The sequence below is a fragment of the Pontibacter sp. LHS1 genome (assembly GCF_058932855.1).
On sequence record NZ_JBZYWF010000005.1, the window covers coordinates 285,776 to 335,662 of the forward strand.

39 protein-coding genes (1 of these 39 running past the window's edge) are annotated in these 49,887 nt (G+C 50.8%); 14 read left to right on the plus strand and 25 right to left on the minus strand.

Annotated elements, in window-relative coordinates; all coding sequences use genetic code 11:
* From AC5FXQ_RS12415 to AC5FXQ_RS12425, 3 genes are all read right to left on the minus strand, one after another.
* Positions 1–88 carry the beginning of a M48 family metalloprotease gene (locus AC5FXQ_RS12415; RefSeq protein ID WP_493602745.1) on the minus strand. 1,358 nt of this gene lie to the left of the window's left edge, so 88 of the gene's 1,446 nt are visible here — the first part of the coding sequence; its start codon is at positions 86–88; its stop codon lies beyond the left edge, outside the window.
* A gap of 136 nt (positions 89–224) precedes the next feature.
* Positions 225–866, minus strand: a complete 642-nt coding sequence (locus tag AC5FXQ_RS12420) for a dioxygenase family protein (RefSeq protein ID WP_493602746.1) — start codon at positions 864–866, stop codon at positions 225–227.
* A 5-nt stretch (positions 867–871) separates the two neighbouring features.
* On the minus strand, positions 872–1,168 hold the full coding sequence (locus AC5FXQ_RS12425; RefSeq protein ID WP_493602783.1) for a GNAT family N-acetyltransferase: 297 nt from the start codon (positions 1,166–1,168) through the stop codon (positions 872–874).
* A 148-nt stretch (positions 1,169–1,316) separates the two neighbouring features.
* On the opposite strand from AC5FXQ_RS12425, the gene AC5FXQ_RS12430 reads away from it, so the two are divergent.
* Together AC5FXQ_RS12430 and AC5FXQ_RS12435 are read left to right on the plus strand one after the other, a co-directional pair.
* Complete coding sequence (locus tag AC5FXQ_RS12430) at positions 1,317–2,204, plus strand: hypothetical protein (RefSeq protein WP_493602747.1); 888 nt, start codon at positions 1,317–1,319, stop codon at positions 2,202–2,204.
* 172 nt (positions 2,205–2,376) lie between these two features.
* The gene (locus AC5FXQ_RS12435) at positions 2,377–2,838 is read left to right on the plus strand and encodes a DUF4268 domain-containing protein (protein WP_493602748.1); all 462 of its coding nucleotides are present in this window, start codon (positions 2,377–2,379) and stop codon (positions 2,836–2,838) included.
* 7 nt (positions 2,839–2,845) lie between these two features.
* Here the strand turns inward: AC5FXQ_RS12435 and AC5FXQ_RS12440 are convergent, their stop codons facing one another.
* Positions 2,846–3,082 (minus strand): DUF3820 family protein, encoded by a 237-nt coding sequence (locus AC5FXQ_RS12440; protein WP_493602749.1) that lies wholly within the window; start codon positions 3,080–3,082, stop codon positions 2,846–2,848.
* 377 nt (positions 3,083–3,459) lie between these two features.
* A complete protein-coding gene (locus AC5FXQ_RS12445; RefSeq protein ID WP_493602750.1) occupies positions 3,460–4,320 on the minus strand; it encodes a bestrophin family protein in 861 nt (286 codons plus the stop codon).
* A 253-nt stretch (positions 4,321–4,573) separates the two neighbouring features.
* On the opposite strand from AC5FXQ_RS12445, the gene AC5FXQ_RS12450 reads away from it, so the two are divergent.
* Positions 4,574–5,338 carry an oxygenase MpaB family protein gene (locus AC5FXQ_RS12450; RefSeq protein WP_493602751.1) on the plus strand — a complete coding sequence of 255 codons (765 nt, stop codon included), beginning with the start codon at positions 4,574–4,576 and terminating at the stop codon, positions 5,336–5,338.
* Between the two features lie 76 nt (positions 5,339–5,414).
* On the opposite strand, the gene AC5FXQ_RS12455 is transcribed toward AC5FXQ_RS12450, so the two are convergent.
* From AC5FXQ_RS12455 to AC5FXQ_RS12465, 3 genes are all read right to left on the minus strand, one after another.
* Positions 5,415–6,476 (minus strand): ArsO family NAD(P)H-dependent flavin-containing monooxygenase, encoded by a 1,062-nt coding sequence (locus AC5FXQ_RS12455; protein ID WP_493602752.1) that lies wholly within the window; start codon positions 6,474–6,476, stop codon positions 5,415–5,417.
* Positions 6,477–6,802: 326 nt separating this feature from the next.
* The gene (locus AC5FXQ_RS12460; protein ID WP_493602753.1) at positions 6,803–10,075 is read right to left on the minus strand and encodes a S41 family peptidase; all 3,273 of its coding nucleotides are present in this window, start codon (positions 10,073–10,075) and stop codon (positions 6,803–6,805) included.
* Between the two features lie 60 nt (positions 10,076–10,135).
* Positions 10,136–11,446 carry an NCS2 family permease gene (locus AC5FXQ_RS12465; RefSeq protein ID WP_493602754.1) on the minus strand — a complete coding sequence of 437 codons (1,311 nt, stop codon included), beginning with the start codon at positions 11,444–11,446 and terminating at the stop codon, positions 10,136–10,138.
* A 322-nt stretch (positions 11,447–11,768) separates the two neighbouring features.
* Between AC5FXQ_RS12465 and AC5FXQ_RS12470 the strand changes: the two genes are divergently transcribed.
* A complete protein-coding gene (locus tag AC5FXQ_RS12470) occupies positions 11,769–14,237 on the plus strand; it encodes a TonB-dependent receptor (RefSeq protein ID WP_493602755.1) in 2,469 nt (822 codons plus the stop codon).
* Between the two features lie 109 nt (positions 14,238–14,346).
* Positions 14,347–15,081 (plus strand): Mut7-C RNAse domain-containing protein, encoded by a 735-nt coding sequence (locus AC5FXQ_RS12475; RefSeq protein ID WP_493602756.1) that lies wholly within the window; start codon positions 14,347–14,349, stop codon positions 15,079–15,081.
* 78 nt (positions 15,082–15,159) lie between these two features.
* Here the strand turns inward: AC5FXQ_RS12475 and AC5FXQ_RS12480 are convergent, their stop codons facing one another.
* The 4 genes from AC5FXQ_RS12480 to AC5FXQ_RS12495 all read right to left on the minus strand — a co-directional run bounded on the left by AC5FXQ_RS12480 (position 15,160) and on the right by AC5FXQ_RS12495 (position 18,002).
* Entirely contained in the window at positions 15,160–15,411 is a 252-nt protein-coding gene (locus tag AC5FXQ_RS12480; RefSeq protein WP_493602757.1) for a hypothetical protein, read from the minus strand.
* A 219-nt stretch (positions 15,412–15,630) separates the two neighbouring features.
* A complete protein-coding gene (locus tag AC5FXQ_RS12485) occupies positions 15,631–16,704 on the minus strand; it encodes a 3-oxoacyl-ACP synthase III family protein (protein WP_493602758.1) in 1,074 nt (357 codons plus the stop codon).
* Positions 16,705–16,868: 164 nt separating this feature from the next.
* Positions 16,869–17,519, minus strand: coding sequence for a CatA-like O-acetyltransferase (locus AC5FXQ_RS12490; protein WP_493602759.1), 651 nt, complete (start codon positions 17,517–17,519; stop codon positions 16,869–16,871).
* Between the two features lie 69 nt (positions 17,520–17,588).
* The gene (locus AC5FXQ_RS12495; protein ID WP_493602760.1) at positions 17,589–18,002 is read right to left on the minus strand and encodes a hypothetical protein; all 414 of its coding nucleotides are present in this window, start codon (positions 18,000–18,002) and stop codon (positions 17,589–17,591) included.
* A gap of 586 nt (positions 18,003–18,588) precedes the next feature.
* Here AC5FXQ_RS12495 and AC5FXQ_RS12500 point away from each other — a divergent pair.
* From AC5FXQ_RS12500 to AC5FXQ_RS12515, 4 genes are all read left to right on the plus strand, one after another.
* Positions 18,589–19,215 (plus strand): hypothetical protein, encoded by a 627-nt coding sequence (locus AC5FXQ_RS12500; protein ID WP_493602761.1) that lies wholly within the window; start codon positions 18,589–18,591, stop codon positions 19,213–19,215.
* Positions 19,216–19,220: 5 nt separating this feature from the next.
* Positions 19,221–21,356, plus strand: a complete 2,136-nt coding sequence (locus AC5FXQ_RS12505; protein WP_493602762.1) for a flotillin family protein — start codon at positions 19,221–19,223, stop codon at positions 21,354–21,356.
* 72 nt (positions 21,357–21,428) lie between these two features.
* Positions 21,429–22,115, plus strand: coding sequence for a hypothetical protein (locus tag AC5FXQ_RS12510; protein ID WP_493602763.1), 687 nt, complete (start codon positions 21,429–21,431; stop codon positions 22,113–22,115).
* A 214-nt stretch (positions 22,116–22,329) separates the two neighbouring features.
* The gene (locus AC5FXQ_RS12515; protein ID WP_493602764.1) at positions 22,330–27,297 is read left to right on the plus strand and encodes a DNA repair ATPase; all 4,968 of its coding nucleotides are present in this window, start codon (positions 22,330–22,332) and stop codon (positions 27,295–27,297) included.
* Between the two features lie 56 nt (positions 27,298–27,353).
* On the opposite strand, the gene AC5FXQ_RS12520 is transcribed toward AC5FXQ_RS12515, so the two are convergent.
* The 7 genes from AC5FXQ_RS12520 to AC5FXQ_RS12550 form a co-directional block, all read right to left on the minus strand.
* A complete protein-coding gene (locus AC5FXQ_RS12520; protein ID WP_493602765.1) occupies positions 27,354–28,853 on the minus strand; it encodes a B12-binding domain-containing radical SAM protein in 1,500 nt (499 codons plus the stop codon).
* A 49-nt stretch (positions 28,854–28,902) separates the two neighbouring features.
* The gene (locus AC5FXQ_RS12525; RefSeq protein WP_493602766.1) at positions 28,903–31,056 is read right to left on the minus strand and encodes a M48 family metallopeptidase; all 2,154 of its coding nucleotides are present in this window, start codon (positions 31,054–31,056) and stop codon (positions 28,903–28,905) included.
* Positions 31,057–31,432: 376 nt separating this feature from the next.
* On the minus strand, positions 31,433–34,528 hold the full coding sequence (locus AC5FXQ_RS12530; protein WP_493602767.1) for an efflux RND transporter permease subunit: 3,096 nt from the start codon (positions 34,526–34,528) through the stop codon (positions 31,433–31,435).
* A gap of 23 nt (positions 34,529–34,551) precedes the next feature.
* The gene (locus AC5FXQ_RS12535; protein ID WP_493602768.1) at positions 34,552–35,682 is read right to left on the minus strand and encodes an efflux RND transporter periplasmic adaptor subunit; all 1,131 of its coding nucleotides are present in this window, start codon (positions 35,680–35,682) and stop codon (positions 34,552–34,554) included.
* Entirely contained in the window at positions 35,679–36,980 is a 1,302-nt protein-coding gene (locus AC5FXQ_RS12540) for a TolC family protein (RefSeq protein ID WP_493602769.1), read from the minus strand. The genes AC5FXQ_RS12535 and AC5FXQ_RS12540 overlap by 4 nt, the downstream gene beginning before the upstream one ends.
* 103 nt (positions 36,981–37,083) lie before the next feature.
* Positions 37,084–38,451, minus strand: coding sequence for a sensor histidine kinase (locus AC5FXQ_RS12545; RefSeq protein ID WP_493602770.1), 1,368 nt, complete (start codon positions 38,449–38,451; stop codon positions 37,084–37,086).
* Positions 38,441–39,133 carry a response regulator transcription factor gene (locus tag AC5FXQ_RS12550; protein WP_493602771.1) on the minus strand — a complete coding sequence of 231 codons (693 nt, stop codon included), beginning with the start codon at positions 39,131–39,133 and terminating at the stop codon, positions 38,441–38,443. The genes AC5FXQ_RS12545 and AC5FXQ_RS12550 overlap by 11 nt, the downstream gene beginning before the upstream one ends.
* Positions 39,134–39,595: 462 nt before the next feature.
* Between AC5FXQ_RS12550 and AC5FXQ_RS12555 the strand changes: the two genes are divergently transcribed.
* A complete protein-coding gene (locus tag AC5FXQ_RS12555; RefSeq protein WP_493602772.1) occupies positions 39,596–40,435 on the plus strand; it encodes an MBL fold metallo-hydrolase in 840 nt (279 codons plus the stop codon).
* A 117-nt stretch (positions 40,436–40,552) separates the two neighbouring features.
* Here AC5FXQ_RS12555 and hflC read toward each other — a convergent pair whose 3' ends face one another.
* Both hflC and hflK read right to left on the minus strand, forming a co-directional pair.
* Positions 40,553–41,491, minus strand: a complete 939-nt coding sequence (gene hflC / locus AC5FXQ_RS12560) for a protease modulator HflC (RefSeq protein WP_493602773.1) — start codon at positions 41,489–41,491, stop codon at positions 40,553–40,555.
* Between the two features lie 3 nt (positions 41,492–41,494).
* Positions 41,495–42,478 (minus strand): FtsH protease activity modulator HflK, encoded by a 984-nt coding sequence (gene hflK / locus AC5FXQ_RS12565; RefSeq protein WP_493602774.1) that lies wholly within the window; start codon positions 42,476–42,478, stop codon positions 41,495–41,497.
* A gap of 226 nt (positions 42,479–42,704) precedes the next feature.
* Between hflK and AC5FXQ_RS12570 the strand changes: the two genes are divergently transcribed.
* The gene (locus AC5FXQ_RS12570; RefSeq protein WP_493602775.1) at positions 42,705–43,316 is read left to right on the plus strand and encodes a hypothetical protein; all 612 of its coding nucleotides are present in this window, start codon (positions 42,705–42,707) and stop codon (positions 43,314–43,316) included.
* Positions 43,317–43,478: 162 nt separating this feature from the next.
* On the opposite strand, the gene AC5FXQ_RS12575 is transcribed toward AC5FXQ_RS12570, so the two are convergent.
* The 4 genes from AC5FXQ_RS12575 to AC5FXQ_RS12590 form a co-directional block, all read right to left on the minus strand.
* Complete coding sequence (locus AC5FXQ_RS12575) at positions 43,479–43,841, minus strand: spore germination protein GerW family protein (RefSeq protein WP_493602776.1); 363 nt, start codon at positions 43,839–43,841, stop codon at positions 43,479–43,481.
* Positions 43,842–44,066: 225 nt separating this feature from the next.
* Positions 44,067–45,089: an LLM class flavin-dependent oxidoreductase gene (locus AC5FXQ_RS12580; RefSeq protein WP_493602777.1), complete on the minus strand. Its 1,023-nt coding sequence runs from the start codon at positions 45,087–45,089 to the stop codon at positions 44,067–44,069.
* Between the two features lie 10 nt (positions 45,090–45,099).
* The gene (locus AC5FXQ_RS12585) at positions 45,100–45,801 is read right to left on the minus strand and encodes a DsbA family oxidoreductase (protein WP_493602778.1); all 702 of its coding nucleotides are present in this window, start codon (positions 45,799–45,801) and stop codon (positions 45,100–45,102) included.
* A 75-nt stretch (positions 45,802–45,876) separates the two neighbouring features.
* Positions 45,877–46,506 (minus strand): NAD(P)H-dependent oxidoreductase, encoded by a 630-nt coding sequence (locus tag AC5FXQ_RS12590; protein ID WP_493602779.1) that lies wholly within the window; start codon positions 46,504–46,506, stop codon positions 45,877–45,879.
* A 116-nt stretch (positions 46,507–46,622) separates the two neighbouring features.
* Here AC5FXQ_RS12590 and AC5FXQ_RS12595 point away from each other — a divergent pair, with 116 nt between their 5' ends.
* The 3 genes from AC5FXQ_RS12595 (at position 46,623) to AC5FXQ_RS12605 (ending at position 49,824) form a co-directional block, all read left to right on the plus strand.
* Positions 46,623–47,063, plus strand: a complete 441-nt coding sequence (locus AC5FXQ_RS12595; RefSeq protein WP_493602780.1) for a winged helix-turn-helix transcriptional regulator — start codon at positions 46,623–46,625, stop codon at positions 47,061–47,063.
* Positions 47,064–47,184: 121 nt separating this feature from the next.
* Positions 47,185–48,588 carry a DUF1800 domain-containing protein gene (locus AC5FXQ_RS12600; RefSeq protein WP_493602781.1) on the plus strand — a complete coding sequence of 468 codons (1,404 nt, stop codon included), beginning with the start codon at positions 47,185–47,187 and terminating at the stop codon, positions 48,586–48,588.
* A gap of 24 nt (positions 48,589–48,612) precedes the next feature.
* Positions 48,613–49,824 carry a DUF1501 domain-containing protein gene (locus tag AC5FXQ_RS12605; protein WP_493602782.1) on the plus strand — a complete coding sequence of 404 codons (1,212 nt, stop codon included), beginning with the start codon at positions 48,613–48,615 and terminating at the stop codon, positions 49,822–49,824.
* Positions 49,825–49,887: the final 63 nt, after the last annotated feature.

The window sequence follows — 49,887 nt, forward strand, 5'->3', positions numbered from 1 at the left end:
CTTTCTTGCCCGTTACCGGGTTGGTCTGGCAGGAACTGCTTATAAGGAACACGGATGCCAATAATCCGGATATTATGTTCTTTCTCATTGTTTTATCTTTTTAGGCCTCCTTTTGCTACCTCAAAGCTTGGGTATATCGCAGAGGCTGAATATGTAACAAGCAACGATAATACAATTTTTAAGTTGCAGAAACTGCCCTTCAGGCACCGGTAGGCAATTTTTTACTAAGGGGTGTAGTCAGGTATATGAAGCCCCAGGGTGATATCTCTGTTCGCAACAAAGATATCACCCTCCCGCTGTAAGGTCACGATGCCGGAGCCTCCACGTTCAGGTCTCTCCCTGCGGATTTTGGGAGTCAGCAGCGGATCGCCATCGAAGAGATAATCATCCAGGTAGTACTCGTTTTTGTCTGGCTCCTTCACCGTGATGTGTATATGGGCCGGCTCTGATCTGGAGGGGTAGGTGCCGGGCTTGGTGGTATAGAACGTATACCTGCCATCAGTACCTGTCCGTACCCAGCCGCGCAGATAACCGTGCCGCCTGGCCCAGCCTTTTTCATCGCCTTTGGTGGGGTATATTCCTGTGTTATCGGTATGGTAGATGTACAGGATGACATCCGGTGCGGGTGTTTTGCCATCGGACAGGTATACGGTGCCAGTTACTTTGAGCTTGTCTTGTGCCTGAGGATGAAAGCCCGGGAGTGTATCAGTTGGAGTAAGCTGCTTGTCACCATACTCGTGCAGTGCCTCACAGCCTTCGCAAGGACCTCCTACCTGCTGCGCAGGCTGCTGGGCTTCCCTGCTGTCCTGCGCCTGGCAGCTGGTACTCAGCACTAGTGTTAGCAATATGATAATTATCTTTCCCATAGGATCTATACCTTGTTACGCTCCATGTGAAAGATTGGATAGGGCTTGCCCAGACTATCATGCTCTGAGCGACCAATGATGTGAAAACCCATGCGCTGGTAAAATGTGACAGCCTGTGTATTTTGTTCATTTACATCTACCTGCCTCGCATGGCGCTCTTCCACAGCATACTGTACCAGCGTTTTACCGATACCTTTACCCCTGAACTCCGGAAGAAGAAACAGCATCTCGATTTTACCACCTGCTATACCTATAAATCCTGTGATACGGTTTTCACTGTTGCGGACGCATGCTAGTCCGATGACTTTAAGGTACTCTCACCGATTTACTCTATAGGCGATTCAAAACAATATTTTTTATGTTAATCTAATATATAATATAATTTTTACGTTTAATATGTAATCTTTATATTTTATTGAAAATCAATCTTTCGTCTGTAACTTATTGATTATGAAATCGAAACTTTACCTCATTTTGTTTTTATGCCTTTTCCTAGGTGCATGCGAAAAAGACCCAATTGTTGAAGAAGAACCGTTAGCAACTGATTGTTTGGTACAGCAGGTGATTAGCTATTATACTTCTGAGCAAAACAAGCAGCCAGAACACCGGATGAAACATGTTTTTTCTTATGATAACCAGAACAGGATTACGCAGGTTGTGCGCACCAGTCTGGAGAGCAGCACAGCAGATTATGAGGCTATTACGAACTACCATTATGATGACAAAGGAAGAATTGCTGAGGTGAGATTTACCAGTACTTATGATGGCCCTGGCAATGAAACGATCTATACTTATGAGTATAACGAGCAGGGGCAGTTACTGGTGAGGAGGGATTTCAGTGTAATTGTGGATTGCCCCACCATTGAACTTGCGAAAGTAGAATATATCTATGGAGACGCTAACGAGCCAGACTCATCAGCATTTCACTCTATGAGACCTTGGAGCGGACAAGATTTATTCCATAATTTATCATACAAATCTACTTATGCCAATGGTTTAATGACACGTCTAAAGACATATCCTATCGATCCGGAATTTCAATTTTTGCCCTACGAGGATGATATCAGGTATGACACGAAGAAGGCACCTTTCTCAGCAACCCCTGCGCAGCTTGCCTTTATGCTGCATTATGAAACTCGAGGTTTTGAGTTGAATTTGCCTCAGCTACATAATGTGACGAGCGTAACCAGATGGAGTGAAGATGGCCAGATAGCTTTTGCATACGATATACAGTATACCTACTCTGACACAGGGTACCCACTTACAGCACGGCAGAAATATTCACAAGGCAATTTTGTAGAGTATAACCTAGAGTATAGCTATACCTGCTCAAAGTGAGCTTATGGTTGATCAGGTAGGCATCTAAAGCCGATCTGTACCCTGCGCCGGCTGTTCCGTTTATCTTTGTCCCGGCTATCCTTTGGTTATACAATGCAGGAGCAGTAGTATCGGTACTACTGCTCATCAGTATACCTTGCTAATCAACCGGGCAATCGCCAATTTTGTGCTTATGTATACACGCGAACAGGCTTCAAAACTTAAACAGGCATTCTGGACGGCCTTCGGGCAGTATATGGCGCCGGTGCTGTCGGCAGAAGGCATGCCGACTAACTGGATCAATTACAAGACAGGCATGAAGCATGTGTACTTCCGCATGCAGGCTGATAAGAAACAGGCCTCCATCGCGATCGAGATGACGCAGCCTGATCCCGAAATTCAGCAAATGTTCTTCGAGCAGTTCGAAGCCCTGAAAGAGTTGCTGCATGATACGGTAGGAGAGGAGTGGAAATGGGACCTGCACACAGCTGATGAATACGGAAAAGAAGTGAGCCGTATTTACGTGGATCTGAAAGGAGTAAGTATTTTCAATCAGGATGACTGGCCGGCGCTGATCTCTTTTTTCAAGCCCCGTATTATAGCCCTGGATGCCTTCTGGAGCGACGCCAAATATAGTTTTGACGAATTACGGTAGTATAGCCTTAGCGCTGGCGGGCCTGACGCTTGAGAGGCTCCAGCAGATATTCAAGTCCGTTGAGCCTGATCTCGTAGAGAGTGGCCAGCAGCATACCCAGCTTGCCTGGCGGAAAACCCTCCCGGGCAAACCACTCCAGGTACGAAACCGGTAGGTAGCACAGCACTGTGTCTTTGTACTTGCCGAAGGGCATTTTCATTCGGACCAGTTCTGTGAGCATGGATGAGTCAGGTTGCATGGGCATGGCAATTTCCCCAAAGATAAGGTATAGCTGGCAAGCACAAAAAAAGCCTCCCGAAACGGAAGGCTTTTTATTTCATCATGGCAGGGTGATGTTACATTTCACTGTAACTACAGGTGTTTTCAACTTTAATCAAATTGTAATTTCTTCATTCTATGTAAATCTAAAATGTGTTGACCCAACCTGAAATAGCAAAATGTTTTTAGCCGTTTGGCTGCTTTGAATACGGGCTAATATTTGAAAAGATGCAGGTGAGCCTATTTTTATGGGAGGAAATATAAAGGAATCTGTGTAAAGTGCTGGAAAAGAGTGAAATAAATTTATGCAGCAGAATGTAATTATTTCATTGTCGCAAGAAGAGCCTAACGGGGCCAGAAGTTCTATTCCATGACTTCGCTTACATGCTTGCGGATGTTGTGGCATATCTGGTCAACAGGCAAATCATTTGGGTCAGTGCCGAATGGGTTTTCGATCTCTTCGGCAATCAGCTCCAGACTGGCCAGAGCATACAGAATCAGGATAACGACCGGTATGACGTAATAGCTCAGGCTGAACACCCAGCCAAAGGGCAGCGTCATGACATAGAAGAATATAAACTTCTTGATGAAGACGCTGTAGGTAAAAGGTATAGGCGTGTTCTTGATGCGCTCGCAGGCACCGCAGTGGTCTGTCAGGGCTCTGATGTCTTCGTTGAGCACGAGCATTTGTGCGGTGTCAATTTTCCCCTGTTTATACATGGTATTCAGGCGGACATACATGCCGGCTGCTACCTGGTTAGGCAGGTGTTTTTCTTTCTTCAGATCGAGCACGGAATCCAGCTCACGGAAATCCTCGTTTTCGCGCAGCAGGCATTTAAGTGCAAAGGCATAGTTCGGGATCATCAACCTGAAAAAGCGACGGTCGTCTTTGTCTGTCGCGATGGCCTGCAATTTGATAGCCAGGTTACGGGAACTGTTGGTAATACCACCCCATATCTTGCGGCCTTCCCACCAGCGGTCGTAGGCGGTGTTGGTGCGGAACACCAGCAAAAGCGAGATTACGAAACCCAGCACGCTATGCATCATGCCCACGTTCCGGATGTATTGTGTTTCAGAAAGGTTAAGGAAGTTTAACTCTACATAAGCAACCAGACCGGCATAAACGCCAACACCCAGCATAAGTGGCAAGAGTTTCCTGAAGGTGTCTGCCTTGGAGAAACGGAAGATAAATACGAACCAGTCTTTAGGGTTGTAGTTGATCATAAAAAGAAATCCGCTTAGCCCGTCCCTAAGTGAGCGGTCGGGCTAAGCGGGGTTCAGCTCGGCTAAAAGTTGAGCCTAAAGATAAGTACAAATTTTTTTAATGCGCAAGCCCCTGCTCCAAAAATAAATATGGGACTTTATTTATGTGTTTGATTATCAGTTGTGTATACCAAAGTGTGGCTTTACCAAACAGCAAGGGGCTAAAAATGCCTGCCTGTCAGCACATTTTAGCCAATACCTTTGTTCTATCCATATGGAATACTTTGTAAAGCAGGGCAGTGTGGTACGCGAGATCTGGGGAAAGGGCGATACCATCCTGTTCATTTTTGCGGGCGCCTCAGCCGAATTTGCACTCAACAAAGCGGTGGACTGGCTCTACTTCACCGGACGGCTTCCCGCCGACCCGCTGGGACGCTTGTTCTCAACGGTAGGCTATGCCCGCCAAATTGTGTTCTCCAGTCTGGATGGGGCACACAAAGCGATCGATACGATGGCCAAGATCCACGCCGGGGTAGAGGCCAGGCGCGGTATGGCTATACCTGACTGGGCCTACCGCGACGTGCTGTTTATGCTGATCGACTATTCTATCCGCTCGTTTGAGTTACTGGAGCGTAAGCTTACTTTTACCGAGAAGGAAAGTGTGTTTGAAGTGTTCTGGCGGGTGGGTACACGCATGGGGCTTCAGGGGCTGCCGGATAGTTACCAGTCCTGGCTGCACATGCGGCAGCGCCACTTAGAGGAAAACCTGGCAGCAAGCCACTTTACTACCGATCTGTACAAGCAGTACCGCAAGCACCTGGGGCCGATCAGGTATAAGCTATTGCTGGAAGGGCAGAAACTGATTGTGCCAACGATCGTGCGCGAGCAACTTGCGTTGGGTAAGAGGTCCGTTCTGAAACCAGTGCTGCCTGTCTATAAACTCAGCCGCCAGTTGCGTGCCGACTGGTTGATCAAGTCCCTGATCCTGCCGCCGGCTTATAAAAGCGAAATAAAGGAACTGGATGTGCATCCAGCCTAATGGCTTGCAGTTGATTCTATGGTTGCTTTTTTATGTTAAATAATCATCGCTTTTAGTCAGCTATACCTGAAGTGGTCTATACCTGCTCCAGGTGTTTTTGGATTTCCGCTACAGTTTGCCGGGCGCTTCTGCCTACTCCGATAAGGGTGGCGGAGGCGAAGCCGGTCCAGTTGCTATAGCCTACCAGCCAAAGTCCCGGCTGCTGTGTTGACCTGGTGCCCTGGACAGCTACTCTTCCTTTTTCATCGCGCTGCAACTGCAGACAGGCGAGGTGGTCCAGCGCATAGCGGTAGCCTGTGCACCAGATCACGGCATCGATCTTCTCTTGTTTACCGTTTGTCCAGATAACACCCTGCTCGTAGAAACGCTCGAAAGGACGCACCGTGTGCAATGCTCCCCGATCACGGGCTTTTTTCACCGGCGGCACCATCACGATGTTGCCAACATGAAACTGAGAGGTGTTCACTTCCCGCCCATGTTGCATGGCATAGTAACGCGCCGAAGCCTGGTCGAACAGCACACGGCCATCCACATCGTCCGGCAGAAAAGTCACTTCCTCCAGCGTTACCCAGCTTGTATCCGCCACTTCCGATACCTCAGCCAGAATTTGCGCACCGGAGTTGCCGCCGCCTACGATCAGCACCCGCTGGCCTGCAAAAGGCTCTGGATTCTTATAGGATGCCGCGTGCAGCTGCAGCCCTCGGAATTTATCAGCATCCGGATAGTCAGGTATAAAAGGCTTCCGGAAGGAGCCGGTAGCACTGATAACGGTGCGGGTGGAATAAGTCTTGTCTTTGCTCCTGATCTCGTACACATCGTTTTTGAAGCACACATCCTGCACTTGCACTGGCCGTTCCACCGGCACCTTATACCTGTTTTCGTACTGTGTCAGGTATTCGATCACTTCATCACGCGACGGATATTCGTTTTCGCTTTCCGGCATTAGCCAGCCGGGCAGACTGCTGAAGGCGGCGGGGGAGAAGAGGGTGAGGGAATCCCAGTAATTGCGCCAGGATGCGCCGGGTGCCTCCTGATCATCCAGGAGCAGGTAGTTAAGATTTGCCCGGTTGAGGTAATAGGCACAGGCCAGGGCACTTTGTCCACCACCTATAACCACGGTGTCATAAATTTGCTGCATGGCAGGTTAGCTGTTGGTGTTGCTAAGATACGGCATTCAGGCTTATTCTGTCATTTCGACCTTTGGGAGAAATCTGAAATCTTGATCAGGCTTAAATACAATCCAGATCTCTCCCTTCGTCGAGATGACAAACAAGGGGTATTGCAAGGTTAACTGCTGAAAAAGGGGAGAGACGAGTGAGTATTCTGCATTAAGTTTAAGCCAAGTATAGCAGGTATAGACCACCAAGTACATTTAAGGTATAGTCAGGTATAGCAGCATCGCCTAAGTATAAAACAAAATGCCCCGACCAGGGCCGGGGCGTTTTGCTATACCTAAGGATTAACTTATTTCTGAGCGCTTCCCTGAGCTTCTATGTCCTTCAGCAGTTCGCGAACGGCTGCCTCCAGTTGCTGGTCTTTACCTTTGCTCACCAGTTCGTATTCGTTCGCCACTTTCACGTCCGGCTCGGTTTGCAGGTTCTCCAGGTACTGTCCCTGCACATCCTTCACGCCTAGTGGTGGCACGCCCCAGCGCACCGATCCGTTCTGCAGCATTTCCCAGCCGGCAAAGGTACAGGTACCCGGTACTGGCATACCTACCAGCTTGCCCAGCTTCAGGTCAGCATAGCTGAAGGCGAAGCAGTGGCCGTCGCTGTAGTTGGCTTCGTTGGCCAGCGCGATGCTCGGCTTGGTCCAGCGGAATGAAGGCTCTATACCTACGGAGCGGGTGTCGGTGGTGTAGTCCAGGAACTTCTTGCCACTCAGGAACATGGCCAGGTCGGCCACCAGGTCGCCGCCGCCGTTGTTGCGGGTGTCTACCACCATGCCTTTGCGGTTAGCGTATTTGCCCATTACTTCTTCATACACAGTGCGGTAGCTCGGGTCGTTCATGCCCGGAATGTGCACGTAGCCCAACTGGCCGTTGCTCAGGCGGTCTACCTCCTCGGCGTTGCGGCGCACCCAGCGCTTGTACAGCAGCGCACTTTCTTCACCTTGGGAGATCGGCTTCACGGTGATATCTCTTCTGTTCTTGCCATTGGCATCCGTCACAGTGAGCAGGGTGTTCTTGCCTGCTTTGCGGTTCAGGAACTGGGCCAGGTCCTTGTCCGGCGTAATGGTCTCACCATCGATTTTCTCGATGATCATTCCTGCTTTCAGGTCCACACCGGCCTTATTCAGTGGACCACCCAGAATCACTTCGTCTAGCTTGATGCCGTTGCCTGTATAGGTCTGGTCGTAGAAGATACCCAGTGAGGCAGTGGCATCGCCATTCGGATCGTTTTTGCTGTAGCTGGCGCCGGAGTGTGACACGTTCAGTTCACCCAGCAACTCGCTCAGCATTTCCGTGAATTCATGGTCATTGCTGATGTGTGGCAGGTAAGCTTCGTAATCGGCTTTCAGCTCCTCCCATTTGGCACCATGGTAGCCGGCGGTGTAGAAGGTCTGCTTCGTGCGGCGCCATACGTGCTCGAACATAAAGGCACGCTCCGCCGCGGCATCCAGGTTCATCTCGCCATCGATCTTCACGGTTTCCTGCTTGCTGTTGCTCGGGTCCAGTTTCACGATCTTGCCATCCGACTCCAGGAAAATGTTTTTCTGCTCCTTGTCCCACACCATGTTGGCGCGGTTGGCGTTCAGGGTCACCAGCATTTTGGTTTCCTTGCTGCGCAGGCTTGTCGACCACAGGTTGTACCCTTTTTCAAACTTGGCCAGGTAGTACAGTGTCTCACCGTCTTTCGACACCAGCGCGTCCGATAGGTTAGAAGAGTGTAGCGTCAGTTTTGCCTTGCGATAGTTCAGGCCTTCCCAGTCGATCTGCAATTCTTCTTTATTAGGAGCGTCTTCTTTCTTAGACTTTTTCTTCTTGTCCTGCTCTTTTTCCTTCTCCTTTTCTTTGGCCGATTTTTCTTCCTGCTCCTTCAGCAGGGCATAGTCTTCTTTGCTGAGTCTGTACTTGTCGAAGGCATCCTGCGTGAAGAACATGGCGTACACATCGGCCTGTGCTCCACCGCTGTTGGCCTGGCTGCGCATACCGTCGCGGGTGCTGTTCCAGATCATCATCTTGCCGCCCTGCATCCATTTCGGAGCAAAGTCATTGTAGCCGCTTTCGGTCAGGTTGATCTTTTTTCCTTTGCCATCTGCTGAGATGATGCCCACCTCACCATTGGCAAAGCCGGGCTCGGAGTACTCAAACAGAAGCCATTTGCCATCAGGGCTCCAGGTATAATACTGGTCGTTGTCGCGCATCGAAAAGAGCTCCTGCGTGGTCAACAGCGTGCGTACCTGCTTGCTGGCAAGGTTGAGCACCTTCAGCGTCATGCGGTCCTCCAGGAACGCCACCTCTTTGCCGTCCGGGGAATAAAGCGGGGAGTAGTTCTCCTTGTCGTTCTCGATCAGTGGCGTTTCCTTTAGCAGGGTAGAGGCGTAGAAGTACGGTTCTTCTTCGCGTACGATATCCGTCTTGTAAATTTTCCAGCTCTTACCGCGCTCACTGGCGTAGAGCAGCGATTTGCCGTCTGGTGAGAAACTCACGCTTCGTTCCTGCTCCGGGGTATTGGTAATGCGCTTGGTCACAGAACCCTCCACGGCACTCACAAATACCTCCCCACGGTAAATGAAGGCAACCTCTTTTCCGTTAGGCGACACCGCCAGATCGCGGATGCCGTTCCCCACTTTCAGGATGCTCTCGTTGTTACTCTTGGCATCGGTGGCAATGCGGATGCTTACCTTCTGCGCCTGTCCGTTTGGCTTGCGGGTATAGAGTTCGCCGTTCTGGCTGAAGGAAAGCGTACCGTCCTTGGCAGCGGTCAGGAAGCGAACCGGGTGCTTCTCAAAGTTGGTCACCTGCTCCGGTTTGGCAGGACCCTGGGCCGCCATTTTGTGCACGTTGAAGGTACCGCTGGCCTCGCTCAGGAAGTAGATTGTTTTCTCGTTGTCAGCAAAAACCGGGTTGCGGTCCTCGCCTTCGTAAGTCGTCAGTTTGGTGTGCTTGCCGGTCTTGGTGTCGTAGGACCAGATGTCGCGCGCTACGGAGGACACGTGGTGTTTGCGCCAGGTGTTCTCGCCGCCTTTCCGGTCGTGGTAGAGCATGGTGCTGCCGTCCCGGCTCAACTTCACGTCCTCAGCTGGCGTAGTGAGCACCTGCTGCACGCGACCACCCGTAACGGCTACCTGGTACAGCTCCGAGTGATAAGCGGTTGGGTACTGGCGGTTGCTGGCTGCATCGAGGCGGCTGGAGCCAAAGTAGACGGTTTTGTTGTCGTGGCTGAACTCGTAGGGAAATTCGTTAGCCGAGTGGTAGGTAATGCGCTGCGCAGTACCACCTGTAGCCGGCATCACAAAGATGTCGAAGTTGCCGTAGCGGTCGCTGGCGAAAGCGATGGACTTACCATCGTGGCTCCACACCGGCATGAAGTCATGCGCCTCGTGCAAGGTGAGTGGAACGGCTGTACCACCCGCTGCCGGTACGGTATACAGGTCACCTTTGTAAGTGAAAACGATGGTTTTGCCATCAGGGGAAATAGCCGGGTAACGCATCCAGGAAGGTGCGTCCTGCGCAGCAACTGAAAGCGCCGAGCCGGCGGACAGCAGTGCTGCTAAAGCAAACTTTTTGATCATAGGGTTTGGATTGAAAGCCCTAATTTAAGGATTTGCGGGAAAAATGTAAGCGGTAAATGCTTAATGCGACTGCATCACCAGCGCCAGCACACTAAAGGCGACAATCACCCACAGCGTAGGCGATATGGTTCTGGCATTTCCGGTGGCAACCTTGAGTACAGCCCAGCTCAGAAAACCCCAGATAATGCCTTGCGAGATAGAGTAGGTAAAAGGGATCAGCACCATGGCCAGAAAAGCAGGTATGGCTTCATCCATTTTCAGCCAGTTGATCCGGACAACCGGCCTTACCATAAAGGCACCAACCAAAACCAGAGCCGGAGCAGTCGCTATAGCCGGGATCATGGAGAGCAGCGGCGCCAGGAACAGGAAGGGGAGGAAAAGCAAACCGCCTACCACAGCCGTGAGACCTGTACGGCCGCCGGCCTCTATACCCACCGCAGACTCTACATAGGCCGTGCCGGGACTGGAGCCAAGCAGGCCTGAGATCGTGGTGGAAACTGCATCGGTCGTGAGGGAGCGGGCTACGTTGCGCGGCTCGCCGTGCTCGTCGGTCAGGTTGGCGGCTTCGGCCAATCCTACAAAGGTGGAAAGGCTATCGAACAAATCGGTGAAGACGAAAGCAAAGATGACCGGGAAAACGGCAAACTGCAGCGAGTTAACCAGATCGAGCTGTAGGACCAGACTAAAGTCAGGTGTGGAAAAGAGTCCCTGCCAACTGATAACCGGATCAGCCTCCATTGCCCACCAGCGACCCAGCGGATAAGCCGCCAGCGTAGTCAGTACGATACCAATCAGAATGGCCCCCGTTACGTTGCGCGTGATCAGGATCGCCATCAGAAACAGCCCACCCAGAAAAGTAAGGACAGAAGGCGAGAGCGGACCCAGGCCAACGGTCGTAGCCGGATTGGATACGATAAAGCCGGCATTGGCAAAACCGATGAGGGTGATGAACAGTCCTATACCTGCGGCGATGGCGTAGCGCAATGGGCGGGGGATGGCCTTGACAATCAAGGTACGCACATTGAAGACCGAGAGCAACAGGAAGATAATGCCTGACCAGAAAACAGCCCCCAACGCCACCTGCCAGGTGATGCCCATGCCCAGCACCGCCGATAAGGTGAAGAAAGCATTCAGCCCCATTCCTGGCGCCACAATGATCGGGTTGCGGGCATAAATTCCCATCATCACGCTGCTGAAGAAAGACACCAACACCGTCGCGGTTAGCGCGCCCGAAAAAGGCATTCCCGCCTGGCTCAATATGGATGGGTTAACGACAACTATATAAGCAGTGGCCAGAAACGAGGTGAGCCCAGCCAGGACCTCTGTCCGAATGTTCGTGTTATTCTTTTTCAGCTCAAAGTATGACTCCATGCTCGGACGTGGGTTAGCAAGGTATGACTGTTTAATATTAGGCAATTTATACGGAGATATCTTAACAAAATGTTAAAGTCCAACATTGCCCTCAACTTTTTCTTGCTTTAAAGCAACCCTTCGCCTGCTGCACTTCTCTATTGCTTTAAACTCGCCTGCTCTGATTGTCCATTTTAAAACACAAGTGTTCATTATCAGACACTTGGATAGAACATATGTTGGTGAAATGTAGAGTAAATAGCTGAAATAAAGCATTTTATGATGTTGGCATGCAATTAGAATAAACACAATTAAACTATGAAGAATTTTTAATACCGTCCACATGAAAAATCCTCTATCTCTCCAGTCAAAACTCAGTGGCAAGGCGCTGCTGCTGATACCATTGTTATGTTTCATTTTCTCCGCTGCCTCGGCACAGCAGGCCACCATTTCAGGTAAGGTAATGGAAGCGGCTGACAAGCCAATGGGCTATGCCAACGTGCTGCTGCTTAAGGCGGCAGACTCCTCTCTTGTCAAGGGTACTTTGTCTGACGAAAGCGGTGCTTTTCTTTTTGAAGGTATAGCCGTTGGCAGGTATAAGGTGGTGGCCAGCATGGTGGGTTTTGGCAAGTCGAAGCCCATGGAAGCGAATATTAGCTCCGAGTCAGAGGCGCTCAAGCTGAATCCGATCCTGATGAGCCAGGCTGCCACGGCGCTGAAGGAAGTCGTGATCGAGGCACAGAAACCGCTGATCGAGCAGCACCTTGACAAAACGGTGTTGAATGTGGAGAACAGCATTGTGTCGGCTGGTAACACGGCGCTGGAGGTGTTGGAAAAAGCTCCGGGCGTGGTGATCGACCAGAACGATAACATCAGCATGCGTGGCCGCCAGGGCGTGATCGTGATGGTGGACGGCAAGCCGGTGCCAATGTCGGGTGCCGAACTGGCCAACATGCTGCGCGGTATGTCGGCCAGCAGCGTGGAGAAGATCGAACTGATCACGAACCCTTCTGCCAAGTATGACGCGGCCGGCAACTCCGGTATTATCGACATCCGCCTCAAGCGAGACAAGAGCCTGGGAACGAATGGTACCTTCAACGCCTCTTACGGTCAGGGCCGCTTTGCCAAGTCGAACCAGGGGGTGCAGCTGAACCACCGCACCAAAAAATTCAACTTCTTCGGCAGCTACAACTATGTGCTGCGCAAAGACTTCAACGACCTGGACATCTACCGTCGTTTCCTAGACGAAAACGGCAACTTCATTGGCGCTTATGACCAGCAAAACAGATTCGACTTTGTATTCAATAACCACAGCGGCAGGGTAGGGGCTGACTACTTCCTTTCACCTAAGACGGTGCTGGGCGTGGTGGCCAGTGGCTTTGCGTCGGACATAGACCGCGGAACAAATAACCGCTCCCGTGTGATCAACGGGGCCGGACTGGCAGAATCATCTTTTGTGACTACTGCTGATGTAGAGCACGGTCGTCGCAACCAGGCGTACAACTTCAACCTGAAGCACACGCTCGACAGCCTGGGCCGTGAGATCACTGCCGATGTGGACTACATCACCTACCGCAATACCGACGAGCAGAACTTCATCACCAACTACTACAACCTGAGTAACGAACAGATCCGCGACCCCTACCTGCTCTACGGTACCCTGGACGGTGAGCTCACCATCAAATCAGCCCGTGCCGACTACCGGCAGCCACTGCGTGCAATCGGAGGAAATTTTGAAGCAGGCGTAAAGAGCAGCCTCGTAACCGCCGACAACAACCTGGCTTTCTACGATCGCAGCAATGGTGGCAACGTACCAGATACCGACAAGAGCAACCACTTCCTGTATGACGAGAACATCAACGCAGCCTATGTGAATGCGAATAAAAAGTGGTCTAAAGCTGGCTTGCAGCTGGGGCTCCGACTGGAGAATACCATTGCCAAAGGTAAGCAGGTGGTTGGTAATGACGGTTTCGAGCGCAACTATACTCAGCTGTTCCCAAGTGCGGCAGTTAACTATAGCCTGAACAAGAAGCATGATCTGGGGATGTCGGTAAGTCGTCGCATCAACCGTCCGTCTTATAACCAGCTCAACCCGTTCAAGAACTTCCTGGACCCAAGCACCTACGCAGCGGGTAACCCAGCCCTGAAGCCGGAGCTTTCTTACTCGTTCGAACTGACCCATACCTTTGATCAGCGTTTCATTACCAAACTGAGCTACAGCCATACCACCGATGTGATGGTGAACGTACTCTCACCAGACCCGAGTGCAGAGAAGCTGGTGGTGCAGACCTTCCGCAACCTGGCCACGCTTGACTATTACGGCCTGACTGTGACGGCGCCATTCTCCATCGGAAACTGGTTCAACAGCGTGAACAACGGTACGCTATACTATGGTCACTACAAAGGCTTCGTGGCTGATACCGACCTGAGCAATGGTCGTCCGACCTTCAACCTCAACTCGAACAATACCATCAAGCTGCCGAACAACTGGTCCGCTGAGCTGGTGGGCGTATACCGTAGCCGTGAGGTGTATGGCTTTCTGGAGGTAGACCCGATCTGGTTTATGTCGGCAGGGGTGCAGAAGCAGTTCTGGGACAAAAAAGCTAGCGTAAAACTGAGTGTTTCGGATGTGTTCTTTACCAATAAAGCCAATGGCTACACTGCCCTGGCCCGCTACGAAGAAAACTTCTTCCAGCGCCGCGATACCCAGGTGGCGACGTTGAGCTTCAACTACCGCTTCGGACAGGCGCAATCAGGACCGTTACGCCGTCGCACAGGCAGTGCTGAAGAAGAGACAAGAAGAGCAAATTGAGATAATGTGAAAGTGTAAAGACTGGTTTTTGTTAATTGATAAACCGCCCGGGCCTTGCCTGGGCGGTTTTATTTTGTGGCGCGTATACCTGGTCTATACCTTGTACCTTATGTCCCATGCAGCAGCCCATTTTCGGTTTCACGGTTCTCTGAACGACTTTCTGCGCCGCCGCCAGCGTGACACCTATATCAGTTATACCTTCTCAGAACACCAAACAGTGAAGGATATGATCGAGGCCATGGGTGTGCCCCATGTGGAGTTTCGGGAGGTGCTGGTGAACGGAAAAAAGGTAGCCTGGAGCCAGCAGCTTCAGGCCAATGATCAGGTGGAGGTGTTTGGCTATGATGGAAGAGAGGAGGAGCTGCCAGGTATAGGGAAGCGACGATTCGTGCTGGACGTACACCTGGGCACACTGGCCCGATCGCTGCGCATGCTGGGCTTCGACACGGTATACCGGAATGACCTGCATGATCCGGAACTGGTGCAGTTAGCCTGTGAAGAGCAACGTATTCTACTGACGCGGGATGTGGATCTACTCAAGCACAAGGCTATACCCGCCGGCTACTGGCTGCGCTCTCAGCACACGGAAGAGCAGCTGACCGAAGTGATCAGGCGCTTCAGGCTGGGAGATCAGATACGACCCTTCACCCGCTGCATGGTGTGCAACGGTCACATTGAGCAGGTAGAGAAGCAGGAAGTGGTGGACCAGCTGCCGCCTAAAACCAAACTATATTTTGAGGAGTTTTACCAGTGCCAAGATTGTAAAAGGGTGTACTGGAAGGGTTCGCATTATGAAAGGATGCAGGAGTTTGTTAGGCGAATAGAAACACAGGAAGAAGTATAGGTAACGGTTACTAGTTCGGGGTTGGGTAGGAGGCGGATAGAATCGATGGCCTCAATAGATAGAGTAGAGAGGATCCATTTACCTCTTGCTGTCAAACCACTTGATCAGGCTGACATACACCACTGCCTGTGGATAGGTGATCAAAAAGCCGTAAGTGAATCGAGAAGCCCAGTCGGCGAAGAAATTGACGCTGTCCTGTGAGGCGATAAAGCTGTTGACCAGACAAAGCGGCGTAGCGACCAGGGCCACAAACCGCAGCGTAGGTTTTAGGTGTTTGAAGAAAAAATAACTCTGAAGTCTTGGCTTCAACAAAAGCAGCAGATTCTTCATCTAATAAGGTATAAAATATTTTCTCCACTTAGCACAGCTGCCTAAGCAGATCATAGCCGCTGGCAGGTATACAATTTGCCCGGAACTATGATGACGCAATTTACAAAAATTTAAGAGGATCAGAAGCATTTAATGGGATGATGGAACTCCAGCGCAAGCAAACAACAAGGCCCCACTAATTGTAGCGAGGCCTTGTTTGGTTAGCTTCTAAAGCTGCAGCTATACCCTGTAGCAAATCGCATTGATGTTCATACCTGCTCCCACCGAAGCGAACATGATGATGTCGCCTTCATGCAGTTCGTGCTTCTCATCAAGGCCTTTGTGCACAATGTCATAGAGCGTCGGTACAGTGGCGACGGAGCTATTACCCAGGTAGTGAATGCTCATCGGCATGATGTCTTCCGGAATATCGCGCCTGCCATAAAGTTTGTAGAGCGCCTGAATCATGCCCTCGTCCATCTTCTCGTTAGCCTGGTGGATGAACACTTTTTTGAGGTCTTTGATGTCGATGCCGCACATATCGAGGCATTCCTTCATGGCTTCCGGCACGAGTTTAATGGCGTACTCGTAAACCTTGCGGCCTTTCATTTTGATGTAGCGCACCCGCGGATCCCCATCCGGCATGTACGATTTGTTCATATTGATGTAGTAGGCCTCCTCCACACTATGACTGCGGGCGCAACTGGCCAGTATGCCACTGCCATCTTCGGGCACTTCCCGGTACTCCACCACCGAGGCACCTGCGCCGTCACTGAAGATCATGCTGTCGCGGTCATACAGGTCGATCACGCGGGAGAGGGTTTCGGCTCCGATCACCAGTGCCTTCCTGGCCATACCCGCCTTAAAGAAAGCCTCGGCCTGAATCATGCCCTGTACCCATCCCGGACAACCAAACAGGATGTCGTATGCCACGCAGTTCGGACTCTTGATCTTTAGGTTGTGCTTCACACGACTGGCCAGCGCCGGCACGGCATCCGACTGTATCGTGCCCTCAAGCACATTGCCGAAGTTGTGCGCCACAATGATCATATCCAGCGTTTCGGGGTCAACGCCGCTATCCCGGATGGCCTCTTCAGCAGCCAGGGTCGCAATGTCGGAAGTAGTCAGGTGGGAGGCCACATAGCGACGCTCGGCTATACCTGTTATTTTCTGAAACTTCTCGACCACCACATGCGGGCACACCCCGATCGGGACGTTCTGGTCTGTGTAAAAATTGTGAGAGGTAAAATCCTGATTGGTTTTTACTTCTGTTGGAATATAACTGCCGGTGCCAGTGATAACGGATCGCCACATATTGGTAGATTAAAAGGTGAAGGAAGATCATCCGGGTACAAGACCCTATAGCTACACAATATATTGGTTATCACTATATAGGGCAAGAGAAATTTTGCAAAAGTGTTGGAACATCAATGGCGTTGGATGCCTTGCCAGGTATAGCCCAACAATTACACTGATTTCTACAATGAATAGCCCTGAATGACCTGTGCCAGCTCCTCCATAAACAGGTGTAGGTGGTAGCCATCAGCCAGGGCATGGTGCAAACCGATGCTGATGGGCAGGTATACCTTGTCATAGCGTTTCTCCAGTTTACCGTAGCCGATCTTTGGCACGCCCGGATCATCTGGATTGATAGAGAAGGCATGCTCCATTCCCCGGAAAGTAAACCAGGGCAGGGTGGTCATGTGCAGCAGGTCGATGCCCTGGTGACCATTGAAGAGTTTGTCACTTTTCTTCACTTCTGCTATGATACGGGCACCTTCGGCACAAAAATCCTCCAGTTTTTCATGGTAGGGGAAGTGAGTAAAGGCGATTTGCTTGTTGTCTTTGAGGATAGTGGTTGAAACATCCAGTCCGCTATACCGGACGACCTGCCCGTTTTCGATGCGCAGCAGGAAACTTTCCGTGTTTCGGGCAGCCTGTACGGTGGCATGCATATAAGCCAGCGAAATGGACAGGCCGTGCTGTTTGCAATATTGGTAAAGCGGCGTGATATCAGCCTCCGTGTGTACATTAAAAAAAGGCTGGGTGAAGGTGCTGAAAAAACGGAAAGTCTCTTCGCGAACCCATCCTTTGATAGGTATGATCTCTTTGCTGTAGCGGGTCTGCATAAAATGTTGTGTCAGCGGCTACGAGGGCCGGTCTGACCTTAGGTATTGAGATGGCAAAGATACAGCAAGCTATAGTGACAACCACAACTCGGCTGTGTCAATATCTGTAAATACCTGCAGCTCAAAATGATCTTTTAAATTAAAATTACATGCGATTGCCTCCTGTATCATAGCATCCGGCAGAAAGTCAAACCTTTCTGCCGGCAGTACACAGGCCAGCTTGTGGCGCTTCCATTGGTCAAAGGATGGGAAAAAAGTATTGATAGTCCAACTCTGATCGGCGGCAGTGGTATAACCCAGATTGCGCAGATCAAAGAGCCAGAGGCGGACTCCCTCTTTGCCAGCAATTTCCAGGCATTTAATTAATATTTGCCTGAGCGGCTCATCACTGACATGTTGCAGCCAGGTGAACTTGATAAGTTCTCTCTCCGGGCAAACCTCGATGCGTGCGTATGCATCCAAAAACACTTCAGACAGTTTCATGTCATGTAACAAAAAAGCTTTTTCAACTCAGCAGTATTATTTTAAATTCAAGGGTAAAACTTGTCTTTTATTGCCCGATCAGACAGATAGCAGCTCCTGCTGAGAAGTTCCTACATGCTTAAGGGAATGGATAGGAAAAGTCGGAAGTGCTTTTTCTTCATTGGCTAAACCCTTAATTGCCTATTGCTCTATACAGGTTCTGCCCAAAATCATGTATCCCATTTGGCTATACTTCATGCTAGATGTATTTGGTTGGTATAAATGGCATCAACACGAGTGCATTGATCTCTTCTTGTTGATGCCCCAATTAAATTGTTGCTGATCATGTCTTGCCGGTAATTTTTTAAGTATGGCGGGAGATCACTCACAACATCATAAAGACGGATCCATTCCGGAATATGTTACTCCAGCACCACCTCCTTCAACATATTTTTATGGGTGATAGGACTGCCTGGGTAGTCTTGGAAGGCCAAAGCATCAAGTGGATCTGCAAACTTTTATAAGACTAAATGAGGACTAGTATATGCTTTGTTATGAATATTCTTTTATATTTATAGCACAATAGATGTTATACCTGCTTTTGCCTATGAACGAACTTTTACAAGCTGCTTTTTCTGCCGTTAACATCATCCCGACCGCCTTAATGGTTTTCGTGCTGCTGTATTGGGTAGCTGTCATCTTCGGCTTCCTGGACCTCGACTTTTTTGATGTGGAAGTAGAGCCTGAGGTGGATGCCGATGGTGTATCGGCTGTCAGCTGGCTCAATAATGTGCTGGCCTTCTTCAACCTGGGCAAAGTGCCTTTCATGGTGTTCCTCACTTTCCTGGCACTACCTTTCTGGGTTATCTCGATCCTGGTCAACTATTACCTAAACGACGGTTATACCCTGCTAGGGTGGCTATACCTGATCCCGTCTTTCATGGCCGCACTGTTCGTGTCCAAGTTCCTGACCATGCCTTTCGTGCGCGTCTTTGCCGCCATGGAGAAAGAGCACGAATCTGCTGTGGATATCATTGGGCAAGTTTGCACGGTCATTTTGCCGGCAAGCGGCACCGCTATGGGGCAGGCCGCAGTGAAAACTACCGGTGCTCCGCTCTTGCTGAATGTCAGAACTACCGAGGGCTCCGCTGTGCAGAAAGGGGAGACCGCACTCGTGCTCGAGTACAATGCTGAAAACAAATTTTACCTTATAGAACCTTACCAAACCATTTAATTCACATGTTAGAATCTTTATCCCTGTCTATCGTCGTTGTGCTGGCGGTAGTCGCCATTGGCTTCATTGCCATGGTTATCAAAATGTACCAGAAAGCCATCCAGGGCGAAGCCATGGTACGTACCGGTCTGGGCGATACGAAAGTGTCTTTCTCCGGTATTTTTGTGGTGCCTGTCATCCATAAACTGGAAGTGATGGATATCACGCTCAAGACGATCGTGATTTCCAGAACAGGCTCTGAGGGTTTGATCTGTAAAGACAACCTGCGTGCCGACATCAAGGTGAACTTCTTTTTGCGCGTGAACAAAACGCCGGAGGACGTGATCCAGGTGGCGCAGTCGATTGGCTGTAAGCGTGCCTCTGACCACTCTGCGTTGGAGAGCCTTTTTGACGCCAAGTTCTCCGAGGCATTGAAGACGGTAGGAAAGCATTTCGATTTCGTGGACCTGTACCAGAGCCGCGACGATTTCAAGCGCCAGATTCTGCAGACGATCGGTACCGACCTGAACGGCTATGTGTTGGATGACTGCGCTATTGATTACCTGGAACAGACACCACTGACGCACCTGAACGAGAATAACATCCTCGATGCCGAGGGTATCAAGAAGATCATCGACCTGACGGCCAGGCAAAAGGTACAGGCCAACCTGATCGAGCGCGAGAAGCAGAAGACCATCAAGAAGCAGGATGTGGAAGCGCAGGAAACTATCCTGGAGCTTGAGAAGCAACTGGCGGAGAACGAAGAAAAGCAGAAGCGCGAGATTTCTAACATTAAGTCCCGCGAGTTTGCCGAGATGGAGAAGGTGCGCCACGAAGAGCGTCTGAAGGCAGAGAAAGCCCGTATCGCCACCGACGAGGAAGTGAAGATCGCCGAGCAGAACAAAGACCGCCAGATCCTGGTAGCCGAGCGCAGCAAGCAGCGTACCGATGCCATCGAAACGGAGCGTGTAGAACAGGCCCGTTTGCTGGAAGAAAATGAAAAACAGCGCATCGTGGCACTGGCGCAGATCGAGAAAGAGAAAGCCATCGAAGAAGAGCGCAAGAACATCCAAGGCATCATCCGTGAGCGTGTGACCGTGGAGAAAGCCGTGGTGGAGGAAGAAGAGAAGATCAAGGACACCAAGGCTTTTGCTGAGGCCGAGCGTACGAAAGCAGTGGCAATTAAAAATGCCGAGCGTGAAGCCGAAGAGTCGCTGGTGAAAGAAATTAAGAGCGCTGAGGCAGCCCGCCAGGCGGCGGAGTTCCGTGCGAAGCAAATGCTGATCGATGCAGAGGCAGAGCAAGTGTCATCAAATAACCGGGCACAAGCCATTAAGACCATGGCAGAAGCGGAAGCGGCACAAGCAGCAGCTATTGGTTTGTCAGAAGCGCAGGTAATGGAGGCCAAAGCCCATGCCCGTCAGAAAGAAGGAGAAGCGGAAGCACTGGTGATCAAAGCCAAAGCCAACGCACAGGCCGAAGCCGACGAGAAACTGGGTATGGTAACCGCCAAAGTAACCAAAGAGCAAGGTATAGCCGATGCGACGGTTGTAGAAAACATGGCTGCCGCTGAAGAGAAACGCGGTCTGGCAGAGGCACGTGTGATCGGAGAGAAGTTCACTGTAGATGCCAAAGGTATAGAAGAGAAAGCCGAAGCGATGCGTAAACTCGATGGCGTGGGCAAAGAGCACGAAGAGTTCAAGCTGCGTCTGGAGAAAGACAAGTCTATCGAACTGGCTCAGATCAACATCCAGAAAGACATTGCTGCCTCGCAGGCTGAGGTGATATCTGAAGCCCTGAAGTCAGCGAAGATCGATATTGTAGGTGGCGAGACCATGTTCTTCGACCAGATCGTGGGCTCCATCACCAAAGGCAAGCAGATAGACCGCCTGGTAGGCAACAGCGAAGTGCTGCACACCGTGAAGGAGACTTTCTTTCAGCCAAACGGCAACGGTCATGTAGACTTCCGCGATAACCTGCAGCGCTTCATCAACCAGTTCGGCATGACTTCCGACGACGTGCGCAACTTGAGCGTGTCTGCCCTCTTGCTGAAGATGATGCAAATCAGCGCTGATGAAGGCACGCTTAATACCCTGAAGCAGCTGACCACAACGGCTACGGCTATGGGTATAGCGGACAAGCCTTACATTTCATTGAATTAAGCTCACCCCAAACCCCTCTTCTGAAAGCAGGAGAGGGGCTTTTTATATCTGTGTTAGCCTAAAGTGCAATACATGAATAAGATTGCTAATAAAATAAAACTGAATAATAACCTGTGGTTTACGATCCTTGGGAATAAACTCGTATTTGGAAATTCATTTCTAAGTAAAGGGTTTCATTATACATTTTCATTTGGAAACAGATCAGGAATTTTCGATTTGCATTTAACAAATAGTAGGGGTGAGCATTACACAGTTTTAGAGATCTCTCACCAAAATATCTATGAGATTCTACCAAATCTGTTGGTTAAGATTAAAAAATCAGTTTTTGACTTATCTCGTTTTGAAGAATCTGAATGTATGGGAGAAGATTTCGTGATTTATAAAATTGAGCAATTTAGTGACGTTGCGAATGAATTGGGGACTTTAACTAAAAAAAATAAAGTCATTATTGATAAAGATTCCATAGAGTTCAAAAGCTTTGTTGAAAAACTCGCAGAGACACAAACTGCAAGCATTGTTGAAATTTCTGACATTAAAAACGAATCTCAGTTTTTAGGACTAGTACAGTCTAAAGCAGAGAGCTATTTTATAATGAAGAGTCCTTATCTAGAAGACCAAATATTTAAAATCAACAATCTAGATTTAGACATCAATTCAGTCTTAGAGAAAATTCTGGGTAAGGAAGTTTATGAAACTATATTAGACAGAATCAATGAAGGAATTTTACAACTAAAAGAATGTGAAAATACCAGTGGCTAACAAAAGTTATAGCAAATAGCTGGGGACATAGGCTTTAGTAGCACCGATATCTTCTATTATCATTGTCATAGTCGAATAGAACTTGCTCCGAAAATCGCAACTTACCTTTGCCCAATCGTTACATAAGCCATTAGTACAAAATAAGCCATGAAAACAATTGGCTTCCACCAAAGCCAAAAACTTACCATCAATTAAAATTTAATCCTCCACCCACATGGAAGATACCAATACCGCCACTACCGCAACTGCCGAAAACGTGCAGTTGGAGGGTGGTACCTACGAAATACTAAGAAACCGTCTGCAGAAAAGCGGGGCCGAATTGCGCACGCAACTCGAGCAGCTGAACCAGGAGCGGAAGAGCGTGTTCGGGGCGATCGAGACAAAGCTGATCACGACCGAGCGCATTACCACTGAGAACAACTGCGTGCCCTGGGACATGGTGCCGGTGGGCTATACCTTGCTTTTTGGATACAACGTATACTTGGGCCTGAAGTCAGAGGTGGAGCTGTCGGATGTGTTTGGCGTCTATACCTACGAGGGTCACAGCTTTCACCAGCAGCCGCTCGACATCCTGCAGGACAAAACGTTTCAAGACGATTTCCAGAAGCTTTACAAATACTACAAGAACACCCAATTCGTCAAGTTTGCGCACATCGGCAACTACCTGTACATGGTGTTACGGGTGGGCAAGGGTATCAACGATATCAAGACCTTTAAGTGGCTGCTCAAAGGCGACAGCATTACCTATATCGATAACCGCAGCGACCACGAGTACATCTTCCCCAACCAGCACGACTTCAGCTGGAAACGCACTACCCGCGAAGCACAACGCAAAGGCAAGCACCCGCATGTGTCTATCGAGGACAAAGTGTTTGTGGAAACCGTTGGCGGAGACCTGACTATTAAGGTGGAAGACAACACCGATTCTGGCCGTGGCATTTATTCCGAAGAAGTCGACGACAAAGACCAGACGCTGGATGACTCGGAGATTTACTATGCCGTGGTGGGCAATATCATCATCCTGAAGATCCGCCCATACCGCGAGAACAATTACCGCTACTTCGTCTATAATTCCAAGCTCAAAGAAGCCCGCCGTATCGACGCGCTCGAGCATAGCTGTGTGCTGTTGCCAGACGGTCAGGGGATTATTTATGCCTATGGCTACTACCTGCAGACGGGGGAGTTCAAGCAATTCGACAACAACCTGCAGGACATGCTTTTTGAGAAGCGCATCACCTCTCCGAACGGCGAGGATTTCCTGTATGTGTTTTATAATAAGGAGTCGGGCATATACCAATTGCTGTCTTACAACCTGATTATGCAGCAGATCGAAACACCGATACTTTGCCATGGTTATGCCATTTACGAGAACGGGGAGCTGTGTTATTTCCGTGCCGATGAAGAGGCACAGAAGCACCACGCCATCCAAATCTGGCAGACACCCTACATTGGGCCGAACTTTACCATACCGGTTACGCAAGAGTCTTACCTCTACAAGATCGGCAACAAGGACATCGTGCGGGCCATGGCCGAGAGCAACGAGGTGCTGTCACTGTTGCAAAAGGACGATTCCTATGCCAACCTATACCTGGACCTGATCAAGAAAACGACGGATGTGCTGGACTCCTACCACTGGCTAAACCGTGCGGAGACCTATAATTTGGCGGCTCCGATTTCAGCTATCCGGCAGACGGCTACAGCGGCGGTGGAGGAGTACGAAAAGGTGCTCAGCATCAAGAAAAACACGCAGGCACAGATAGGTCAGGTGCTGGGACAGGCCGATGCGCTGATCCAGACGCTGAAGTTCAAGAAGGCCGAGAGCATCAACGATTATGTGAAGTATTTGGCCGACCTGAGGGGTATACGCGGCGAGGTGATCTCGCTGAAAGAACTCCGCTACACCGACCTGCCCACCATTGAAAAATACGAAGTACAACTGCAGCAATTCGCGCAGGAGACTGCCAACGGAGCCGTTGAATTTCTCTTGCAGCCCAACGCGCTGGCACCTTATGAGAAGCAGGTAAAAGAGATCAATGGGGCCATCGAAGGTATAGCCAAAGTGGTGGAGGCCGACGCGACGGACAAAGAAATTGCGGCCGTTTCGGGAGAGCTGGAAATGCTGATCGATGTGGTGAGTAACCTTAAGATCGAGGACGCCACCCAGACCACCCGCATCATCGATACCATTTCGGCCATTTACGCCACCTTCAACCAGACCAAAGCTACCCTGCGCCGCAAGCGCAAAGAGCTGATGAGTCAGGAAGGCAAAGCCGAATTCAACTCCCAGATCAAGCTGATCAGCCAGAGTGTGGTGAACTACCTCGACGTGTCAGACTCGCCGCAGAAGTGCGAAGAGTATCTGGCCAAGCTGATGGTGCAGCTTGAAGAATTGGAAGGCCGCTTCCCTGATTTTGACGAATTTATCGAACAGCTCACCGTTAAGCGGGAGGAGATCTACAGCGCCTTTGAGTCAAAGAAGGTACAGCTGCAGGAGGCGCAGAACAAGCGCGCCAACAGCCTGCAGCAGGCCACAGACCGCATCCTGAAAGCGGTGCAGAACCGGGCCGGCAAACTGACCTCTGTGAATGAGATCAACGGCTATTTTGCTTCTGATCTGATGATTGAGAAGGTACGGAGCACAGTGGAGGAATTGCTCAGGATCGGCGACACGGTAAAAGCCGACACCATCCAGAGCCGCCTGAAAACGCTGAAGGAAGATGCTGTTCGCCAGCTGAAGGACAAGCAGGAGCTGTTCGTGGAAGGGTCCAACATTTTGAAGTTTGGCAAACATCAGTTCACGGTGAACACCCAACCATTGGAGCTGAGTGTGGTGCACCGTGATGACGCCATGTACTACCACCTCACGGGCACTAACTTTTTCGAGAAGATCACCGACGACCAGTTTTTGAGCTACCGCCCGGTATGGGAGCAGACGCTGGTTTCGGAAAATAACCAGGTATACCGCGCCGAGTACCTGGCCTTTAAAATACTGGAAGCTGCACAGGACAAAGGTATATCCGTGAAGCAAACAGAGAACAGCCTGGCTATTCTTTCGGTAGACGAACTGCACAAACTCACCGAGTCAGAGCTCACCGAGTATGTGAACAAATTCATGGCCGTTCGTTTCAACGAAGGCTACATGAAAGGTGTGCACGACCACGATGCCGCTCTAATCCTAAGTGCGCTGATCCGCCTGATCAAAACAGCCGACTTGCTCTGCTTTACCTCCATCGACAGAGCCTGTGCGCAGCTGTACTGGAAAGTGTTTGTGCCGGAAGCGAAGAAGAATACGCTCAACCACCAGCTCAAAGGTATAAGCGCCATTCTGCAGGTATTCCCCGACACGCACGAGTTCGATGACGTGAAGTCCGATCTGCAGCAAGAACTCTACACCTTCCAGCAGGAGATGGGGCTATGCAAGGAAGCCAATGCAGCCGAAGCAGGCGAGTACTTGTTCTACGAACTCACCCGTGGCAACCACTTTGTGATCGACAGCCAGTCCGATGTTCTTCTTGACGGTTTCAAGCATTTTTTGACGGAGCGGAAGGTGCTGGATACTTTTGAAGAATCCGTGAAGGCACTGCAGGAGAATGTGGCCCATCAGTTCGAGCTGATTCAGCATTGGCTCAAGGCCTACATCGCGCAGGCTGGCCAGCACGACAAAGCTGAGTTTGTAGCAGAGGTAGCGACCTTAATTCTTACCGATAGCTACAGTCCATTGCAGGTAGTGCACACGGTGCTGAAGGAGAACATTCAAGGTATGCAGGGTGCGCACCAGCAGGTGCAGGGGCAAAGCTACCAGCTGAACTACCACCAATTCCTCCACCGGCTACGCGATTATACCAGTAGCACGGCCACCGCTTTTACAGCTTTCACAGAGCTCAAAAAGAACATGACCCAACAGGCTGAACAGGCACTTCGTCTGAACGAATTCAAGCCACGAGTGCTCTCTTCGTTTGTGCGTAACAAGCTCATCGATCAGGTATACCTGCCGCTGATCGGCGCCAACCTGGCCAAGCAGATAGGTTCGGCGGGCGAGACCAAGCGTACCGACCTGATGGGTATGCTGTTACTGCTTTCGCCGCCGGGCTACGGCAAGACGACTATCATGGAGTACATCGCCAACCGCCTGGGCATCATCTTCATGAAGATCAACGGTCCGGCCATTGGTCACCAGGTAATCGCACTGGACCCGAAAGAAGCGCCCAATGCGGCTGCCCGCGAAGAGCTGGAGAAGCTGAACCTGTCCTTTGAGATGGGCGACAACGTGATGATCTACCTCGACGACATTCAGCACTGTAATCCAGAGTTTCTACAGAAGTTTATCTCGCTGTGCGACGCCCAGCGCAAGATCGAGGGCGTGTATAAAGGCCGCAGCAAAACTTATGACTTCAGGGGCAAGAAGGTATGCGTGGTCATGGCCGGCAACCCCTACACCGAAACAGGGGAGAAGTTCCGCATTCCGGACATGCTCGCCAACCGCGCCGATATCTACAACCTCGGCGACATCATCGGCGACACGGAAGACGTGTTCAAGCTGAGCTACATCGAGAACTCCCTTACCTCCAATACCGTGCTGGCGAAGCTGGCAGCAAAGAGTCAAAAAGACATCTACGCGCTGATCCAACTGGCCCAAACCGGCAACAGTGAGGGGCTGGAGTTTGAAGGGAATCATTCGGCAGCCGAGCTCAACGAGTATGTGCTGGTGCTGAATAAGCTACTCAAGATTCAGGATGTGATCCTGAAAGTAAACCTGGAATACATTCGCTCAGCGGCGCAGGCAGACGAGTACCGTACCGAACCAGCCTTTAAACTGCAGGGCTCTTACCGCAACATGAACAAGCTGGCCGAAAAGGTGATGCCGATCATGAACGACCAGGAGTTGCAAACGCTGATTTTATCACATTACGAAGCCGAGTCGCAGACACTAACCTCCGGTGCCGAAGCCAACATGCTCAAGTTCAAGCAGCTGATCGGAATCATGACTGAGGCCGAGGCGCAGCGGTGGGAGGATATCAAAGTCACCTTTGTGCGCAATAACAAGCTCAAAGGCTTTGGCGGCAATAACCAGGTCGGGCAGGTGCTCTCGGAAATGGAAAATATCTCCGGCGGACTGGCAGGTATAAAGGATGTGCTGAGTCAGTTTAAGTCGAGCAGGCTGGAAGCGGCGGAAGAGTTGTAAGGTACAGCAATAGCCAAATAAGAAGCCCCTGCAGGTATAGTACTGCAGGGGCTTTATTATTCAGTTAAAGCCGGAGTTGGCTTGAGTGGTTGTCTGTTGATAACAGTTAAAGGCGTAAAGGAAGAACTTAGCTCGCCTGCTTCGACTTTTATCTGGTTGGCAGTGGGCACTTCACTGTCAGGAGATTGTTTGTCACTGGAACCTACCTTCGAGAGAATAGCCTCCAGCAGTGGCAGCATTTCATTCAGGTTTTTAGATTTGATGATAAAGTTCCAGAGCGGCTCAAACTTCTTCCAACCGCCAGAATAGAGCAGGTGCTTTAGTTTATGCTTGTGCGAATCGTGCTGAAAACTTGCTTTGAATATATTTGACCAGCTGTAAAACTCTTTGTAGGCCCAATCATAACCGTTCTTTAATTCGTCGGCAGTCAGGCGGGTCGTCTTATACACAACACTTCGGGTATCATACAGATCCCAGTTCCGGGTCAGGATGCGGCCTTGGCTTTCCATGTCTTTGTAGAGTTTGGTGCCAGGGTATGGCGTCAAAATATGATAGGTTGACGTCGTTAGTCCATTCTTAACTCCCCAGTCCACGGTTCTTCTGAATACATCCTGGTCGTCATCATCAAGGCCAAAAACAAAGCTACCATTGATCATGATGCCCAGGTCATGTAGCCTGTTCACAGCTTTGATGTAATCTTTCTGCAGGTTTTGCTTTTTGTTGCTCTGCTTGAGGTTAACGGGTGAAAATGTCTCGAATCCAACAAACAGGCTGCGTAGTCCGGCCTCCGCCGCTTTCTCGATCAGGTTACCACGGAGTATGGAGTCGATGGTCGCGGCTCCCTGAAATACCCGGTTCATGCCTTTCATCCCTTCAAACAAGCCACTAGCAAATTTGGCATTGCCCAGCAGGTGGTCATCGAGGAAATAAAGGTGTTTGCCCGGAAGTCTGTCTATCTCTGCCAGGGCATCATCCACGGCTTGGGTATAGAACGTTTTTCCTCCTTCAAAAAAGGCGTCCTTGTAGCAAAAGTCGCAGTGGTGCGGACAGCCCCGGGTCACCACAATCGAGTTGGGCACCAGGTAGCGGTTGCGCTTGATGAGGTCTCTCCGGATAGGTGGTATACCTTCGAGTGTACGGGTCAGGGAGGTGTATACCTTCTTTGGAGTTTTGTTTATGAAGTCTTTCAGAAACTGAGGGAATGTGTCTTCACCGGGACCAAGGAATATGGTATCAGCATGTGGTGCCGCCTCTTCAGGCAGAGAGGTCACATGAAGTCCTCCAAGCAGCACATAAGCGCCCCGGCTTCTGTAATGATCGGCAATTTTATACGCCCTGTAGGCATTGGTGATGTATACCTGGATGATGACCAGATCGGGGGTATCATCCAGGTATAGCTCTTCCACGTGCTGGTCCTGCAAATCTATTTCATCGTCCGGGGACAGGTATGCCGCTAAGGTGGCAAGTCCAAGGGGAGGAAACAGAGAATACTTGATAGGCCGCCAGAACGGGCTTTCGGCCTCGGCAAGTGCTGGGAGTATCAGTTTTACTTTCAATTCTTGCAGCTTTTAAGGTGGATAGAGTTATCGTTTTCAATCCTATCAATTAAACCAACTCCTTCTCCTCAACCTCAACCGCAGCAGCCAATTGCTCCTGCAGACTCAGCAGACTGCCAAGGCATTTAGTATACACCCGTTGCATGCGCTCGGCAACAGTTACAGTCTGGTTGATCAGCATATTCAGCTCTTCGCCCTGCAGCGAGTCGGCTGACATCCAAACCAGTTCTTCCTGCAGAAGATACTTGCGCACTGACTGGTCCGTATCCATGTTCTGCAGCACTGGAAATTTAAGCGTATCCGCTTCCTTCAATATTACATCAAAGGCATCACGTAGACGGCGGAACTCAGTTGCAAACCATTTACCCTCTTTCTCGGACATGTGATTGCCTTTGCTGATGGCCGTATCTATGGTGTTCTGCAGATTTTGCTGTTCCTGCTGCCATGCGCTAAATTGTTTCACCCAAGCTACCAGGAAGGTATAGCGTTGCAGTAATTCCGCTCTTTGTGCTGGTTGTGCTTCTGTCAGGAGGTAATGCAGGGCAAATACTTTGGTGTCGAACTGCTGATACCAGGCTTCGTCGGCCGGAAACTCCTGCAGCCTTTGCTCCAGCAGCGCCTGGGCTTCGTGGGGTTCGTAGGAGAAGCCGTTGCTCAGGGTATAGGTCTTGCGCTTGTCCTGCTTCTGGAGGATGAGCGACAGTGTCTGGATGTCCTTATACCGGCCACCGAGTTCCTCCATCTTTTGCTGCAAGCCTGTGCCATAAAGCGATCTCAGGGCCTCTGGCAGCAGGTCAGGTGATATACCGGCTTTCGCAACCAGTGCCTCAGGCTTCGACAGGTCCAGCTCGGTAAGTAGACGGTTATCGTACACACCCAGATAGTGCGCCTTGAAAGTAGTTTCCTGCTGCTCCGCCTCCACAAAAGCCTGTACCTCCTCGGCGGGAGTAAACGTAATGTTCGGGTGTAGTTGCAGGTTAACACGCAGCAGATTCTGCGTAACAGTTTCCGCTAGTTTTTCCGGCTCGTTAAAGAGTAGCCAAGGGGAACGCTCGTCTTCTATACCTTCAAAATAAGTGGCTTTGGCGTTCTGCTCTCTTTTGTAATTGGAAGGGTGACTGGAATACATCTCTGCCAAATGGCCGTCTTCGTCTGAAAAGATAAATCGAGCGCCAGCTGGCTGCTGAGGCAGGTTCTCCAGGAGCGACTGACGGAAGCTTTCGCGGGTCTGGCTCAGGTACTCGACGGCCTTTCGCTGGTGATAGAACAGATTGGTGGTATAGATCCTGTTGTCGATGGCCGTGGTCAGGTGGTTGTTGGAATGAGCGAAGGCCTCACTGGCAGGTCCCAGGCGGTAGAGTGCATTCACAATAGCATCGCTGCCGGTCACGCTTACGGCCACACGGTCGGCATTGTATTCCATCTGGCGCGAAAGTGACGAGTGCACCAGGTTGATGGCCTGGTAAATCAGGGCCATGAACTTACGGATAAGCCAAACCACCGGCATCAGCAACCAGCCGAAAATGGCAAGCTGGATGTTAGAGTTCTTCCATTTCTCCAGCAGGTCATCCCATTTGTCGCGCTCGTACACAATGCTCTGGATGATGCTGTTGGCCATGTACACATAGCTGCCCAGTTTCATACTGCTCTGCGAAAAGTGACCGAACTCGTGCGCCAGTACCGCTTTAAATTCTGTCAGGTTGATCGAGTTCACCAATCCCAGGCCAATTAGTAGGTTTTTCTTCACAGGCAGGAAAAGGCTGAGGATGGTGCTGTTGTAAAACACACAGGCGTTGATCTCGTGGTTGACAAATACTTTGTGGGGGAGGGGCGCATTGGTCTCGGCGCAAAGCTGGTGGATGAAAGAGAACAGCTGCGGGTGTTCATCCTCTGTTATTTCCACGTTCAGGGGATTGTCGGTGTCATGCTTTTTGAAGAGAAACTTCAGCATAAAACCAAACAGCATACCTGCCATACCAATGGCACCAAGCTTGAGCAGAATGGTCCAGCGGTTAATGGTGTCCATCGGATACATAATGGCCAGGTACAGCAGGTAACCGGCCGCAACCACCATGGACAGGTATAGGATCAGGAACACCAGCATAGCCAGCAGCACATATACAACCTGGTTTTTGTAAGATGCGGTGGGTTGTGTATAGCCAGCAGGTATACAGGGAGGACTTTCAGGGTAAAGTTGTTTCATGAAAAGGTGGGTATTTTATTTCTTATACCTTAAATATAAGTATTATTCTATACCTGATGCTCTGACTAGTCAAGTTTTTTGCACCTATTATGACTATCTGTGGAAACAATAGTTTGGATGGCAAAAAGGAAATTACTGCTTTTGAAAGCTCTTGAACAAATAATAACTGTGGATGGGGTTAATAAGAGTTGAATAATATTTGGGGTGCTGGAGTGGCTAGACATATTTTATAACAACTCTCTGTGCAACTAGTGCTCAAAGGCTTTGAAATCCAAAAAGGTAATGCGATCAGACATACTGATAAAAAAAGCGCCCGGAAAATCCGGGCACCCTTTACAAACAAACTAATCACTAATTGCAATCTCGTAAATACTTTCTATACCTTCTTGCTGCGGCTGTACGCCAGGTAGTATACCTGCGGCAGTACGATCAGCGAGAGGATCATGCAGATCATCAAACCACCCACGATCATAATGGCAAGCGGTTTCTGAATCTCAGAACCCATGCCAGACGAAAGTGCGGCTGGCAACAGGCCGGCCGAACCCATAATGGCAATCATAAACACAGGTCTGATACGGCTGTACACACCCTCCGAAATCGCTTGCTGGAGCGGTAAGCCCTTGCGCAGATATTCCTTCATCACAGCAATCAGGATGATGCCATCGATGGTGCCCACCCCGAATAGGATAATGAAGCCTATACCTGCCGAAATACCAAAAGTAGTGCCCGTCAGCCACAGCGACAGGAAGCCACCGATAAAGGCAAACGGTATGGTAATAAGCGAGATCACCGTGTCTTTCAGGTTGCCGAAGTTCACATACAGCAGGAAGAAGATCATCAGCAGTGAGATCGGTACGATATAAGTCAGGCGCTGGGTGGCTCTTTCCTTGTTCTCAAATTCACCTGCCCAGGTCAACTTGTAGCTTTCCGGCAGTACCACCTGCTCCTCTACACGTTTCTGCGCTTCTTCCACGGTACTTCCCAGGTCACGGCCACGCACTGAAAAACCAACGGCAATGTAGCGGCTGCTTCCTTCACGGTAGATGAAGGCTGGACCTGTGAAGAAGCCCACATCGGCAATCTCGTAGAGTGGAATCATAGAGCCGCTGTTGGCCGGTACCAGGATGTTCTTGATCTCAGTCTCCGATTTACGGAAAGGCTCTGCATAACGTACTCGTACATCAAACATGCGCTCGTCTTCATAAAACGTGGTAGCCGCCTTACCGCCAATCGCCATTTCGATCACCGCCTGTGCATCGGCCATGCTCACGCCGTAGCGGGCCATACGTGTCTCTTCCAGCTTGATGCGCAGCTCCGGCAGACCAATGTTGCGGTAAATGTTCAGGTCTTCTACACCTTCCACATCTTTGATGGCGGCCGCTACCTGGTCGGCAGAGTTTTCCAGTTCAAACAAATCATTTCCGAATATCTTGACCACTAGCGAGCTTTTCACCCCAGATACGTATTCCTCCACATTGTCCATGATCGGCTGGCTGAAGCCAAAGGTGACTCCCGGGTACACCGCCAGCGACTGTTCCATCTCCGAGAGCAGTTCCTGTTTGGAAATTTCCCGGCTCCAATCGCCTTCGTCATGGAGCTGCACGTGGAATTCAATGTTGAAGAAACCGGTAGGGTCGGTGCCGTCGTTCGGGCGACCTGTTTGCGTCAGCACAAAAGATACCTCCTCAAACTCCCGGAACTTGGCTTTCATTTCTTTCGTCAGCTTCACCGACTCGTCCAGGCTCACGCTGTTTGGTAGGGTTGCCCTTACATACAACGCCCCCTCGTTCAGCTGCGGAATAAACTCTGTTCCCAATCGACTGAAGCCAAAACCACAGACAATCAACAGCACTCCGAACAGCGATATCGTCAATTTCTTGTTGATGGCACCTAGTTGGTACAGCTTGAACATGGCGCCACGGATAGAGTTGGTGATCGGGTTTTCGCGGTCCACCACATTCTTATTGAGCAGCACCTTGCACATGGCCGGCACATAGGTCAGGCTGAGCAGCACGGCCCCGATCAAAGCATAGCCCAGGGTAAAGGCCAGTGGGGAGAACATCTTGCCTTCTACCTTCTGGAAAGTGAAGATCGGCATCAGCGCCACGATCAGGATGATCTGGGCAAAGAAGATGGACTTGGCCACAGAGCGCGTCTGGTTCTTGATGATACCCAACTTGGATATCTGGTTAAAACGCGGCATACCCAACTGTTTCGCCCGCTTATCGAGGCCCACAAACACATGCTCCACGACCACCATGGTACCCTCCAGCAGCAAGCCAAAGTCCACCGCCCCGATCGATATCAGGTTGGCAGGCAAGCCCTGGATGCGCAGCATGATAATAGCAAACAGGAAAGCCAGCGGAATAACGGAAGCCACAATAACCGTGGTGCGCCAGTTGAACAAGAAAATGAACACCAGCACCGATACCAGGATGATGCCCTCCAGCAGGTTATGCGTTACGGTACGCACTGTGTTATCAACGAGTACGGTTCTGTCATGGAAAGGCACGATCTTCACATCGGCTGGCAGGATCCGTGTGTTGAGCTCCTCTATCTTATCTTTTAGCCTTGCGATCACCTCGCTTGGATTTTCCCCTCGCAGCATGATCACAATGCCCTGCACCAGGTCATCATTGTCATCCAGCCCTACCTGGCCCAAGCGCGGTTTGGCAGAGATCTTAACATCGGCCACGTGCTTGACCAGCACAGGCGTTCCATTCACATTCTCAATCAGAATATTTTCGATGTCGGCCACACTCTCCAGCAAGCCGACACCACGCACGACATAGGCCTGGTCACCTTTATCGATCACATCGCCACCCACGTTGATGTTGCTGTTTCCGACGGCCTCATACACATCAAGCGGAGACAGGTTGTAGTTGGCCAGCTCTACTGGGTTTACCTGTATTTCATAGATTTTTTCCTCACCGCCAAAGCTCACGACTTCGGCTATACCTGGCACGCCTACCAGTTCCCGCTCCACTACCCATTCGTGCAGGGCTGTCAGGTCACTTATAGCGCGTGATTTGCTCTTGAGTACGTAGCGGAAAATCTCACCCGTTGCGCCAGAAGGGGGCTCTACCTCAGCATCTGCCCCTTCTGGCAACTCAATGCTTTGCATGCGGTTGGATGCATATTGCTGGGCGTAGAAGTCATCCACATTCTCATCAAACAGCACCGTTACCACCGACAGGCCGAAAAGCGAGGTAGAACGTACTTCGGACTTCCGCGGAATGGTATTCATCTGCCGCGTGATGGGCAGCGTAATAAACTTCTCTACTTCCTCGGCACTGCGGCCGGGCCATTGGGTAATGATACGGGCCCGGGTGTTTGTCACATCCGGGAAAGCTTCTATGGGTGTATTTAAGTAACTTATTATCCCCGCCGCCACCAACAACGCCGTCAGGAAAAAGACGATGATGTGGTTTTTAAGCGAGAACGATACTAAGCTCTGAACAAATTTATCCATGTTGTGTGTCTGTCTTCCTCCTGTTAGTTCTGGATTTGGTTATAGATAAGCAGGTGGTTTTCGGTCACTACCCGATCGCCTTCTTGCAGGCCTTCTTTTACCATCACAGTATTAGCAGTCTGGTATACAGGCTCCAGTTGCACGATATCAAAACTGCAGCTGTCGCGGTACACGACCACCTGGTGTTTGGAGTTAGTAAAAATTAAAGCTTTGGCTGGGAAGGATAGGAGGGATTGCGCTTCGTTCTGACCAGTATTATCCTGTGTTACCGATACATTCACAAACATCTCCGGCTTTAAAAACAGGTCTTTGTTCTGGATGCTGATACGAGCCTTGAGCACACGCTCTTCGGTATCGAAGGTGTTGGCCAGTCGGTCTATTTTTCCTTTGAACACCTGATCGGGGTAGGCAGAGGCTTTTACCTCTACTTCCATACCTTGCTTCACGCTGCTCAGGTTTCCGGCGTAAACATTGGCCATCACCCACACTTCCTCCAGGTCCGCAATAGAGAACAGCGGTTCGTCGCCAGCCTCTATCTGCTGGCCGCTCACGATGTTTTTAGACACAATATGGCCGCTTAAAGGCGCCTTGATGATGAGCACACCGCGTTCCAGACTCCCACCGTAAATACCCAGGTTTTCCTGCACTTTGGTAATCTCCAGCTGGGCCATTTCCACATCCTGCTGTGCCTCTATCAGCTCGCGCTCGGAAGCAACACCATCGTCGTACATTTCCTGCGTGGCTGAAAGTTGACGTTGCGCCAGCTTCAGATGTGCCTGGGCGGTGCGAAGCTCTGCGTTCAGGCTGCTCAGCTCCGGGCTGCGCACTTCCAGCAGTACTGTGCCTTTCTTCACATAATCTCCTAAAGAGAAGTTAACCTTTGACACCACTCCGTCCAGCAAAGGCACAAAGCGGTAGTATTTCTCCGGGTTGCTCATCACTCTGCCCGTTAGCTGAATGTGGTTATGCTCCGTGGCGGGTGCTACGGCAGCCAGCTTTATGTTTTTGGCCAGCTGCGCAGGCAGGCAATAACCTTCTTGCTGCGCAGTATTATCCTTTTCAAGATCGTTTGAACTCTGGCAGGCTGTCAGCGACGCGGCAAAGCAAGCCGCGGCAGAAATCTTGTTGAAGTAGTTTATAGTGGGGCGTATCATAAATCGGTTCCTGTTAGTAGGTTGAGTTCTTCTTTTTTGGATTCCAGGCTTCGGATGGTATCGAAGTAGAGGAGCTTGTTTTCTTTAAAGGCATCGAAGAAGTCGAGGAACTCCAGCAGGCTGATGTTCTTGCGTTGGAAATTGCGGCTAACTCCTCCGAGTACTTCATCCAGCTCGTTAATGAAATTACCGTCTATGGACTGGTAAAAATCTGCCAGCTGTTGATAGTCTTTGTAAGCTTTTACTACCTCGTTCTGGGCTTCATTTACCCGAAGTGTGTGCAGGTGCCGGCTTTGCTGCACCCGGGCCTGTGCCGCTCTGATGTTGCCCCGGTTACGATCGAACACGGGCAGGTCCATCGCGACCCCGAAGCCAATGAAGTTGAGCAGGATGTTACCGCCGCGGTCGTAATTGGTGTTAAAGCGAAGGTCAGGCACGCGCATGGCCCGCTCCAGTGTGTGTTCGGCTTCGCTCACCCGCAGGTCAGATTGCGCTACCCGCACGGCAGGGTTACGGCTTTCAGCCATGGCCAGCAAACTGTCGAGTGGTTGGTTCAGGAGTAAGGACTGACTGGAGAGCGATTCAGCATCGGTCAGGTATAGGGTAACGTTCGCCGGCAGCATCATCAGCGATTTCAAGTCTTTCTGCGCCTCGTTGCTTTCCTGTAGCGCCTCGTTCAGTTCGGCGCGCAGCGAAAGGTCCAGTGCTCTGATGCGGTAGAAGTCAGCTTTGGATATGTTGCCGTTGCGCAGCTGTGCCTCCTGTGCCCGAATTAACTGCGAGAGCACATTTTGCTGCTGCCGAAGCAGGCGCACATTGTTCTGGTGAAAGAGTAGTTCCGAAAGTTGGGTTCTAAACTCTGCTTTGAGCGAGAGCAGCATTTCGGTGTAGGCTGTTTGGGCCAGCTCCCGGTTTGCCACCTGCAGCGAGATGTTCTTTTTGCGTTTGCGGGCTGTTTGCACCAGTTGCTCCAGCTGCACAGAGATCTGTCTGTTCTCACCGAAGCCGTTTTTAAAGAAGGGGGGATTACCATCGCCGTTGGCTACCTGGTGGGGCGTTGCCCAGAAGTTTACCTCACTGATTTCGAGTTCAGGATTGGGCCATGCCTTCGCCTGCAAGATCAGTGCTTCGGCTTGGTCTATATTCAGTTTTTCGGCAATCAGAGCTAGGTTCTTCTCAAGGAAAAGTGCCTCAGCCTCGACTCTCGAAAGAGCAAGCGTATCCGGCGTCTGCGCCTGCAAATCACCCAGAGGGCACAGCAAAAGCCAGATAAAGCGTTTTAAGAACTTGATTGTCATGTTGTAAAGTAGCTATGTAAAATGTGTTACAAAGCTACATTCACAACATTAGAAGGGTCTTTGGCCTGTATTAGACTTAGGTTAGAAGGAAATTATATTCAGGTTAAACAGCAGGGAATACCAGCTTTACTTCGGTCCCCTCGTGCGGAACAGAGGAAACAGCCAGGTCGATGTGGCAAAACTCTGCGATGTGCTTCGTCAGCGACAAGCCCACACCATGGCCCGGCTTCAGGTACTGTGTGTTGCTGCCACGGTAGAAAAGGTCGAATACTTTATCCTGTTCCTGCACAGGTATACCAGGACCATGATCCTGCACCAGCAAGGCGAGTTGCTGCTGTTCTGTTAGAGCAATTTTCAATGTCACCTTCTGGTCGTCTGAAAACTTCAGCGCATTGTCCACAATGTTGGTGATGGCCGTGGCAACCAGCTCGGGGTGTGAGTGCAGCTGCAACAGATCGCTGTCCTCTACTTCGATTATTGTCTCTACTTCTGCCTCAGGATACTTGTAATGGAGCTTCTCCAGCAGCTCCCACAGCAGTTCGTCTAGCCTGAAAGGCCGGTGTGTGGAAGGGGAGGTGTTATGCGTCAAGCCACTGATCAGAAGCAGTCCTTCGATCACCGAATTCACCTCTGAGGTGCTCTTCACGATCTTTTTCAGCACCTGTTGGTACTCCTCGGGGCTTTTTTCTTTGTCGAGGCTGAGTTCTGCTTCACCCAAAATGGCCGCAAGCGGTGTTTTCAGCTCGTGTGAGACATTCTTCAGGAATTGTTTCTGATGATTGACACCTGCCTCCAGTCGCTCCAGAAATGTGTTGAGCGTTAGTGTCAGCTCGCTGAGCTCATCGCCCGGCTGGTTCACCTGTGGGAGGCGGGAGTTCAGGTTCTCTGTGGAAATGGTGTTCACCTTGCGCAATATAGAAGAGAAAGGCTTGAACGTCTTCTGCGCCAGCACTACGTTGAAGATGTAGTTAATCAGAATACCGATCAGGAAAAGACTGGCTAAAATAATGCTCAGCTTATACAGCCGCTCTTGCCCGGTTACATCCACACCGGAGCTCACAATCACAAAATCGCCCTGGTTGTCCTCGTAGTAAATGCCGGCATACTGTTGCCCCTCCACTTGAAAATTGAGCTTGCCTTTGTGTCGAATTTGGTTCAGGATTCGCTCGTCCACCGGATAGGAACTTATCTCCGGCACAAAGGCCACCTGGCCACTGGCGTCGTAGATCTGGAGTGTTTCCTTGTCCAGCGTATTCAGGTACCTGCTTTCATACTCCTGGTACTTTTTCTTGTTCAGCTCGTCTTTCTCCAGGAATATGATGGCCGACAGCAAGGCACGGTTCTCCAGCTTACTGTAGAACGCGTTGATCGTGGAGTTTTTGTACAAATAGAAAATACTGCCAAAAACCAGCAGAAGCGTGATAGCGCAAACGAACGTAGACCGTAAAGCGAGTTTTTGTTTAAGATTCATCTGTTTTCTGCGCCAACTGGTATCCGCGCCCCTTGATGGTATGGATCAGTTTGGTCGAAAAGTTTTTGTCTATTTTGTTGCGAAGGTAGTTGATGTACACGTCCACCACATTGGTGTTGGAGCTAAAATGGATATCCCAAACGGCCTGTGCGATTTCAACCCTGGAAACTACCTTTTCCCTGTTCCTTAACAGGAAGAGGAGCAGATTATACTCCCTGGGCGTCAGCAGAATTTCCTTTCCTGCTCTCTTAACAGAGTTCTGCTCTGTATTTACCTCGAGGTCGGCATACTTGTCGGCTTCAAAAACGCCATGCTCGAGCTGCTTTCTTCGCAGGTGCGCATTGATGCGTGCCAGTAGTTCCCGGAAATGAAAGGGCTTCGACATGAAATCATCGGCACCAGCCTCCAGTCCTTTGATTCGCTCTTCGGGGTTGCCCAGGGCACTCAGTATAATGATGATCGAGGCGATGTTTCGCTTACGTGTGATCTTGCATATTTCGAAGCCGTCTATACCTGGCAGCATGACATCGAGTATCACAATATCATACTCATGCTGACTGATAAGCTCAGCCGCCTTGAAGCCATCCGATATAAGCTCTACCTGGTAGCCTTTCTCGGTCAGACCCTCTTGAATAAAAGAGGCTACACTCACATCGTCTTCAACTAAGAGGCATTTTATCATAGGGTAATATTCTGTATGGAATTTAAAGCTAAAGAAAATCGAGCAAAAACACTTAGAGGGAGTGTTGTTCCTGGCAGGTCTATGGTTGAGTTATCGTTTGGAGAGATGCTGTATATTAGTCGGAGGAGTGTGAAAGTCAACTTTGTAGCACTGCTCACATCAATATAGAAAGACTTTCTTTTACCTCAATTGAATTTAAGGATATTAGAAGAGTGTAATCACGGGTGCCTAACCCGAGACCTGAATGCATGGTTTACTCATGTGCCATTCGGTACGCTTTTTTGATTTATACTATCTGACTCTTGCACATACCTGCGCTCCATTCTGATACTTTGATAGACAATTCATCAGCGCACCGGAGCAAGAGGCAAAATGGAGCGCTAACTCAGACTCAGGGGTAAGTAAAAATTTGAATTATTGCAAGTTGGTTAATCTGCTCAAAACACCGACCTTTGTATTTCTATGCAATTAGCCATCACCTCTTTAAACTCCGGCAGCAACGGGAACTGTTACTACATTGGCAACGGCCAGGAAGCCGTGCTGGTGGATGCAGGCATTTCGTGCCGCGAAACCGAGCGGCGTATGCAGCGCCTTGGATTAAGTATGCGGCAGGTGAAGGCAATCTTTGTATCGCATGAGCACTCCGATCACATCAAAGGTATACCGGTGCTGGCGCGTAAGTACAAATTACCGGTTTACATTACAACCAGTACCTTGTACCGCTCGCGCATGGACCTGAGTGGGGTGGAGGTGCTGTCATTCACGGGGTATGAGCCCGTGCAGGTAGGCGGATTGAGCGTGACAGCCTTTCCAAAGTTTCATGACGCGGCTGATCCGCACAGCTTTGTAGTGGAAGGAAATGGCGTGAAGATCGGTGTGTTTACGGACATCGGCGCCCCCTGCGACCATGTAATCCGCCACTTTCAGCAGTGCCACGCCGCTTTTTTGGAAGCGAATTATGACGATGGCATGCTGGAGCAGAGTTACTACCCCTACTACCTCAAGCGCCGCATTAGTGGCAACCACGGTCACATGTCCAACAAGCAGGCACTGGAGCTGTTCGTGGCGCACAAGCCGGCCTTTATGAGCCATGTGTTTCTCTCGCACCTCTCCAAAGACAACAACTGTCCGAAACTGGCTAAGAGTCTATTTGAGACCTGTGCCGACGGAACAGAAGTGGTGGTCGCGTCAAGGTTTGAAGAAACCCCCGTGTATACCATCAGCTGCCAAGGAGATATATTCGGACGAACCCTTTCCGTAGCGGATATCACACCGGCAGGAGAGCAGCTGTCGCTGTTTTGAGATAAATGGCACCAAATACAAGACTTGGTCATCACAAAGCCAAAAGCCCGACAACGTTTAAATGTGACGTCATCGGGCTTTTTTTAACTTTCAACTTCCTATACTCTCTAGCTCCCCTCAGTTTGCTCTTTTCAAATACCTATACAATTCCGAGTCTGTTGACAGAATAATACTCGTCTTATCATCAAATGACTTCTCCAGCGTTTCCATGGAGCGGAGGAAGCCGTAGAGCTCACGTGCCTGGGCGTTGCGGTTATAGGCGGAGGCGTAGATGGAAGTGGCCTGCGCATCGGCTTTACCACGGATCATCTCGGCTTCGCGGGTGGCCTGGGATGTGATCTGGGCCAGGTCACGCTCTTTGTTACCCTGTATCTTGCGGGCCTCTCCCTGTCCTTCCGAACGGAATTGGTCGGCAATTCGGTTACGCTCGCTGATCATACGGTCGTACACGCGATTGCGCACTTCATCCACATAGTTCATGCGCTTAAAACGAAAGTCCAGGATCTGAACACCCAGGTCAGAGGTGCGTTCGTTGGCTCGTTTCAGAATCAACGCTTCAATTTTGTCTCGGCCAACTGTGATCTTATCCAGATTCTCCAAATCCTCCATAATCTCGTCTGCTATTTCCGGCTCCCGGTTAGTGGAGCGCACAATGTCGAGCAGGTCGTGGCTGGCAATGGCGTTGCGGGTTTCGCCGTCCAGTATGTCATCGAGACGGGACTGACCAGAGCGTTCGTCACGCAGACGGATAAAGAACTGCAGCGGGTTGGTGATCTGCCAGCGGGCGTAGGAATCCACGAAGATAAACTTCTTGTCCTTGGTAGGCACCTGGTTGGCATCGCCGTCCCACTCGAGGTAGCGCTTGTCGAAGAACTGTACCTTCTGGATAATCGGAATTTTGAAGTGCAGACCTGGCTGCGTACGCGGTTCGCCTACTGGTTTACCAAACTGCGTGACAATGGCCTGCTTGGTTTCATCGAGTACGAATACGCTTGTGAAAAGCAGCGTTAGCAGAAGTACAGCAGCTATGAGCGATAGTATTTTAGGAGTGTTCACAGGCTATTTCGTTGGAGTTTGAGTTTTATTCTGATTAAGGTTCAACAGCGGCAGCACATTGTTGCCACGCTCATCCACGATCACTTTATCGCCTATTTTTGGCAGAATACGTTCCATGGTTTCCAGGTATAGACGCTTCTTGGTTACCTCAGGAGCTTTCACATACTCTTCGAAAAGGGAGTTGAAACGGGCAGCCTCACCAGTGGCCACGTTCACACGCGTCAGCGCATAGGCCTCGGCTAACTGGATCGTTTCATCGGCCTCGCCGCGGGCACGCGGAATGATGCGGTTATACTCTGACTCCGCCTGGTTGATCAGCGTCTCACGCTCCTGCTGGGCCTGGTTTACGGCATTGAAAGACGGCTTCACAGTCTCCGGCGGATTCACGTCCTGCAGCACCACCTGGTCGATGCGGATACCGTTTTCGTACTCGTCACACATACGCTGCAGGAGCACTTCCATGCTGGTGGCCACTTCCTGACGGCCTACGGTAAGCACTTCATTCACGGTCCGGTCACCCACTATTTTGCGCATAGCCGACTCAGACATATCACGCAGTGCTTTTTCAGCGTCACGCACCTTAAACAGGTAATTGTAGGAATTCACGATCCGGTACTGCACCACCCATTCTACGTTGGCCAGGTTCAGGTCACCAGTCAGCATCAGCGACTCGTCATTGAAGTCCGCTTTGGAATATTGCGTGTTTCTGCCGGCCTCCAGTGTTCTGAAACCAAACTCCTGCTTGAGTTGGCGCTGCACCGGGATCTTCCGCATCTCCTCAATCCCGAACGGCAAAATGAAGTTCAGGCCAGGCTGCACAGTGCGGTCATAATGGCCTACGTACATTACCACGCCTTCTTCTTCGGGACCTACCGTTTTCACGGAGGTGAGGAGGAGGATCAGCAAAAACAGTCCGAGCAAAATTTTGCGGAAGTGCTTGCTGAGCAGGAACATGTAGTATTGTAGCCGGTAGTTGGGTTCAGCCATGAGAGCGGGTTAATTGGTTGGTAGCGTTAAGATAACTAAAATATCTTAATATGTTGATGTCTTGATAGGTGTAGCTACGGGACCCGGAGGGGGCTACCAGCAGGTATAGCCACGTTGCTGGCATCAGAAGGCAACATGGCCTAAGCCTTTTCTGATTTTCTTCGTACAGGGTAGAAGCTGACATGCAGCCTTTATTTTTTCATTCCTACTAAGCCTTGAAACCGACATGAAACAGTTTGTAGCATTTGTTTTTGCGCTGCTGGTAGGGTATAGCGCCCAAGCCCAAAGCACTACTGTACCCACTCCTGAAAATCAGATCAAAACAGCCGTGCTGGCCGCCCCTGCCGATATGCGCGAGGGTGCTACTGTGCTGGGATACAATCAAAAAGGAGAGGTGGTGACATTGAGGAAAGGAACAAACGAACTGATCTGCATCGCCGACGATCCGAACCAGCCAGGGTTTTCGGCCTCTTGCTATCACCGTGACCTGGAGCCTTTTATGGCCCGTGGACGCGAGCTGCGCCGTCAAGGAGTGAGTGCCAATGATATATTTGATACCCGTGAAAAAGAAGCCAAGAGCGGGAAACTGAACATGCCCAAACAGCCTACCACGCTCTTCGTGTACAGTGCCCCTGAGGAGCAGGTGAACATGCGCACCGGCGAGGTGGCCGATGGCTATTTGCGTTATGTAGTTTACATTCCCTGGGCTACAGCTGAGAGCACAGGCCTGCCACTTAAGCCCGACCAGGGCTCCGTGGCCATGCCCTGGATCATGCATCCCGGCACGCACGGGGCACACATCATGATCAACCCGCCACGGAATAAAGCAGGGCAGTAGCCAGACTTATTGCTTATGATAGACGCTGCGCAGTACATGCAATGCCATGTACCACCTCGGCACCCATCAGCAGCAGCCAGGTAGCAACCCTCTCAGCGAAGTTTCGCGGGGGACGATTCCCTTGTCAAAAAGCTGTTTTACTTTCAAAGCACAGGTTGCAGGTTACCGATCCAGCATCTTACTTACTGCTTTTACCAATAAAAGGGCCATTACACCGCTGACTCCTATTATTTTGATGACTCTTTCGGGGTCTGGAATTGATTTGAATCTGGTATTGCCGTCTTTTATTTCAATGTAGCCCACTGGTTTGATGCCCACACCGCCACCGCCGCCAGTTCCCTCTTCGCCTGCTTTAGAGCCACTGCCACCGCCGAAGCCATACATGGCTTTGGCCGCAGGTATAACCGTCACGCCATCGCGCTCTATGGGCGCACCATAAATCGTTGTGGCATTCGCTGAAACACCCAGCCGCTGCGCCAGACGTTCTATAAAACTGTTTTCGTCCTTTTTTGATGTCTCTTCCATACGCTTATGTTTGAACTAATTTGAAACCATTTAATAATAAGTTGTACGGGAGGAGATTAAATCGTTGCAGAAAAGAGGGGAGTAGAACTGAATAAAAGGTGAGTGGCACTAGCGTAGAGGTATAGGTATAAAAAACAGACCCGAGCATCGCTTCGGGTCTGTTTTTGAGTAACGGGTCAGGTATTTAAAACCTAAACCCTATGATGTCTTAATTATATCTTCGGCTTATACCTTAGCACCTGCAAGTTCGCTGATCTCCGAGAGCAAGGTATAGGAATGCTGTCGCTTTTCCGGGTCAAAGATGCCGGTGGAGATCATCAGCTCGTCTACCTGCGTTTCGTCCACAAAAGCCTGTAGTTCTTCCTGCACGGACTTCTTGCTGCCCACAAAACTGTAGCGCAGCATTTGTTTCACGGCATACTCCTCCTGCAGACTCCAGCGGTCTTTCATGCTCTCCACAGGCGGTTGCATCGGCAAGGCCTTGCCCTGAATCACGTTCAGGAAAGATTGGTAGAGGGACGTCGCCAGGTGCTCCGCCTCTGCGTCGGTGTCAGCGGCCACAACATTCACGCAGGCCATCGCATAAGGCTCCTGCAACTGCTCCGACGGTCGGAAGCTGTCGCGGTATACCTGGAGGGCGGCGTGCAAAGCGGCAGGGGCAAAGTGACTCGCAAAGGCATAAGGCAAGCCCATCATACCGGCCAGTTGCGCCCCGAAGGTGCTCGAGCCCAGTATCCAGACAGGTATATCGAGGCCCTCGCCAGGTATAGCCCGCACCTTAGCTGTGCTGTTGTCGGCGCTCAGGTACTGCTTTAGCTCAGCCACGTTGTTCGGGAAGTCCTCTACATTACCCTGCAGATCGCGACGCAGGGCATAGGCCGTTACCTGGTCAGTGCCGGGCGCTCGTCCCAGTCCCAGGTCGATGCGGCCAGGGTACAGGCTCTCGAGCGTGCCGAACTGCTCGGCCACTACAAGCGGGGCATGGTTCGGGAGCATGATGCCACCAGAGCCAACTCGTAACGTAGAAGTACCGCCGGCAATGTAGCCGATCAACACGACGGTTGCCGAACTGGCGATGCCGGGCATGTTGTGGTGCTCAGCCAGCCAATAGCGGGTATAGCCCAGCCGCTCCACGTGGCGAGCCAGCTCCAGACTATGCTGAAAGGAGTCGTGGATGCTCTTGCCTGTGCGGATTGGCACCAGGTCGAGTACGGATAATTTGATATCGCTTAGCTTCTTGTTCTCCATAATTATTTTTTTAGCATATTCCGCCCACATCGCAGCTGTTGCCTTCGATGTCAAGCTTCTGGATGGTAGGCGCTACTTGCTTGAATACGTTCAGGAAAGTTTCGGCAGGCTGGGCACCGCTCACCAGATACTGGTCGTTGATCACAAAAGCGGGCACACCGGTTATACCTGCAGACTGCGCAAACGCTTCCATCTGGCGCACTTCCTGCTTGCCTTCTTCGCTTTGGAAGAAACTCTCCAAACGTTCAGCTGGTATACCTTGGGCTATACCTATTTCCTTAAGCACAGCCAGGTCGTTCATGTTGCGGTTTTCGGTGAAGTAAGCTTTGAACAGAGCGTTGGCTACCTCGTGCTGCACACCGTATTGGCCAGCCAGCCAGATCAGACGGTGACCGTTAAAGGTATTGTTCACCGTCATGCCTTCTGAGAAGTTAAACTTTATACCTTCTTCAGCACCAGCCTCAGTCATGCGCTGGTCCATAGCCGGCACCTGCGACACGATCTGCTCACCGTAATTGCCTTTGAAGTAGTCGAGTCGGCCCATGCCATGCTGCGGGATGTTCGGGTTCAACTCAAAGGCTTTGAAACTGATCTCGGCCTCGTATTGATCTCCCACCTGCTGCAGGGCTTTGTCGAGACGTCGCTCGCCTACATAGCACCAGGGGCAGTTGATGTCGGAGAAGATGTCTATTTTGATTTTCTGCTTTGTCATAGTAATTTCTTTAAATGCGTAAGCCGACGGCTACCTGATAGAGGCAGCTGTCGGCTGAATTTGCGATTGTGAAGCTTATGCTTCCAGTACGAATTTTTCTTTCTGACGTCTTACTTTCGGCAGCTTTGCCAGCCAGTCGTTGTCGGCGTCGCGGTAGCCGAGAGGCATCAAGGTAACACTGCGCAGGCCTTTTTCCGGCAGGTTCAGCAGTTTGTCCAGCGCGGCGGCATCGAAGCCCTCCATCGGAGTAGCGTCCACTTGCTCAGCAGCGGCGGCTACCAGTCCCACACCAAAGGCGATGTAAGCCTGACGGGCGGCCCAGTTGAAGTTCTGCTCCTGTGTGTTGCGCTCGGCTATACCTAAAAGCGTGTTTTTGAAATCGTTCAGCTGCTCGGCTGGCATGTTGCGCACCTCTGCTGTGTGTGAAATGAACTCTTCAATATGAGCCGGATTAATGTCATCCCATGCGGCAAACACCAGCAGGTGTGAACTTTCCTCAATCTGGGGTTGGTTCATGGCAACCGGTCTGATCTGCTTTTTCAGCTCCTCGTCCTCAATCACCAGTACCGTGTAAGGCTGCAAACCCATGGAAGAGGGAGCCAGACGGATAGCTTCCAAAATACGTTCTACTTTATCAGACGGCACTCGCTGGCCGTTCATACGCTTGGCGGCATAGCGCCATTTCAAAGATTCTAGTATATTCATGTCTATACAACAGTTAAAAGTCCAGTAACGTTTCAATACTTAGTTACTTTTGGTAACTCAAAGGTATTTCATAAATTTGTGCTGGTCAAGCAGGCTCTTCAGCCGCACCAAGTAACATGGAAGTAACTAAAGTTGAGAATCAGCGACTTGCGATTCAGAAAAAAATAAATAAAGTTTTGTGCAGCGATGCAGATGTTCATTCCTGCTGCCCGATTAAGGATATTCTGGCCCGCTTCGGGGACAAGTGGTCCATCTATACCATCCTCACGCTGGGGAAGGAGGAAAAACTGCGCTTCAACGAGCTGAAAAGCCAGATCAATGGCGTGTCACAGCGCATGCTCACCGTCACACTCCGGTCACTGGAAGAAGATGGCCTGGTGAGCAGGCAGCTATACCCTGAGATTCCGCCCCGGGTGGAATACAACCTGACGCCGCTGGGGCAGGGGCTGTTGCTGCAATTGCTGCAACTCGCCGACTGGGCAAAGCTCAATATTGATCAAATTCTGGAAGCGCGTGAACGGTATGCGAAAAAGGAAAAACAGGCACAGCTTTCGTAGCAGCGTAACGCTCAAAACCGGCTGATTTTAAATTTGTTAGAAGCCATACCTGCTAACATATATTTTCAGGTATATTTAAACCCTGATGAGCCTTTTTCATCTAAGTTTAAATGGCATCTGCATGAAAACTTCAGCACGCGAACAAAAGCTGCAGCACCTCTACTGGCGGGCTGGCTTTGGTTTACCTTTCAGGCCTGATCAGGCTAGTCCCGGAATCAAACATGCCGTTCGTGACCTGCTTCGCCAGTCGGGGCAGGCAGCGCCGCTGCAGGTAACGCTTCCACATACAGAGTCAGCACTGCAGGCCGATGCGCAGAATGCCGAAATGCGCCTGTTGCGGCAACGGGAAAGGCAGCAGGGATTTGTACTGCTCAACAACGCATGGCTCCAGCAAATGGCAACCTCCGAAGCCCAGCTGCGTGAGAAGATGACACTTTTCTGGCACGGGCACTTTGCCTGTCGCCTGCGGGAGCCCCGTTTTGCGCTGCTGCAGCACAACACCCTCCGGGAGCACGCATTGGGCAAATTCCCTGACCTGCTGCTGGCCATCTCCAAAGACCCCGGTATGTTGCAGTTTCTCAACAATCAGCAAAACCGAAAACAGCGCCCCAACGAAAACTTTGCCCGCGAACTACTCGAGCTTTTCACGCTGGGCAGAGGGCACTATATCGAACAGGATATAAAAGAAGCTGCCCGCGCCTTTACCGGCTGGTCTTACAACCCGCAGGGAGAGTTCGTGTTTCGTGCGCGGCAGCACGACCGGGGCAAGAAAACCTTTATGGGGAAACGGGGGAATTTTACCGGGGAGGAGATTCTGCAAATAGTCGTCGAAAATCCGCGTACAGCCGAATTCCTGACAGAGAGGATCTACGCTTTTTTCGTGAGCGATTCACCACACCCCGAGCGCATCCAAAGCCTGAGCAGCTACTTTTTCGAGACAGGCTACGACATCCCCAAGTTGCTGGAGAAGATCTTCACGGCGAAATGGTTTTACGGACCTGATGTGGTGGGGAGCAAAATAAAATCACCGATCGAGCTGCTGGCTGGTTTGCAGCGGCAGTTTGACATAAGCTATAATGATGGCCGCAGTCCGCTGCTACTGCAGCGGGCGCTGGGGCAGGAGCTGTTCAGGCCCCCGAATGTGAGCGGCTGGGCCGGTGGCCGTAACTGGATCGATAGCTCTACATTGGCTTTCCGGCTGCGCATCGGTCCGGCGCTGCTGCAGGATGCCGCACTGGAGGTGAACCTGAAACCGGACGACGATTCCGAACCGACCGCACCCCGCAGGCGGCGGCAGGATGGGATTCGTGTTGTCCGTGCCAAAGCCAACCTGAGCGGACTGCAGCAGCAATTGCAGAAAGTGAGGGACCGGGAACTGATCGGTAAGCTGAGCCAGAAGCTGCTGCAGGTGCCCCTGCGGCCTGAAACAATGGCACTGCTTAAGCAACACATACCGTCGGGAGCAGCTCACGCCGACAAAGTGACGCTGCTGCTGCTTTCTTTACCTGAGTACCAGTTATGCTAGTTTTCCACCGCTCATTTTCGCACTATGGCAACTAATTCCAGAAGAGAATTCATCAAAATGTCGGCGCTGGCCTCCGGTATGCTGCTGGTACCCAATTTTCTGCACGGCCTCGACCGTAGTGGACTGCCGCTGCTGGCTAATTCTAACGGCAAGAGGCTGGTCGTGGTACAGCTTAGCGGCGGGAATGATGGTCTGAACACAGTGGTGCCTTACCAGAACGACCTGTACTACAAAGCGCGACCTACTCTTGCTATACCTTCCCGTGAGGTGCTCACCCTGGGAAAAGGGCTCGGGCTGAACCCGGCAATGGAAAAGATGCGGCTGCTTTACGATCAGGGCTACGTTTCTGTTCTCAACAGTGTGGGCTACCCCAACCCGGACCGCTCACACTTCCGCTCCATGGACATCTGGCACTCCGCCAGCGCCTCCGACGAATACCTGAGCACCGGCTGGCTGGGCCGCTACCTCGACAGTCTATCGGGGCCGGCAGCCAACCATGCGGCCATTGAGGTGGACGACACGCTCAGCATGGCGCTGAAAGGGGAAAGGTATACAGGTATAGCGGTGCAGGATGTGAAGCGCTTCTTTCAGGCTACCAATGACCAGTTCCTGAAGCAGGCGGCGCAGTTGCACGCCGAGGAGCACACGCACCACCAGGTGGATTACCTCTACAAAACGCTGATCGATACGCAGCAATCGGCTGGCTATCTGCAGGAGAAAACTAAGGTATACCGCAGCAAAAAAGAATACCCGAATGGTGAGTTTGCCCGCCACCTGAAGACCATCGCGGAGCTGATCGCTTCAGGGGTGGAGTCACGGGTATACTACGCTTCGCTCACCGGTTTCGACACGCATGTGCGGCAGGCGGGACAGCAGGCGAACCTGCTGCGCGAGCTCTCAGAGGGACTTTACAGCTTTGTAGAAGACCTGAAACAGCAGCAGGAGTTTGATAACACCGTGATCATGGTGTTCTCGGAGTTTGGCAGGCGTGTCGCTCAGAATGCCAGCAATGGCACAGACCACGGTACGGCTAACAACCTTTTCCTGATCGGCGGGAAACTAAAGCAGGCAGGTATTTATAACGCAGGCCCCGATTTGCAGGACCTCGACCAAGGCGACCTCAGGTATAGCATCGATTTTCGGAATATTTACGCCACCCTGCTGCACAACTGGCTGGGCGGAAACGCGGCAGATATATTGGGCAGCAGAACGCAATCTCTAACCGGACTCGTTTGAGTGTCTCGTCCTGAAATAAGTTGACGGGTTTGAGACGAAATTACTTTTTAAATTGAGACCTCC

What these genes read in the sequence shown, in the direction of transcription:
- AC5FXQ_RS12525 (WP_493602766.1), bottom strand. Translation starts at nt 31,056, where the DNA reads ATGAAACAACTTTACCCTGAAAGTCCTCCCTGTATACCTGCTGGCTAT.
- AC5FXQ_RS12600 (WP_493602781.1), top strand. Translation starts at nt 47,185, where the DNA reads ATGAAAACTTCAGCACGCGAACAAAAGCTGCAGCACCTCTACTGGCGG.
- AC5FXQ_RS12430 (WP_493602747.1), top strand. Translation starts at nt 1,317, where the DNA reads ATGAAATCGAAACTTTACCTCATTTTGTTTTTATGCCTTTTCCTAGGT.
- AC5FXQ_RS12500 (WP_493602761.1), top strand. Translation starts at nt 18,589, where the DNA reads ATGAACGAACTTTTACAAGCTGCTTTTTCTGCCGTTAACATCATCCCG.
- AC5FXQ_RS12460 (WP_493602753.1), bottom strand. Translation starts at nt 10,075, where the DNA reads ATGATCAAAAAGTTTGCTTTAGCAGCACTGCTGTCCGCCGGCTCGGCG.
- AC5FXQ_RS12485 (WP_493602758.1), bottom strand. Translation starts at nt 16,704, where the DNA reads ATGTGGCGATCCGTTATCACTGGCACCGGCAGTTATATTCCAACAGAA.
- AC5FXQ_RS12595 (WP_493602780.1), top strand. Translation starts at nt 46,623, where the DNA reads ATGGAAGTAACTAAAGTTGAGAATCAGCGACTTGCGATTCAGAAAAAA.
- AC5FXQ_RS12445 (WP_493602750.1), bottom strand. Translation starts at nt 4,320, where the DNA reads ATGATCAACTACAACCCTAAAGACTGGTTCGTATTTATCTTCCGTTTC.
- AC5FXQ_RS12605 (WP_493602782.1), top strand. Translation starts at nt 48,613, where the DNA reads ATGGCAACTAATTCCAGAAGAGAATTCATCAAAATGTCGGCGCTGGCC.
- AC5FXQ_RS12585 (WP_493602778.1), bottom strand. Translation starts at nt 45,801, where the DNA reads ATGACAAAGCAGAAAATCAAAATAGACATCTTCTCCGACATCAACTGC.
- AC5FXQ_RS12480 (WP_493602757.1), bottom strand. Translation starts at nt 15,411, where the DNA reads ATGAAGAATCTGCTGCTTTTGTTGAAGCCAAGACTTCAGAGTTATTTT.
- AC5FXQ_RS12535 (WP_493602768.1), bottom strand. Translation starts at nt 35,682, where the DNA reads ATGATACGCCCCACTATAAACTACTTCAACAAGATTTCTGCCGCGGCT.
- AC5FXQ_RS12470 (WP_493602755.1), top strand. Translation starts at nt 11,769, where the DNA reads ATGAAAAATCCTCTATCTCTCCAGTCAAAACTCAGTGGCAAGGCGCTG.
- AC5FXQ_RS12450 (WP_493602751.1), top strand. Translation starts at nt 4,574, where the DNA reads ATGGAATACTTTGTAAAGCAGGGCAGTGTGGTACGCGAGATCTGGGGA.
- AC5FXQ_RS12420 (WP_493602746.1), bottom strand. Translation starts at nt 866, where the DNA reads ATGGGAAAGATAATTATCATATTGCTAACACTAGTGCTGAGTACCAGC.
- AC5FXQ_RS12590 (WP_493602779.1), bottom strand. Translation starts at nt 46,506, where the DNA reads ATGAATATACTAGAATCTTTGAAATGGCGCTATGCCGCCAAGCGTATG.
- AC5FXQ_RS12435 (WP_493602748.1), top strand. Translation starts at nt 2,377, where the DNA reads ATGTATACACGCGAACAGGCTTCAAAACTTAAACAGGCATTCTGGACG.
- hflK (WP_493602774.1), bottom strand. Translation starts at nt 42,478, where the DNA reads ATGGCTGAACCCAACTACCGGCTACAATACTACATGTTCCTGCTCAGC.
- AC5FXQ_RS12490 (WP_493602759.1), bottom strand. Translation starts at nt 17,519, where the DNA reads ATGCAGACCCGCTACAGCAAAGAGATCATACCTATCAAAGGATGGGTT.
- AC5FXQ_RS12495 (WP_493602760.1), bottom strand. Translation starts at nt 18,002, where the DNA reads ATGAAACTGTCTGAAGTGTTTTTGGATGCATACGCACGCATCGAGGTT.
- AC5FXQ_RS12530 (WP_493602767.1), bottom strand. Translation starts at nt 34,528, where the DNA reads ATGGATAAATTTGTTCAGAGCTTAGTATCGTTCTCGCTTAAAAACCAC.
- AC5FXQ_RS12550 (WP_493602771.1), bottom strand. Translation starts at nt 39,133, where the DNA reads ATGATAAAATGCCTCTTAGTTGAAGACGATGTGAGTGTAGCCTCTTTT.
- AC5FXQ_RS12455 (WP_493602752.1), bottom strand. Translation starts at nt 6,476, where the DNA reads ATGCAGCAAATTTATGACACCGTGGTTATAGGTGGTGGACAAAGTGCC.
- AC5FXQ_RS12475 (WP_493602756.1), top strand. Translation starts at nt 14,347, where the DNA reads ATGTCCCATGCAGCAGCCCATTTTCGGTTTCACGGTTCTCTGAACGAC.
- AC5FXQ_RS12465 (WP_493602754.1), bottom strand. Translation starts at nt 11,446, where the DNA reads ATGGAGTCATACTTTGAGCTGAAAAAGAATAACACGAACATTCGGACA.
- AC5FXQ_RS12545 (WP_493602770.1), bottom strand. Translation starts at nt 38,451, where the DNA reads ATGAATCTTAAACAAAAACTCGCTTTACGGTCTACGTTCGTTTGCGCT.
- AC5FXQ_RS12440 (WP_493602749.1), bottom strand. Translation starts at nt 3,082, where the DNA reads ATGCCCATGCAACCTGACTCATCCATGCTCACAGAACTGGTCCGAATG.
- AC5FXQ_RS12540 (WP_493602769.1), bottom strand. Translation starts at nt 36,980, where the DNA reads ATGACAATCAAGTTCTTAAAACGCTTTATCTGGCTTTTGCTGTGCCCT.
- AC5FXQ_RS12515 (WP_493602764.1), top strand. Translation starts at nt 22,330, where the DNA reads ATGGAAGATACCAATACCGCCACTACCGCAACTGCCGAAAACGTGCAG.
- AC5FXQ_RS12580 (WP_493602777.1), bottom strand. Translation starts at nt 45,089, where the DNA reads ATGGAGAACAAGAAGCTAAGCGATATCAAATTATCCGTACTCGACCTG.
- AC5FXQ_RS12505 (WP_493602762.1), top strand. Translation starts at nt 19,221, where the DNA reads ATGTTAGAATCTTTATCCCTGTCTATCGTCGTTGTGCTGGCGGTAGTC.
- AC5FXQ_RS12555 (WP_493602772.1), top strand. Translation starts at nt 39,596, where the DNA reads ATGCAATTAGCCATCACCTCTTTAAACTCCGGCAGCAACGGGAACTGT.
- AC5FXQ_RS12570 (WP_493602775.1), top strand. Translation starts at nt 42,705, where the DNA reads ATGAAACAGTTTGTAGCATTTGTTTTTGCGCTGCTGGTAGGGTATAGC.
- AC5FXQ_RS12510 (WP_493602763.1), top strand. Translation starts at nt 21,429, where the DNA reads ATGAATAAGATTGCTAATAAAATAAAACTGAATAATAACCTGTGGTTT.
- AC5FXQ_RS12575 (WP_493602776.1), bottom strand. Translation starts at nt 43,841, where the DNA reads ATGGAAGAGACATCAAAAAAGGACGAAAACAGTTTTATAGAACGTCTG.